The sequence below is a fragment of the Asanoa sp. NPDC049475 genome, assembly GCF_040676915.1.
In the GTDB taxonomy this organism is placed as follows: Bacteria; Actinomycetota; Actinomycetes; order Mycobacteriales; family Micromonosporaceae; genus Asanoa.
Genome location: NZ_JBFAPY010000004.1, coordinates 114,003 through 169,932, shown reverse-complemented (window position 1 = coordinate 169,932; position 55,930 = coordinate 114,003). Strand labels below are relative to the sequence as shown.

Genomic DNA, 55,930 nt, shown 5'->3' with positions numbered 1-55,930 from the left:
GCGGCGCCGAGTTGCCCGGGTAGACGTACTTCTTCATGAAGGTCGAGATGCCGTGCTTGCGGCGCATCGCCAGCGCGTCGAGGTAGACCCGGCCGCCCGGCTTGAGCAGCTCCGCGTACTTGGCCAGCGTGGTCTTGTAGTCGGGCAGGTGCTCGGTGACGCCCATGTTGACGATCGCGTCGTACTTCTGGTCGCTCCGGTAGCCGAAGATGTGCTGGCGCACCACGTTCACCGGCAGCTGTTCCCGCGCGAACAGGTCCTTGAGGTAGCGCTCGGACTCCGCCGCCAGTGTGGTCGTCGTCACGTCGATGCCGCGCCGGGCGGCGTGCTCCGAGAACGCGCCCCAGCCGCCGCCGACCTCCAGCACCCGGTCGCCGGGCTTGACCTCGATCGCCTCCAGCGCGAGGTCCATCTTGCGCGTCATCGCGTCTTCCAGCGGCTCGTCGTCGCTGGCGAACACGCCTTCGGTGTAGCAGCGGTGCCGCTCGTCGAGGAAGGTCAGGAAGAACTCGCTGTCCTCGTCGTAGTGCTGCGAGATGGCCCGACGGTCGTCCTCCTTGCGCCCGTGGAACAGCGCGCCCGGGGTGAACCGGGACAGGAAGGCGATCGGGTGGAAGTCGTTGAAGAACTTGCGCATGCGCAGTGCGGCGGCCAGGTCACCGTCGACGTCGAGCCAGCCCTGGAGGTAGGCGACGGCGACGCCGAACTGGTCGAGGCCCGCGAGGGCCTTGGCACCCCGGCGGTCCTTCACGGTGATGGTGAACACCGGGTCGCCGGTGCCGAACACGTGCGGCTGCGCCCCCGCGGGGGCGACCGCGAACGGCACGGCGGGCTCGGTCGCGAAAAACGTCTGGTAGCGGCGCTGCAGCGCGGCGATCATGTCCGACGGGCTCACGAGCTGAATGTAACTCCCAGGTCCGGCTGGGCGCAGCGTTGCCAGGCGTGATGACTAGCATTTACCCAAACGTCCTACCGACCGAGGAGACCGCTGTGTCCGCATCTCGTACCCCCGCAATGGCCGACCCCGTCGTCGTGGCCGCGGGGACGACGGCGGCCGACGCGGTGGCCGCGGCCGGCCTGCCGATGAACGGCCCCAAGGCGATCGTGGTCGTGCGCGACGCGCAAGGGCGGCTGCGCGACCTCGACTGGGCGCCGGAGGCCGACGCCACGGTGACTCCGGTCGCGATGGACGAGCCCGACGGGCTCAACGTGCTGCGGCACTCGACCGCCCACGTCCTCGCGCAGGCCGTGCAGGACGTGTTTCCCGAGGCCAAGCTGGGCATCGGCCCGCCGATCGACAACGGCTTCTACTACGACTTCGACGTGGCCAAGCCGTTCCAGCCGGACGACCTGGCCAAGCTCGAGAAGCGCATGCAGGAGATCATCAAGAGCGGGCAGCGGTTCCGGCGCCGGCGGTTCGCCTCGGTCGACGAGGCCCGGGCGGAGCTCGCCGACGAGCCCTACAAGCTCCAGCTGGTCGACATCAAGGGCGACGGCGAGCTCGACTCCGAGGAGACCGTCGAGGTCGGCGGCGGCGAGCTCACGATCTACGACAACGTCGACGCCGAGAGCGGCAAGACCTGCTGGTCCGACCTGTGCCGCGGCCCGCACCTGCCGACCACCCGGCTGATCGGCGCGTTCAAGCTGATGCGCTCGGCCGCCGCCTACTGGCGCGGTTCCGAGAAGAACCCCCAACTGCAGCGGGTGTACGGGACGGCGTGGCCGACCCGGGACGCGCTGAAGGCGTACCTGAAGCTGCTCGAAGAGGCCGCCCGGCGCGACCACCGCAAGCTCGGCGCGGACCTGGACCTCTTCTCGTTCCCCGACGAGATCGGCTCGGGGCTCGCGCTGTTCCACCCCAAGGGTGGGATCATCCGGCGCGAGCTGGAGAACTACTCGCGGCAGCAGCACGAGATCGCCGGCTACGAGTTCGTCAACTCGCCGCACATCACCAAGGGCCACCTGTTCGAGACCTCGGGCCACCTGCCCTACTACAAGGACACGATGTTCCCGCCCATGCAGCTCGAGGGCGCGGAATACTTCCTCAAGCCGATGAACTGCCCGATGCACAACCTGGTGTTCAAGGCCCGCGGGCGGTCCTACCGGGAGCTGCCGCTGCGGCTGTTCGAGTTCGGCACGGTCTACCGCTACGAGAAGTCCGGCGTCGTGCACGGGCTGACCCGGGTACGCGGCCTGACGATGGACGACTCGCACATCTACTGCACCAAGGAGCAGATGCCGGGCGAGCTGCGCTCGCTGCTGGCGTTCGTGCTCGGGCTGCTGCGCGACTACGGCATCGAGGACTTCTACCTGGAGCTCTCGACCAAGGACGACTCGCCCAAGTTCATCGGTGACGACGCCGACTGGGCCGAGGCGACCGCGGAGCTGGAGTCCGCGGCCCGCGAGTCCGGCCTGGAGCTGGTGGCCGACCCGGGCGGCGCGGCCTTCTACGGCCCGAAGATCTCGGTGCAGGCGCGCGACGCGATCGGCCGCACCTGGCAGATGTCGACGATCCAGGTCGACTTCAACCAGCCCAAGCGCTTCGGCCTGGAATACCAGGCGGCCGACGGCACCCGGCAGCAGCCGGTGATGATCCACCGGGCGCTGTTCGGCTCGATCGAGCGGTTCTTCGGCATCCTGACCGAGCACTACGCGGGCGCGTTCCCGGCGTGGCTGGCTCCGGTGCAGGTGGTCGGCATCCCGATCCGCGACGACCACGCTCCTTATCTGCAGTCGTTCGTCGACGCGCTGAGGGCCGAGGGGATCCGGGCCGAGGTCGACACCTCCGACGACCGGATGCAGAAGAAGATCCGCACGGCGCAGCAGCAGAAGATCCCGTTCATGGCGATCGCCGGTGACGACGACGTGTCCGGTTCGACCGTCTCGTTCCGCTACCGCGACGGGTCGCAGCGCAACGGCGTGCCGTTGGCGGAGGCGGTCGCGCACGTGGTCGAGGTGGTCCGGTCGCGCACCAACGTGTCGCCGTCCGCTGCCTGATGTTGGGCAATCCTGGCGAGCCCAACGGGCTCGAACGGCTGTGGACCCCGCACCGGATGGCCTACATCAAGGGCGGCGGGGACAAGTCAGCGGTGAAGGGGTGCCCGTTCGACCGGGCACCCCACCTGCCTCCGGACGAGAGCCTGGTCGTGGCCCGCGGCACGGTGGTCTACGCGGTGCTCAACCTCTACCCGTACAACCCGGGGCACCTGCTGGTCTGCCCTTATCGCCACGTCGCCGACTACACCGACCTCACCGACGAGGAGGTCGCCGAGGTCGCGTCGTTCACGCAGGAGGCCATGCGCACGATCCGCCGGGTCAGCGGCGCGCACGGCTTCAACATCGGCCTCAACCAGGGGTCGGTCGCGGGGGCCGGCATCGCCGCGCACCTGCACCAGCACGTGGTGCCGCGGTTCGGCGGCGACGCCAACTTCATGCCGATCGTCGGGCAGACCAAGGTGCTGCCGGAGCTCCTCACCGACACCCGCGACCTGCTGTCGGAGGCCTGGTCAGCCGGCTGAGGCGGCCTGGCCGTTCGGGGGCGGGAAAGTGAGCGAAGTTCTCGTACCCTCTCGTCATGAGGCGGACTCGTGCGGCGTTGGTGCTGGTCGCGGCCGGTGCGTTGGCCGCCGGCTGTGCGGGTGAGGCTGACGCGCGCTGGCGCGGTGGGTCGTCGGCGGCGCCTGTCGCGGCGCCCACCTCTGCCGCGCCGGTCGAGCTGACCCTCGCGTTCGCCGGGGACGTGCACTTCACCGGGCGGACGCTGGGGTTGCTCGACCGCCCGTCGACCGCGTTCGGGAAGATCAGCTCGACGTTGGCCGACGCCGACCTGACGATCGTCAACCTGGAGACGGCGGTGACCGGGCGGGGGACGCCCGAGCCGAAGCGGTTCCACTTCCGGACGCCGGAGAGCGCGTTCGCGGCGCTGCGGGCGGCCGGGATCGACGCGGCGTCGGTGGCCAACAACCACGCGCTCGACTACGGCCGGGTCGGGCTGCTCGACACGCTCTCCTCGGCGGCCGCGGCGGAATACCCGATCTTCGGGGCCGGTCGGAACGCCGACGAGGCGTACGCGCCGTGGGTCACCGAGGTCAAGGGTGTGCGGATCGCGGTGCTCGGCATGTCGCAGGTGGCGGAGCTGTCCGGGTCGTGGAAGCCGACCGCTGCGCGGCCCGGTGTGGCGATGGCGTTCGACGCGGCGCGGGCGTCGGCGGCGGTGAAGGCGGCCCGTGCACAGGCTGACCTGGTCGTCGTGTTCATGCACTGGGGCGTCGAGGGAAGCTCGTGCCCGAGCGGCCAGATGAAGACGTTCGCGAAGCGCATGGCCCGCGACGGCGCCGACATCGTGCTCGGCACGCACGCGCACACGCTGCTAACCGACGGCTGGCTGGGCTCCACCTACGTCCATTATGGACTCGGAAACTTCCTCTGGTACGGCAACTCGCACAGCACGGACTCGGGCGTGCTCAAGCTGACGGTGCGCGACGGCGCCGTGGTCTCCAAGAGGTTCCTCCCGGCGACCGTGTCGGGCACCGGCCAGCCCGTGCTCGTCTCCGGCGCCGCGAAGAAGCGGATCGAGGACAAGCTGCGCGTCGCGTCGCGCTGCACGGGGCTGGCCGCCGCGCCGTCCTGACGGCTGTTGCGTAACCCTGGGGCCGGGTGGTCGTTGCGCGGAACAGGCGACCGGATGGTGGGGACCGGGCTCGGTCGCCACGTGATCCGAGGAGGCCGCCATGTACCTGCAGACCGAAGCACCCGAGTCGTCGTCGCGGAGGACCCGACGAGCCGCCCTGATCATCGGCGGTGCCGCGATCGTCGCCCTGGCTTTGATCGGCCTGGTCGCGGTCGTCGTCTCGTCCGGCGAGGAGCCCAGGAACGTCAACACCCTGGAGTCGGCGCAGACGGTGTGCGACGCGGGCCGCAACGGCACGAAGCTGGAGTCCGACGGCTCGACCCTGCTGGTCGACATGCGCGGCAGCAAGGACAAGGCGGGGGTCGACCTGGTCACGCTGGAGTGCATCCTGGAGCAGCTCAACGTTCCGGAGGCGGTCAAGCAGGACATGTTCTCGACGCGGCCGAGCGACGGGCGCCAGGAGGGCACGTGGTTCGGCACGAGCGCGTCCTGGACGTACGACCCGGCCAAGGGCCTGGACCTGACCGTCACGCGGGCGCCGTGAAATCGCCGGCGTGGTCGGCCGCCCACTGCCCGAAGGACCGGGCGGGCCGGCCGAGGACCTCCTCGACGGTGCGGGTGACGGGCTCGGGGTGGTCGACCAGCGAGGCCCAGTAGGCGAGGGCCTGGTCGGCCCATTCCGGCTCGGCCCATTCCGCGATGGCCGCGCGGGCCTCGCCGGGGTCCTGGTCGACGTAGTTGACGGGCCTCCCGGTGGCAGCCGCGATCGCGGCGACCTGCTCGGCCTGGCTGATCACACCCGGCCCGGTGAGCACGTGGGACCTGGCGGTGTGGCCCGAGTCGGTCAACGCGACGGCCGCGACGGCGGCGATGTCCGCCTCGTGGATCAGAGACCTTTTCGCCATCGGGTACGGGATCCGGACCGGCTCGCCCGCCCTGATCGCCGGCGCCCAGCCGAGCGTGTTGGTCGCGAGCCCGGAGACGCGCAGGAACGTGTGCCCGAGGCCGGCGTCGACGACGGCCTGCTCGACGGAGCCCCAGACCCCGATGGTGCGGCGGTTGTCGTCGGTGACCTGCATGGCCGACACGTAGACGACGTGCCGCACTTCTGCTTGTCGCAGGGCCGCGACGACGCCCTGGATGCCGTGCGGGCTCAGCGACGGCCAGAGCAGGAAGACGCGGTCGACGCCGTCGCTCAGCGCGGCCGCGAGGCTCGGGGGGTCGGTGAGGTCGCCCTGGTGGAACGCCGTGCCCGGTGGCAGGACGTCGGACGGTCGGCGGGCCATCACCCGGAAGGGCGTTCCGCCGCGGTGCAGGTGGTCGACGAGGTGGCGGCCGATGTTGCCGGTGCCGCCGGTCACGAGGATGGTCATGTCCTCACCCTCGAACCTCAACATTTGTTCAGGTCAAGCTAGGCTCGCCCGATGGCGCCGGCGAAAGAGCTGACGATCGGGGAGCTGTCCTCCCGCAGCGGCGTGCCCCAGTCGGCGCTGCGCTTCTACGAGCGCCAGGGCCTGATCGCGAGCCGGCGCACGACGGGCAACCAACGCCGCTACGGGCGCGCCACGCTGCGCCGCATCGCCTTCATCCGGGCGTCGCAACGGGTGGGCATCCCGCTGGCCCAGGTCGGCGAGGTCCTCGCCCTGCTGCCGGAGGGCGAGCCCCCGACCCGCGACTTCTGGGTGCGAGCCTCGGAATGCTGGCGCTCGGCCCTGGACGACCGCATCGCCCGCCTGGAACGGATGCGCGACCGCTTCACGAGCTGCATCGGCTGCGGCTGTCTGTCCTTCGACGAGTGCGCCCTGGTCAACCCGAACGACACGCTCGGCGAACAGGGGCCGGGCGCCCACCTTCTCGAAGCCCGCGGCACGTGAGCTTCTCCGCGTTCGCGCACCATGTCCGCGATCCGGCCCGTGCGTACGGGCGGCGGGTGTCAGCCCTTCGCTCGTGCGTGCAGTTGTATCGCCCGATCGGCTTCGAGGCGGGCCTGAGCTACCTGCGCGACGTGGCGGGACCGCACGAGCGCGACGAGACGGCCCTGCTGGACGCCCTGGCCGCCCTGACCGCGAGCCGTGCGGGCTGGCACGCGCACCAGCGGGCCTTCGACGCCGAGCGGCGTGCGGCGAAGTCCGTCGGCCATCGGTCGCCCCGGCGTAGCGTGCCGAATCCGTACCCCGTCCCCTTGGTCTGGTACGGCGCGGTCCGTCCGGCGGCTCTGCACGCGCTCGGCTTCTGGCAGGAACGCCGCCTGCCCGCGATCACGGCGAGCCGTGACCCGCTGGCGACCCGGGTCGAGGTTCTTTCCACGACGTGCCAGCGCGACGAGGGCGAACTGGCCCCTCGGGCCCGGGAAAGCCTGGACAGGATCGCGGCAACGTTGCACGACCGCCTCAGGACCGCCCCGGAAGCGGCGACGCTTGCCCGGACCCGGCAGCTCCTGTTCCTGGTGCGGCTGATGCGCACGGCCGCCGACCCGTCGACCGCCGCCCTGGTGGACCCTCCGGCGGTCTGACGGTCGCGGCGTCCGCATCGGCGGCGCTTCGCCGAGGCTTCGCCTTGCGGCCTGCCCGGGCGCGAACCCAGCGGGATGCACCGCGGACCCCCACGAGGACAACCGCGCGGCTTGCGGCCTGGCCGGGCGCGAACAGCTTGCGGTCCGCACTGCGGACGCTGGCGAGGACGACCGCGCCGTCTGGTGGCCTGCCTGGGCGCGAACGGCTTGCGGTCCGCACTGCGGACGCTGGCGAGGACGACCGCGCCGTCTGGTGGCCTGCCTGGGCGCGAACGGCTTGCGGTCCGCATTGCGGACGCTGGCGAGGACGACCGCGCCGTCTGGTGGCCTGCCTGGGCGCGAACGGCTTGCGGTCCGCACTGCGGACGCCGGCGAGGACGACCGCGCCGTCTGGTGGCCTGCCCGTGCGCTAACCCTGCGGAATTCACGAGGACAACCGACGAGGACAACCGCCGCGTGGGTGTCGCGGTCGCCGACCGGATGGTGGCGGCACCGCCGCCTGCTTCGGCCGGCGGGCCGGGCGGTGCTCAGACGTAGGTCACGGTCACCGGCGCCCCCGCGAAGGCTTCGTAGCGGGCGATCTCTTCCGTCAGCGCCTTGCGGTGGCGGGCCGTCGGGTCGATCAGGAGGTCGATCTCCAGGGCGATGCCTTTCGGTTTGGCCTTGCGGCGCCAGAAGGCGCCCAGTTGGCCGTCGAAGGCGATCGGGTGGAACATCATGTTGTCGGTGTATTGGCCCCATGCCGGTGCCGTGCCCGCCAGGTTGTAGGCGAACTTCGTGTCGCTGTAGGCCACCACGTATTCGTCGTAGCCCTGTAGCAGGGCCGCCGCCGGTGGGGGAGCGGGTGGTGGCGCGTCGGTGGCGAAATAGAGAGTGCGGCCGTCGACCACCTCGCTCGACAGGGCGTCGCCGCAGGTCGCTATGCCGCGTTTGATCTCGGCCACCGTCAGGCTCGACCACCACGCGAAGTCCTTGACCGTCGCCGGGCCGTGGCTCGTGAAGTAGCGCCGGGTCAGCTCGGCCAGCCCGTCGTCGAACGAGACCACGTCGGGCGCCGGGACGCGTTCCGACACCAGGGCGTAGGTGTGCTGCTTGCCGCGCATCGCCCCGTTGGCGATCAGGCCGCTCAGCTCCGCCAGCATCACCACGTAGGCCAGCTTGTTGCCCGTCGCCTCGAAGCCCGCCCGGGACAGGGCCGCGCCCAGCTCGTTGCGGGTCAGGTGGTTGCCGCCCATCAGGGCGTCCCTGATGACGGCCGCCGTGGCCGCGGCGGTGGTCTCGTCGAAGCCGTGCTGGCGGTAGTAGTAGCGGTTGAACACATGGACCCGGTGCGCGGTCGCCGCCTGGATCCACGCCAGCTCCGCGCCCAGCACGAAGTGCCATGTCGGGCGCAGGATGTGGGTCCGCAGGATCGTGCCGTCGTCCAACAGCCGCTGGACATCGCCATCAACCAGACCGGGCTCGCAGCGCTGGGCCAGCGACCACTTGGCCACCGCGTATTCCTGGGCCTGCACGCAGCCCAGCCGCTGGACCACCGCCACCGGGTCGGCGCACGGTGGCCCGGCCAGGTGCTGTTGATGCAACCGCCGGGGGCCGATCTCCGCTGCTTCCACGCCCAGAGTCTAGAAAGGACCACCGACAAAAACGGCGCGGCGACCACGAGGCCGCCGCGCCGAGAAAACTCAGGACGCGTGCTCCTTGCGCACCGCCTCCGCGAGATGACTGGGCATCGGCTCGTAGCGGGCGAACGTGCGCCCGAACGTCCCGGCCCCCGAGGTCATCGACCGAAGCTCGACCGCGTAACGCACCAACTCCGTCGCCGGCACCTCGGCCCGGACCAACGTGCGCTCGCCGCCGGAAGCATCCGGCTCCGTGCCGAGCACCCGCCCGCGCCGGGACGACATGTCGGACATGACCGCACCCACGTACGCGTCGGGGATCCTGATGATGATCTCGTCCACCGGCTCCAGGAGGGAGACGAGCCCCTTCTCCGCCGCGTCCTTCAACGCCATCTGCCCAGCCGTCTGGAACGCGGCATCGGACGAGTCGACGCTGTGCGCCTTGCCGTCGAAGAGCGTCACCCGCACGTCGACCAGCGGGTAGCCGGCCATTATGCCCCGCTCCATCTGCGCCCGGACGCCCTTCTCCACCGACGGGATGTAGTTGTGCGGGACCGCACCACCCACCACCTTGTCGGCGAACTCGAAGCCCGCGCCCCGCTCCAGCGGCTCCACCTCGATGTCGCACACGGCATACTGCCCGTGGCCGCCGGACTGCTTGACGTGCCGGCCGTGGCCCTTGGCGCCGGTGACGAACGTCTCGCGCAGCGCGACGCGTACCGGCTCGGTGTCGATCTCGGCTCCTCCGCCCCGCAACCGGTCGAGGACGACGTCGGCGTGCGCCTCGCCCATGCACCACAGGACCATCTGGTGCGTCTCCGCGTTGCGCTCAAGGCGCATGGTCGGGTCTCCGGCGACCAGCCGGCCGAGGTTCTTGGCCAGAGTGTCCTCATCGGACCGGGTCTTGGCGACGACGGCGACCGGCAGCAGCGGCTCCGGCATCTCCCACGGCGCGACCAGCAGCGGGTTGTCCTTGGACGAGATCGTGTCGCCGGTCTCCGCACTGCCCGACTTGGTGATCGCGCAGATGTCGCCGGCGATGCAGGCCGGCACCTCCCGCAGCGACGAGCCCAGCGGCGAGTAGATGTGCGCGATGCGCTCGTCGGAGTCGTGGTCCGGGTGGCCGCGCTCCTCCATCCCGTGGCCCGAGATGTGCACGGCCGAATCCGGACGCAGCGTGCCCGAGAAGACCCGGACCAGCGAGACCCGGCCGACGTGCCGGTCGATCGTGGTCTTGACCACCTCGGCCACCAGGGGTCCGGAGGGGTCGCAGGTCAACGGCGGGCGCGGCGAACCGTCTATTCCGGTGACCACCGGCAGGTCGTGCTCGAGCGGCGACGGGAAGGCCGAGGTCAGCATCTCGAGCAGCGAGTCGACGCCGACGCCGCTCTCGGCGCACGTCGGGATGACCGGGTAGAAGTGCCCACGGGCGACCGCGGTCTCCAGGTCGTTGATCAGCACCTCGGTGTCGATCTCCTCGCCGGAGAGGTAACGCTCCATGAGCGTCTCGTCCTCGCTCTCGGCGATGATCCCCTCGATGAGTTCGTTGCGCGCCTCGGCGATCGCGGGCAGGTGCTCGGGATCGGGGTCGCGCACCTCGGGCGGGTGACCGTTGCTGTAGTCGAAGACCCGCTGCGTGATCAGACCCATCAGGCCGACGGTCGAGACGCCGTCGTCGCCGAGCATGGGCAGATACAACGGGAGTACGTTGTCGCCGAACACCCGCTGGCAGAGCGCCACCGTCTCGTCGAAGTCGGCGCGCTGGTGGTCGAGCCGGGTGACCGCGACCGCGCGCGGCATGCCGACGCTCGCGCATTCCTCCCACAGCGTCGCGGTCGCCGCGTCCATCCCGTCGGCGGCCGGCACCACGAACAGCGCCGCGTCGGCGGCGCGCAGCCCGGCGCGGAGCTCACCGACGAAGTCGGCGTACCCGGGGCTGTCGAGCAGATTGACTTTGACGCCGTTGTGCATGAACGGCGCCGCGGCGAGGCTGACCGACCGCTGCTGTTTGACCGCGGCCGGGTCGTGATCACAGGTCGTGGTGCCCTCGGTCACCGAGCCGGCACGGCTGATCGTGCCGGTCGCGGCCAGCAGTGCTTCGACCAGAGTCGTCTTTCCCGACCCTGAATGGCCGACGAGCACCACGTTGCGAACCCTGCCGGGCTCATCCACCACCGGCGCGGGGCCGGTGACTCCCTTCTCCGGACCCTTTTGAGCCATGGGGACCTCCCTGGTGAGCTAGCTCACGTCATCTCTCGATCCCACACCCGCAACCGGCTGTACACAAGCCCGACGCCGAAGGTGAGCGAGTGACTGGTGACCCGCCCGGGAACAGCGGGTCACCGTATCGTCCGAGGCGTCACACCGTTATCGTGGGACCGCCATGGCGAAGATCTTCCAGGTGTCAGCGCGGGCCACCATGGCCCACGTCATCGAACCCATCGCCCGACGACTGATCGCTTGGGGTGTCACACCCAACCAGGTGACGGTCGCCGGGACCCTCGGCGTGGTCGGCGCCGCCATCGGTCTGGGCGCTACGGGGCATTTCATCGCCGGTGCGTTGGTCGTCACCGTCTTCGCATTGGTCGACCTCGTCGACGGCACCATGGCGCGGCTGTCCGGTGGCTCGACCCGGTTCGGCGCGCTGCTCGACTCGACCATGGACCGCATCGCCGACGGCGCGATCGTCGGCACGGTGATCTACATCCTGGCCGAGCGCGGTGACCGCTGGGGCGTGGTCGGCGGCATCGTGTGCCTGGTGCTCGGCGCGGCCGTCTCCTACGTGAAGGCCCGGGCCGAGGGCCTCGGCATGACCGCCAACGTCGGCATCGCCGAGCGCGCCGAACGTCTGATCATCATCGGCGTCGGCGGCCTGCTCGCCGGCTTCGGTCTCGAGTGGGGCTTCGCCGCGGCCGTCTGGTTCCTGGCGGCGCTCTCGACGATCACGGTCGGACAGCGCCTGGCGTACGTCTACAAGCAGGCCAAGGTCCTCGACGCCAACGACCGCGCCGAGCGGGCGTCGTGAACCTTGCCGACCTCGGCTACGCGGCCGGGTGGAAGCTCGTCCGCGGCATGCCCGAGCCCGCCGCGCGCCGGCTGTTCACCGCCGCCGCCGACTACGCGCATCGCAAGGACGGCAGGGGTACGCAGCGGCTGCGCTCCAACCTGCGCCGCGTGGTCGGCCCCGACATGCCGGACGACGAGCTCGACGCGTTGGTACGGGACGGCCTGCGCTCGTACGCCCGCTACTGGCGTGAGGCGTTCCGGCTTCCGTCGCGTACGCACCAGCAGCACCTGGATGATTTCCGGGTCGCCAACTGGCACCTGCTGAAGAAGCTGCTCGACGACGGCGGCGTGATCATGGCGCTGAACCACTCGGGCAACTGGGACATCGCCGGCGCCTGGGTCACCGCCATGGGCTGGAAGCTGACCACGGTCATGGAGCGACTCAAGCCGGAGTCGGTCTACGAGCAGTTTGTCGAATACCGCCGCGGCATGGGCTTCGAGATCCTGCCGCTGACGGGAGGCGAGCAGCCCCCGTTCGACATCCTGACGGAGCGGCTGCGCGAGGGCGCCACTGTGCCGCTGCTGGCCGACCGCGACCTGTCCAAGCGGGGCGTCGAGGTCGAGTTCTTCGGCGGGCGTACGCGGATGCCGTCGGGTCCGGCGTTGCTGGCGATCCGCACGGGCGCGCCGCTGCTGGTGATCGACGTGTGGTACGACGAGGAGTCGACCCGGGGGTACGTGAACCCGCCGGTCGAGATACCCGGCCCTGAAACGGGAACGTTGCGGGAACGGGTGGCCGTCGTGACCCAACGGATGGCGACGATGTTCGAGGCGGCGATCGCCCGGCACCCCCAGGACTGGCACATGCTCCAGCGGGTCTGGTTGGACGAGCCGCCGACCCCGGGGGTCTGAGGAGGTGGGCAGGATGCGGATCGGCATCGTGAGCCCCTACTCCCTCGACGTGCCGGGCGGCGTGCAGAACCACATCCTCGACCTCGCGCAGGCGTTGATCGGGCTGGGGCACGAGGTCAGCGTGCTGGCGCCGGCGGACGAGGACGCGTCGCTGCCACCCTTCGTGGTGCCTGCCGGTCGCGCGGTTCCCTTTCCGTACAACGGATCCGTGGCGCGCATCGCCTTCGGCCCGGTCTCCGGTGCGCGGGTCCGGCGCTGGCTGGCCCGCGGCGACTTCGACGTCCTGCACGTGCACGAGCCGCTGGCGCTGAGCCTGTCGATGCTCGCGGTGCTGAACAGCAGTGGCCCGGTGGTCGCCACGTTCCACACGGCGATGACCCGCTCGCGCGCGCTGTCCGCGGCGCAGGGCGCGCTGCGGCTCGTGCTGGAGCGGATCACCGCCCGGATCGCGGTCAGCGAGCTCGCCCGCAAGGTGCAGGTCGAGCACCTCGACGGCGGCGCGGTCGAGATCCCGAACGGGGTGGACGTCGCGCGGTTCGCCGCCGCGTCGCCGTTGCCGGGTTGGCCGGGTGGTGGGGGCTCGCTGGGTTTCCTGGGGCGGTTCACCGAGCCACGCAAGGGTTTCCCGGTGTTGCGGGACGCGTTCGTCGCTCTCGCGTCGTCGCGGCCGGGTCTGCGGCTGCTGGTCGCCGGGCCGGGGGATCGCGACGAGCTGCTGTCCGGGGTACCCGACTCGCTGCACGACCGGATCACCTATCTGGGGCTGGTGTCGGAGCCCGACAAGGCCCGGATGCTGCGCAGCGTCGACGTCTACGTCGCTCCGAACACGGGTGGTGAGTCGTTCGGGATGATCTTGACGGAAGCCATGGCCGCGGGTACGCCGGTCGTGGCGAGCGACCTTGACGCGTTCCGCCGGGTGCTGGACGGCGGCCGGGCGGGGCGGCTGTTCGCCACCGGTGACGCCGTGGCGTTGCGGGACGCGTTGGATCCGCTGCTGGACGCGCCCTCGTCGCGGGCGGAGCTGGTCGAGTCGGCGCGGTCCGTGGTGGCCGGCTACGACTGGCCGGTGGTCGCGCTGCGGGTGCTGGAGGTGTACGCGGCCGCGATCGAAGCCACCGACGGCCGGGTGATCGACGTGGAGTGGTCGGAGCCGCGCTGAGCCGGTCACGCTGCGTGAGCGGCAGTCCTGACGGTGAGATGATCGGCCTCGGGGTATGCGCACTACGATGCCGAGCATGTGGTGGGTCGTAGTCGTGGTCGCCGTGGTCGCGGTGCTGGCCACGTACCTGACGTGGACGGCGCAGCGGGTGGACCGCCTGCACGCCCGTTCCGCCGCGGCCGCCCGCTCGCTGGACGCCCACCTGATGCGCCGCGCGGCGGCCGCCGCCGTGCTCGCCGAGGAGCGCCAGGCACCCGAGCTGTACGCCGCGGCCCGGATCGCGCTGGACGCGGGCCCGGAGGAGCGCGAGGCGGCGGAGAACGACCTGACCCGCCAGTTGCGCACGGTGCCGCTGGTGTCGGAGGACCCGAAGGAAGACGCGGTGATCTCCGCCAGCCGGCGGCTGGGTCTCGCGCGGCAGGTCCACAACGACCTGGCCCGGGAGGCACACGCGGCCCGGCGCCGACGCCTGGTGCGGGTGCTGCTGCTGACCCGCCGCCATGATCGCCCGCGCTTCTTCGACATCGACGACCCGACGGTCACGCCGTCGCGGCCGGCCGCACCTGTCTCACCGGCCCCGGCGGTCGCACCGCCCCCGGTGGCCGGCGTCGCGGGCTGAGCCAGGTCGCTCCCTGACGGAGCGGCCGCCTGCGTCGGCGGCCACGCCGCTGGCGTCCGCGGGCCGCTGCCCGCGGTGGCGCGGGCCGTGTTGACTCGCCCCTTACGGCTCGGCGGCAGCCTCGGCGACTGCCCGCACCGTCGGGCTGACAGCCAACTCGCGGGCCGCTCTCGCCGCGACCGGGGGCGAATCTCGTAGATCTAGGTAAACGGTTGTTGTTCTAGCTGCGGTGGATCACCTAGATCTCGGGAGTCGGTCGCGTGACGCGGCGTGTCGGGGTTGGGGTGTGGCTGGTCCGGGCGCGGGCCTGGCAGGGACGGGCCCCCTGGGGCCCGGCCCGGTGTCCGGCGGGAGCGACGGTCGTGCCTACGACGAGCCCGGGACAGGAACTTGATCTGTCCGGCTCTGGCTGATTGTCGACGGGTGTTAGGCAGGCCACCGGGGGGCGGATTGGATATCGGTCAGGGGCCAATTCCCTACTACGCTGGCTGGGCGAAGGTTTCGGCGAGAAGGAGAGTGGCCAACGTGACCGAGTCCACCGAGCAGGGCGGCGTCACTGGTACGTCGCGGGTCAAGCGTGGGATGGCCGAGATGCTCAAGGGCGGTGTGATCATGGATGTGGTCACCCCGGAGCAGGCCAAGATCGCTGAGGACGCGGGGGCTGTCGCTGTTATGGCGCTCGAGCGCGTGCCGGCTGACATTCGGGCTCAGGGTGGCGTGTCGCGGATGAGTGACCCCGACATGATCGACGGGATCATCAACGCCGTTTCGATTCCGGTGATGGCCAAGGCCCGGATCGGGCACTTCGTCGAGGCGCAGATCTTGCAGGCGTTGGGTGTCGACTACGTCGACGAGTCCGAGGTGTTGACGCCGGCCGACTACAGCAACCACATCGACAAGTGGGCGTTCAGCGTGCCGTTCGTGTGTGGGGCCACCAACCTTGGTGAGGCGCTGCGGCGGATCACCGAGGGCGCGGCGATGATCCGGTCCAAGGGTGAGGCCGGGACGGGTGACGTCTCGAACGCGACCACCCACATGCGCAAGATCGGTGGGGAGATCCGGCGGCTGACGTCGCTGTCCTCGGACGAGCTCTACGTGGCGGCCAAGGAGCTCCAGGCGCCTTATGACCTCGTCGTCGAGGTGGCGCGCACCGGGAAGCTGCCCGTCGTGCTGTTCACCGCCGGCGGCATCGCGACCCCGGCCGACGCGGCGATGATGATGCAGCTCGGCGCCGAGGGTGTGTTCGTCGGCTCCGGCATCTTCAAGTCGGGCAACCCGGCCGAGCGCGCGGCGGCGATCGTCAAGGCCACCACCTTCCACGACGACCCGGACGTGCTCGCCAAGGTGTCCCGCGGTCTGGGCGAGGCGATGGTCGGCATCAACGTCGACGACATCCCGCAGCCGCACCGACTCGCCGAGCGTGGCTGGTGACCGGTCGGCCCGTTGTCGGCGTGTTCGCCCTGCAGGGCGACGTGCGTGAGCATGTACGCGCGCTGACCGCCGTCGGGGCCACCGCCCTGCCGGTGCGCCGGCCCGCCGAGCTCGACGACGTCGACGGCCTGGTCATCCCGGGTGGCGAGTCCACCACGATGAGCAAGCTGTCTGTCGACTTCGGACTGTACGACCCCATCGCCAAACGCATCGCCGACGGGATGCCGGTCTACGGCTCGTGCGCGGGCATGATCATGCTGGCCTCGTCCGTGTTGGACGGGCGTCCGGACCAGCGGAGCTTCGGCGCGATCTCGATGACCGTGCGGCGCAACGCCTTCGGGCGGCAGGTGGACTCGTTCGAGGCCCCGGTCGCGGTGGCGGGTCTCGCCGATCCGTTCCACGCCGTGTTCATCCGGGCTCCGTGGGTGGAGTCGGTGGGCGACGAGGTCTCGGTGTTGGGCTCGATCGAGCGGGCGGGCGCCGACGGCACGGTCGCCCCGCACGTGGTGGCGGTGCGACAGGGCGCGGCGTTGGCTACGTCGTTCCATCCCGAGCTGACCGGCGATCTCCGGCTGCACGAGCTGTTCGTGGAGATGGTGCGAGAAGCGTCCTGAGTACGGCCGGCCGCATCCGAACGCTGCCGCTTACCGCGAACCTGTGGTGAGTCCGCGCCGGCGTTGGCGGCCATTCGGCCACTTGGCGGAGGTCGATGGCTGCGAGCGGGAACCTAGTGCGCCTCGAGTTCGTTGCTCACCACTGGCGTGCGGCGCCTTCGTCGTTCGGGGCGGCTTGCCCATTGACCTTCGCGGGACGGCCGGTCCCGAGGAGTGCGGCGACCGCTAACCCCGCTGGGAGATGCCGACGGTGGTCTGGGGTTTGGCTTCCCACGGCGGACCTGGCAGGGTCGGGCCCCCATGGCCCGGCCCGGTCTCCGGCGGGAGCAACGGTCGTGCCCACGACGGACCCGGGACAAGATCTAGATTTGGATCTTTCGGCCCTGAGCCGGCTGGGTCCTCCACCCGTCTCGTCGGTAGACTTGGTGGCTTGGGCAGCCCAGCCCGCCCGTTTCCGCTGCCCAACTGGGGTTATTTCGGAGGTCATCCATGTCCGGCCACTCAAAGTGGGCGACGACCAAGCACAAGAAAGCCGTCATCGACGCCAAGCGCGGCAAGATGTTCGCCAAGCTGATCAAGAACGTCGAGGTGGCGGCGCGCACCGGTGGTGGCGATCCGGCCGGTAACCCCACGCTGTACGACGCCATTCAGAAGGCCAAGAAGAGCTCTGTTCCCAATGACAACATCGACCGCGCGGTCAAGCGTGGGTCGGGGCTCGAGGCCGGTGGCGCCGACTACCAGACGATCATGTATGAGGGGTACGGCCCGAACGGTGTCGCCCTGTTGATCGAGTGCCTGACCGACAACCGGAACCGGGCGGCGACCGAGGTGCGGACCGCGCTGACCCGCAACGGTGGCTCGTTCGCTGACGCCGGTTCCGTGTCGTACATGTTCACGCGCAAGGGTGTCGTGATCGTCCCGAAGAGTGGCCTTTCCGAGGACGACGTGCTGCTCGCGGTCCTCGACGCGGGCGCGGAAGAGGTCAACGACCTTGGCGAGGCCTACGAGGTCGTCTCCGAGCCGACCGACCTGGTGCCGGTGCGCACGGCGCTGCAGGACGCGGGCATCGACTACGAGTCGGCGGAGTCGTCCCTGGTGCCGAGCGTCAACGTGCCTCTCGACGAAGAGGGCGCCCGCAAGATCTTCAAGCTGATCGACGTGCTGGAAGACTGCGACGACGTGCAGAACGTGTACGCGAACTTCGACGTGTCCGACGACGTCATGGCGCTGATCGACGCCTGACGCACGGTCGCCCCAAGACCCCCGGCATCCGGGGGTCTTGTCGTGTCGTTCGGTCGAGACATATCTCCGTCGGGTCCGTGGATATCCGTTGCCCCGTTGGATATCCTGCGCTTGGAGGTGCCTCATGGCAAAGACCCTGATCGACGTCGACGAGGATCTTCTCGCGGAAGCAACGACTGCTCTGGGCACGGCGACCAAGAAAGACACCGTGAACGAGGCCCTGCGACAAGCGGTCGAGTCTTCGCGGGAACGGCGCCGCGAAGCGCTCGAAAACCTGCAACGCATCGCGGATGAGGGCGGCTTCGACTTCGACCGGCTCGACGAGCTCGACAAGTGAAGTACCTCGTCGACACCAGTGCGCTGGTCCGAATCATTCGGCGTCAGGTCGATCCGGCTTGGTATGAAACGGTCGATCGAGGGCTCGTCGCGATCTGCGACCCCGTGCTCGTCGAGACGCTCACGATCGCCGACGCCAAGAGCTACGGCCGGATTGAGGAGGAGCTCCGGGCCGCGTACCCCTGGGTCCCCGTCCCAGACGACGCATGGGCCATGGTCACGTCGGTACGGCGTGAGCTGGCGTCACAGAGCCAGCATCAGGGACTGTCCGTGGCTGACCATCTCGTGGCCGCGACCGCGATTCGGCTCAAGCTCGTCCTGCTGCACGAGGACACTGACTTCGAGACAGCGGCGCGGCTGATTCCGCAACTGGCGCAGCAACGGGTATCTACGGCGCTGTGATCCTGGTTCGTCGGAGGTGTCAGACGACGTCATGGCGCTGATCGACGCCTGACGCCTGGAGCGTCCCGTCCCAAGACCCCCGGAGGCTTTCGGGGGTCTTGTCGTCTCCGCACGAGGTTATCCACAGTCCACAGTGGTCGAACGCGAAACTTCTCCCGCTCGCCGGTAACGTGACCCGCGTGAACGAGCCCCGCACCGCACCTGCCTGGTTGGCCGACGCCATCCTCTACCAGATCTATCCGCAGAGCTTCGCCGACTCCAACGGCGACGGGATCGGTGATCTCGCCGGTGTTCTGGAGCGGCTCGACTACCTGCAGTGGCTGGGTGTCGACACTGTGTGGTTCAGCCCGTTGTTCCGCTCGCCGTTCGCGGACGCGGGCTACGACGTGAGCGACTACCTGTCGGTGGCACCGCGCTACGGCAGCAACGACGACCTGGTCGCCGTCACCGAGGCCGCGCGGTCGCGGGGCATCCGGGTCATGCTCGACCTGGTCGCCGGGCACACGTCCGACCAGCACCCGTGGTTCCGCGCGTGGGCCGACGATCCCGACGACGACCGCTACATCTGGTCGCCCAGGGTGGGCTCGCCGGCCGGTGCGTGGGCGCCGACGCCGGGAAGCCGCGGCGGCTACTTCATGCTCAACTTCTATCCGTGCCAGCCGGCGCTCAACTTCGGCTACGCCCGTGACGACGCCCGCGAGCCCTGGCGTCAGCCGGTCGACGCGCCCGGTCCGCGGGCCAACCGCGAGGCGTTGCGCGAGATCATGGGCTTCTGGTTCGACCGGGGCATCAGCGGCTTCCGGGTCGACATGGCGTCGTCGCTGGTCAAGGACGATCCCGGGTACGTCGAGACCGGCCGGCTCTGGGGCGAGATGCGCACGTGGATCGACCGCGCCTATCCCGACAACGTGCTGATCCCCGAGTGGGGCGACCCGGCGGTCGCGGTGCCGGCCGGCTTCCACGCCGACTTCTTCCTGCACTTCCGGGGCAACGCGCTGCTGTCGCTGTGGCACCTCGGGGTCGGCACCGCCGATCCGTCGTGGCCGGCCGAGCCCGCCTTCTTCGACGCCGAGGGGTTGGGCGCGATCACGGAGTTCGTCACCCAGTGGCAGAACGCGGCCGAGATCATCGGCGGCACCGGGCACATCGCGCTGCCGACGGCCAACCACGACTACGCGCGCCTGGTCACGGGCACCCGGTCCCGCGAGCACGTCGGCGCGGCCTACGCCTTTCTGATGACCTGGCCAACCCTGCCGACGATCTACTACGGCGACGAGATCGGCATGCGCTACGTCCCCGACATGCCCGACAAAGAGGGCAGCATGCTGGCGCCGCTGAACAACCGGACCGGCTCGCGTACGCCGATGCAGTGGGACACGTCGCCCAACGCCGGCTTCTCGACGGCGCCGGCCGACCAGCTCTACCTACCCATCGATCCCGACCCGGCCCGGCCGACGGTCGCCGGGCAGCGGGAGGACGAGGGGTCGCTGCTCAACCTGGTGCGGCGGCTGATCGCACTGCGCCGGGCTACGCCGGCGTTGGGGAGCTCGGCGCCCGTCGAGGTGCTGCATTCCGGCTATCCGTTCGTCTATCTCCGGGGCGGCAGCCACCTGGTGGCGATCAATCCGCGTCGGGAACCGGCTACGGCGTCGCTTCCCGCTGGGGTGGTTGGTGACGGGGTGCGGGCGCTCGAGGTGCACGGAGCCCGGCTCGGCGAGACGGAGGTGAAGATCGACGGTTTCGGCTACGGCATCTACGCGCTCTGACGGTCACGCGGCACGGTTTGGCGACGCGGCGACGCGGCGACGCGGATTCGGCTTCGCCCATGCTGCGCCGGAACGAGCGGTGGCCTCTTACGTGGCGCAGCAGGCCTAGCGGTGCGGCGATGTGGGTCGGTCATGCGGTGCGGCGACGCGGCGTCGCGCTGTTGGGCGTTTCCCTGTTGGATGCGGGGCCCGCGGTCCTGGGGACCAGGGATCGCGAATTGGACCGTGTGGCTCGGTCGGGGGCGGGGATAGCGTCTAGGCATGGATCTTGCTGCTGCGCAGAAGCTCTGGGAGCCGATCCCCGGCTGGCTCAACACGGCCAGCTATGGCCTGCCGCCGAAGCCCGCCTGGGATGCCCTTCAGGCGGCGCTCGATGACTGGCGGGTCGGTCGCACGTCCTGGGAGCCGTGGGACGAGGCCACCCAGCGTTGCCGGGCGGCGTACGCGCGGATGATCAACGTGCCGCTTTCCGACATCGCGGTCGGCAGCGCGGTCTCGCAGCTCGTCGCGCCCGTCGCCGCGGCGATCCCGGCGGGCGGCAAGGTCGTGGTGGCCGACGGGGACTTCACCTCGATCGTGTTCCCGTGGGCCGTACACGGCCTCGACGTCGTGGCGGTCCCGGTCGAAAAACTGGCCGATGCGCTCGACCCCAGCGTCGACGTGGTCGCGTTCAGCGTCGTGCAGTCGGCCGACGGTGCCATCGCGGCCTACGACGAGATCGTCGCCGCCGCCCGGGCCGCGGGAGCTTTGGTGGTCGTCGACGGCACGCAGGCGTGCGGATGGCTGCCCTTCGACGGCTCACTCGCCGACGCCGTGCTGACCGGCGGCTACAAATGGCTGATGGGGCCGCGCGGCACCGCCTACGGCTACTACTCGCCGGCGCTGCGGGAGCGGATGACACCGTCGGCGGCCGGCTGGTACGCGGGCGCTGACGTCCACGGCTCCTACTACGGCCTGCCGCTGCGGCTCGCCGACGACGCGCGGCGGTTCGACATCTCGCCCGCGTGGCACAGCTTCGTCGGGTCGGCGCCGGCGCTCGAGCTGATCGAGGAGATCGGCGTCGCCGCGATCCACGACCACAACGTGCGGCTCGCCGACCGCTTCCTGGCCGGGCTGGGCAAGCCGCCCGCGGGCAGCGCGATCGTCACCGTCGACGTGCCGGACGCCAAGACCAAGCTGGAGCGGGCCGGCATCCGCGCCGCCGTGCGGGCCGGGCGGGTGCGCGCGAGCTTCCACGTCTATTCCACCGACCACGACGTCGACCTGACCTTGGAGGCTTTGCGGTAGGTCCCCGGTTGCGGGCGAAGATCTAGAACAGGGCGATCTTTGCCCGGGTTCGCTGTGGTCCGGACCGTTCCTCCCGCGAGGGACCGCTCCGCTTCGCTCCGCTGCCAGGTCCGCGATGGGCGCCGTCAAAACGCACGCCGCAGTTACCGTCGGCGGCCGCCGACCCGGTGCCTTCAGCTGTCATCGACTATGCCGCCTGGCGGGTGTCCAGTCTGGATGCCTGCATATGTGCCGCGGTGGCCCGCTACCCAGGTCAGCGACGTGTGTCGCCTGCCGACGTCCACTCCGGACGTCCGCGAGACCGCTACTTCTGCGGCGCCATCGCCGCCAGTAGCACGTCCACGACCTGCTCCGGCATCTTGTCGGCGTCGAGGTCGGGGTGCCAGCGGAGGACCCGCTGCACCAGGATCGGGCCGATCAGCATCGCCAGGATGAGCTCGACGTCGAGGTCTGACCTCAGCTCCCCGCTGTCCACACCCCGGCGCAGGACCTGGCGGATGCGATCACGCCGTGGCTCGATGATGTCCTGGTAGGCCTTGTAATGCTCTTCGCTGCGCGCCAGGTGCGGCATGATGCACGGCATGATCTTCGCGAAGCGCGGGTCGTGGTTGGACGGGCCGACCTGGGACAGCATGGCGATCAGGTCGTCGCGGACCGACTCGCCGACCGCTTCCGGGCCTGGCGACTTCAGCGTGGCCAGGGCGTCGTGGAGGAGAGCCTCCTTGCCCGGCCAGCGGCGGTAGATCGTCGCCTTGCCCACGCCCGCGCGGGTGGCGATGGCCTCGATCGACAGGACCTCGACCGAGGTGCCCTCGGCGAGCAGGTCGAGCGTGGCCGAGATGATGGCCTCGTCGACGCGGAGGCTCCGCGGGCGACCAGGCGCCCGCGGAGCTTCCTCGGCAGCTTGCATGTGGCCCATTGTTCCTGACCTCAGCCGGCCGTTGCCAGTTCTCCGGCTTCTACCTCGACCGGCTGGACGTGGTCGGCGCCCGCCTGGCGGCCCGGCATCCAGACCAGCGCTGCGAAGATCCCGACGGCGAGGATGATGGCGCCTCCGCCGGCCGCCCAGTGCATCGCGGTCATGAACGCGTCGTTGGCCGCCGCGATCAGGTTGTTGCCGGCCGCGCCGGCCTGGGACGCGACGCCGTACGCGCCGGAAATGGACTCGTTGGCCACGTCGCGCGCCTGAGCGGGCAGTGCGGTCGTGGTCGGCTCGATCTGGCCGCGGTAGACGGCCGCGAGGATCGAACCGAGGATCGCGATGCCCAGGGCGCTGGCCACCTGGCGGATCGTGTTGCTGACCGCCGAGCCGACGCCCGCCTTCTCGCGGGGGAGTGCCGACATGATCGACTCAGTGGCCGGCGCCATGATGTTGGCCATGCCGACGCCCTGGATGAAGAAGTCGAGCAGCAGGAACCAGACCGCCGTCTGCGCGTCCACGAAGACGAAGCCGATCAGCGACAGCGTCACCAGCGAGAGGCCGGTCGCCGTGACCGCCTTCGCACCGAACCGCTGCACCATGGCGTGGCTGCGCGGGGCGAAGATCAGCTGAGCGATGGCGAAGGGCAGGAACAGCAGGCCCGTCTGCAGCGGCGAGTAGTCCCGCACCAGCTGCAGATAGAACGAGCTGAAGAAGAACACGCCCATCGACGCGAAGAACGTCAGGCCGATCGCGGCGATCGGAGCCGAGAAACGCGGGTTCTTGAACAGGCGTACGTCGAGCGACGGGAACGCGACCCGCGACTCGTGCCAGACGAACGCCGCGAGGACCGCGATGCCGCCGAGGCCGGTGACCAGCACCTCCGCGTTGCCGAAGCCGTCCTCGCCGCCCTTGATGATGCCGTACGTGAGGCCGACCAGGCCGACCACCGACAACAGCACGCCGGCGATGTCGATGCGCCCGGGACGCGGGTTGCGCGACTCGGGCACCAGGAGCGCGACCGCGATCAGGCCGATGATGACGACCGGCACGTTGATCAGGAAGACCGAGCCCCACCAGAAGTGCTCGAGCAGCGTGCCGCCGAGGATCGGGCCGATCGCGATGGCCAGGCCGACCGCGCCGGACCACACGCCGATCGCCTTGCCCCGCTCGCGCGGGTCGAACACGTTGGAGATGATCGACAGCGTCACCGGCATGATCGCCGCGCCGCCGATGCCCATCAGCGCGCGGGCGCCGATGAGTTGGGCCGGGTTCTGCGCGTACGCCGACAGCAGCGACGCCAGCCCGAAGAGCGCGAGGCCGACCAGCAGGAACCGCTTGCGCCCGAAGCGGTCACCGAGCACGCCGAACGAGAAGAGCAAACCCGCGAACACCAGCGTGTACGAGTTGATCGCCCATTCGAGCTCGCTCTGCGTCGTGCCGAGCCCGTGCACCGGGTCGGCGAGCGTACGCAGGGCGACGTTGAGGACCGTGTTGTCCAGCACGACGACGAGCAGGCTCACCACCAGCACACCGAGGATCGCCCAGCGCCTCGGATGACCGGTGTTGGCGGATTGCTCCACGTCCGTCTCCCCCCGATAGATCTACGTCTTGATTACGAAACGGACCAGGTTCGTATCGCATGGGAAAGCTACGCCTAGGAGATGCGATACGGAACGGTCTCGTATTAAATTGTGAGCCCCGTCACGACAGGGACTTGCGGGGCAGCCCAGGCCGGCGATGATGGTGATGGATGCGCGCGAAGGAGGGCGCCGTGGTCGACCTGCTGCCGAAGATGCCCCCGGAGGCACCGGACGGCTACGTGTCGTTCGTAGGCCGCCATCTCACCGCGCTACGCCTGGAGTCAGCCCAACTGGCCGGCGACGCCTGGCACGCGGAGGAGATCTATCCGGAAGCCCTGACCGACGTAGCGGCCCGGTGGCAGTGGCTGGAACTCCTGTCCAGATGGGGCCGGCCGCGCGCGGCGGACGACTACCTGCGCGAGGTGCTGACGAACCGGGCCAAGCGCTGGCGCGCGGAGCAGATCTACGAAGTGGAGATGGTGGTCCTGCGCGCGGACCCCGCGGAAGCCGCGGACGGAGCCGGCGGCGCGCGGGGGTGGAACGGGGTCGCGAGTGACCCAGACGACGGCCGGCCGGGTCCGGGCGGCGTGGGGGATCCGGCGGGGACCGCGGACCGCGTGTGGGGCCGAAGCGGGGGCGCGGACGGCCGGTCGGGTTCGGACGGCGTGGATCCGGCCCGGGTGGTGGACCGCCTGTGGGGCCGAGGCGCGGCGATGGACGGCCGGTCGGGTTCGGACGGCGTGGATCCGGCCCGGGTGGTGGACCGCGGCTGGGACCCAGGGGCCACGGACGGCCGGTCGGGTCTGGACACCGTAGGGGATCCAGCTCGGGTCGCGGACGGCGTGCGGTGTGGGCCGTCGGGCGGAAGCCGGCTCGGTAGAGATTGGGCCGGGGAGCAACCGTGGCAGCAACGGCCGCCGATGGCGCCGTTCACGGCCGGCTCGGTGACCACGTCGAGCGCCGGCCTGGCGAGATACCGCCGGACCGGACCGGGACGCAGCAGCATCGGCGCGCGCCAGGCGAGGTTCCTCAGCCCGAAACGGCGCCCGCCGGCACCGATCGCGGAGGCGGCGATCGCCTGGTGGCACGCCTACGTGGCCCAACGCCGCCGCAAGCGCGTGGCCGCAGTTATCGGGGTGATCCTGCTGCTAGCGGCCTTGACGAACCTCCGAGCAACCGGTCGCATGTAAGAGCAGGCGCCCGTCCTAGGATGCTCTAGGGGTGTGACCGGTACCAAAGGACACGCATCGTCCTCGAGGCTGGCGTCCCGTCAGAGCCGCGCGGATCAGGCGGCTGAGCGTAGTGAGCGGAAGAACTCGCGGATGTCCGAGACCAGAGCCGAAGGCTGTTCCAGGGCCGCGAAGTGTCCGCCCCGCTCGTACTCCGTCCATCGCACGATGTTGTTGGTCCGCTCAGCGATGTGCCGCATCGGGATGAAGTTGTCCCGGGGGAAGACCGCCAGGGCGGTAGGAGCGCCGGACGGCTCCGGCGGCCCGCCCCAATAGGCCGCGTGCGCGCGCTCGTAGTAGATGCGGGCCGACGACCCCGCAGTGCCGGTCAGCCAGTAGAGCATCACGTTCGTCAGCAGGTGGTCACGGTCGATCGGGCCGGAGCGCGGATCCGCCCACTCCGTGAACTTCTCCGCGATCCAGGCCAGCTGCCCCACGGGGGAGTCGGTCAGCCCGTACGCGAGCGTCTGCGGCCGGGTCGACTGGATGTCGGCATACCCCTGACGATCTCGAAGCCACTCCCGCGTACGAGCCCACGACGCCAGCAGCCGTCCCCGTTCGCCCGGGTCCAGCGCCACCAGTTCGGCGGCCGTTGGTTCCGTGGTGGCGTGCGCGCCCGGCAGCAGGTTCAGGTGCACGCCGATCACCTCGTCGGGCCGCGTGCGTCCCAGCTCACGGGAGATGACACTGCCCCAGTCGCCACCCTGGGTGCCGTAGCGCCGGTAACCGAGGCTCTCCATCAGCGAGCCGAAGGCGGCGGCGACCCGGCGGTGCTCCCAGCCCGTCTCGTGCGTCGGCCCGGACAGCCCGAACCCGGGAATGTGCGGCAGCACCAGGTGAAAGGCGTCAGCGGGGTCGCCACCGTGCGCCCGCGGATCGGTCAACGGCCCCACGACCTGGCTGAACTCCACGATCGACCCGGGCCAGCCATGGGTCATGATCAGCGGGGTGGCACTCCCAAGCGCCGCGCCCACGGCTGTCACCGCACCCGCCGTGATCTGACCGGCAGCATCGTCGATCACCATCGCTGTCGTCGCCCCGACCAACAGGACCAGCAGGGCAGAGATCGCTGCCGCCGAGCATGCCACATAGGACGCCCGCGCCTGGTCGATCGCTACCGCCGCGAACCGGTCCATCAGCCGGAAATTGAAGGAGATCAGTTTGCCGAGTGCCGGATCGTTGATCTCGTTGGCGATGGCCGCGAGTTCCCGGCACTCACGCTGGCGTTGTTCCCAGCGCCGCTTCCGAGCACGGTGGAACTTAGACGTCATTAGAGGTGTGGCACCGGCAGCCAGGAGCAGGAACAAAGAAACGATCAGTAGCGGAAGGCCGAGCACTCCCTGGGTCGCCCGGTCAAAAACGATCACCAGAACAGTCAGGCCAGCCGCGGCTGCGGTGAGGAGGATCGCCAGCCAGACACCCGTCTGCGTGGCCCTCCGCCGGTCGTTCGCGATGACCTGCTCCAGCGTCCTACGGCCCATCACCCAGGAATCTTCGACCGGGCCGGACCTTTCGACAGTTTGTGTCACGGCGGACATCGTTCACCCCTGATGCGGCCGGGACAGTCAGATCAAAGACGCTGAATGACCACTACGCCGACGGGCCGGTGCGGAGTCGGTGCAGGCGGAGGGCTAGCTGCACCTCCAGTGCCCGCTCGGGCTGTTGCCAGTCCGTGCCGATCAACTGGCCCACCCGTTCCAGGCGCTGCGTGACCGTGTTGACGTGCACGTGCAGCAGCTCCGCCGCTTTCGCCAGGCCGCCGCCCACTCCGAAGTACGCCTCCAGCGTGCGCACCAGCGCCGTGCCCCGCCGCACGTCGTAGTCCACCACCGGTCCGATCGCCGACGCGATGAAGCGGGCCACCTCCCCGTCGCCCGCGGCGCCGGTCGTGCCCAGCAGCAGGCCGACGAAGCCCAGCTCAGACGCACCCGCGCCCTCGCCGACCCGGCCCAGGGCCGTCAGCGCCGACAGACACCGATCCGCCTCCGCGAACGCCGCACCCAGGGAAGAAGGCCCGGTGGACGGCCCGCCGGCGCCGGCGGTCATCGGGCGTCCGGACACCCGTGCGGCGTCCTTCGCCACCAGCCGCGCCGCCGCCCCTGGGTCGCTCCCGGGCAGCATCAGCAGGATGCGGCCGTCGCGGGCGGCGGCCAGGCCACCCCGCGACAGCGCGTACGAGGTCGCCCACGACAGCACCCGCGCGCGGCCGGCCGTGTCGTCCCCGACCGCCACCAGCACCTGCGGCGCGTCCAGGTCGACCCCGAGCCGCCGGGCGCGCGAACGCAGCGACTCCGCGTCGCGGACCGGCCGGGAGACCAACTCGTCGAGCAGCTCACCCCGGACCCGCCCCTCGGCCTCGGCCACGGTGCGGCGGAACAGCAGCAACAACGCCGTGACCAGGGCCGCCCGTTCGAGGATCCGCTGGTCCGCGTCGACCAGCTCCGCGGTCGGCCGCAGCACCAGCGCGCCGAGATCCTCGGTGCCCGCGACCACCGCCGCGTACCAGCTGTCGCCCCGGCGGACGGATCGGCGCTCCGCGCGGGATGCCGCGACCGCCTCGGCCAGAGCGACCCGGTCAGGCTCGGAGATCGTGCCGACGCGGGCCAGTTCGCGGCCGTCGGCGTCCAGCGCCAGCAGCGCGCCGCCCAACACCTCCGTGACCGCGGCGGTCACGTCCTCGACCCCGCCTCCGCGCAGCACCAGCGCCGTCATCCGGTCGTGCGCCGACGCCGCCCGTTCCACCGAGCTGCTGTGCGCCTGGATCGTCGCGTTGGCGGCCGACAGCTCCGCCAGCGCCACCCGCGTCTCCGTGAGCAGCCGCGCGGTGTCCAGCGCCACCGCCGCGTGCGCGGCCAGCGAGCCGAGCAGCGCCACCTCCTCGCGGGCGAACGGGCGCGCGGAGCGGTTGGCCGCGTACAGCACACCCAACGACGAGGAACCCAGCCGCAGGGGTACGCCGAGGATGGCGACCAAACCCTCCTCGCCGACGCCGGCGTCGATCTCGCCGGTGTGCCGGAAGCGCTCGTCGGCGTGGTAGTCGGCGGTGACGTACGGCGTGCCCGTCTGCGCGACCAACCCACCGAGGCCGGCACCTAGGGGGAGCCGCAGCCGCTGGAACCGGGCCGACACCGAGCCGTCGGTGACCCGCATGTAGATGTCGCCGCGGTCGTCGTCGTTGAGCGTCAGGTAGGCCACGTCGGCGCCGAGCAGGGTCCGCGCCCGGTGGACGATGGCCCGCAGCACGTCGTCGACGTCGCGCAGCCCGGCGAGGTCGGCGGCGGTGTCGACCAGCCCGGAGAGCTCGACCTCGCGCTGCCGGCGCCGTTCCAGCAGGGAGCGCACCCGCAGCGCGGCCAGTTTGGCGCGCTCGAGGTCGGCGACCTGGTCGGGTGGCAGCCCGGCCGCGCGGGCGGCCAGCAGCGGACCCTCGAACTCGACCGCCGCGGCCTCCCGCGCCAGCAGTTCGAGAAACTCTCCAGTCATGGCGCTCAGCTTGCCGTCCATCCCCCGTCCATGGCGATCGAGGCCCCGGTGATGAAGGATGCCGCCGGGGTGCACAGGTACGCCAGCAGCTCCGCGACCTCGGCCGGCTCGACCAGGCGCTTGAGCGCCGACCGGGCCAGCAGGATCGACGAGAGCACCTCGGACTCGGGGATCCCGTGGGTGCGGGCCTGGTCGACGATCTGGCCCTCGACCAGCGGCGTACGCACGTACCCGGGATTGACGCAGTTCGCGGTGACCCCGTGCGGGGCGCCCTCCAGCGCGATGACCTTGGAGAGGCCCTCGACGCCGTGCTTGGCGGTGACATAGGCCGACTTGTACGCGGACGCGCGCAGCCCGTGCACCGACGAGATCGTGACGACGCGGCCCCAGCCGCGCTCGTACATGTGCGGCAGCGCACGCCGGACCAGCCGGAACGGCGCCTCGACCATGACCCGCTGCAAAGCCGCGAAGGTGTCCGGCGGGAACTCCGGCAGGGGAGCGACGTGCTGGAAGCCGGCGTTGTTGACCAGCACGTCGACGTCGGCGTCGATGCGCTCGATGGCGTCGCCGTCGGTGAGGTCGAGCTCGACCGCCACGCCGCCGATCTCGGCCGCCACCTCCTGAGCGGCCGCCGCGTTGCGGTCGACGACCACGACCTTCGCGCCGGCGGCCGCGAGCCGGGTCGCGCAGGCGCGCCCGATCCCGCTGCCGCCCCCCGTCACCAGGGCGGTGCGACCGGTGAGGTCCAGCCGTACGACGTGGTGGTCAGCCACCCGATCTGCTGCCATGGCGCATGAATGTACGAGCGTTTGCGGGTCGCTCCCATGGCGTGCCGCCACACACCTCCCCCCGGTGCTATGTGGCAGGGATGTCGATGCGCGGGAAGATCGCGGCGGGCTTCTCGACCGCCGTGCCGGCCATCCCCGCCAGCCAGGTGCCCGGATCGAGCCGGTAGGCCGTCGGCTGGCCGAGCGCGACCAGGATCTCCCCGGCCGCGTCGGGGAGGAACGGGCGCAGCAGCACGGCCAGGGCGCGGACCACCCCCGCGGTGTGCAGCAGGCAGGTGTCGAGCCGCTCGGCGTCCTCGGGCCGCTTGGCCAGGTGCCACGGCGCGTGCTCGTCGACGTACGCGTTGGCCTGCCCGACCAGGGTGTTGAGGTGTTGGACGGCCGAACGGTGGTCGTAGCCGGTCAGGGCGGCGTCGACGGCGCTGGCGGCCGCCGCGACCGCGTCGCCGAGCCCGCCGGGAACGGCGCCCGCCGGCACCACGCCGCCCCGGTAGCGGCCGATCATGCTGGTCACCCGGCTGACCAGGTTGCCGAGGCCGTTGGCGAGGTCGGTGTTGTAGGCGGCGACGATCCGTTCCTCGGTGACGTCACCGTCACCGAACGGGGCGAAGGTGGCGAGCAGTGCATATCGGACGGCCCGCGCTCCGTGCCGGCTGATGAGCTCGTCCGGGTCGACCGCGTTGCCGAGGCTCTTGCCGAGCTTGCGGCCGCCCGCCGTGATGTAGCCGTGCACGACCAGGTCGGTCGGCAGCGGCAGGCCGGCGGAGAGCAGCATCGCCGGCCAGTAGACGGCGTGGAACCGGATCACACCTTTGCCCATGACGTGTACGCGCTGCGTCGCGTCGGCCCAGAACCGCTGGTAGCGCGGGTCGTCGGCGGTCCACCCGAGGGCGTTGGTGTAGTTGGTCAGCGCGTCGATCCAGACGTACATCACCTGGCTGTCGTCGCCGGGCACCGGGATGCCCCAGCCGTGCGCGCGCTCCGCGGACCGCGACACGCTGATGTCCGCAAGGCCCGCCCGGACGAACGAGATGACCTCGTTGCGCCGCGTCTCGGGGTGGATGACCAGTGCGCCGGACTCAAGGCATTTGAGTAGGTCGTCCTGATAGCGGGAGAGCCGGAAGAACCAGTTCTGCTCGCGTACGCGCTCAGGCTCGGTCAGATGCTCCGCGCAGCGACCCTCGACGAGCTCGGCCGGCTCGTAGAACTGCTCGCAGCCCACGCAGTAGAGCCCCTCGTAGGCGCGCGGGTAGAGGTCGCCGGCCGCCTCCATCCGGCGCCACATCTCCGTCGCGCCGGACAGGTGCAGCGGGTCGACGCTGGTGCGCACGAAATGGTCGGGCACGCAACCGAGTGCCGAGGCCAGGTGCTGGAAGGTGCGCGCGTTTCGTGCGACGAGATCGGCGGTCGACATTCCCGCGGCTTCCGCGGCGAGCACATTCTTGAGCGCGTTCTCGTCGGATCCGGTGAGGAAGAAGACGTCGTCGAGCTTCGTGCGCATGAATCGCGCGTACGCGTCGGTCTCCACGAACTCCAGCGCGTGACCGAGATGGGGGCGCGCATTGACGTACGGAATCGTCGTCGAAATGAATCCGGTCTTCTCCACACCGTCAACGCTAGTGAGCCCTGCCACCGGATTTCGGGCACCGGTGTGTCCGTCCCGCGGCCGCTCGGGCGACCCGTAAGGTGTCGAACACACGTACAAGGGGGAGGGATCGCGTGCGGGTGCTCGGCGTCGACCCGGGGCTGACGCGCTGCGGCGTCGGCGTGGTCGAGGGTGTGCCCGGCCGACCGTGCACATTGGTCGCCTACTACGTGGTCTACACCGACCCGGCCGACGACCTCGCGCTGCGGCTGCTGCACCTCGACCGCACCCTCGGTGAGCTGGTCGCCGAGCACAAGCCGGTCAGCGTCGCGGTCGAGCGGGTGTTCAGCCAGCACAACGTGCGCACGGTGATGGGCACCGCCCAGGCCAGCGCGGTCGCGGTGCTGGCGGGAGCGCGGGCCGGACTGCCGGTGTCGACGTACACGCCGAGCGAGGTCAAGGCCGCCGTCACCGGTTCCGGCCAGGCCGACAAGGCTCAGGTGACCGCGATGGTGACCCGGTTGCTGCGGCTCGACGCGCCGCCGAAGCCGGCCGACGCGGCCGACGCGCTGGCGCTGGCCATCTGCCACATCTGGCGGGGTGGCACCAAGGCGAAGATCGAGGCGGCGGCCGTCGCCGTCAGAAGGGCAGGTCGAAGGTGATCGCCAGTGTGAGCGGGGTCGTCGCCGCGGTGTCGCCGGACGGCGCGGTCATCGAGGTCGGCGGCGTCGGCCTGGCCGTCCACTGCGCTCCCGGCACGCTCGCCGGCCTGCGCCTGGGCCAACCGGCGCGGCTGGCGACCAGCCTGGTCGTGCGGGAGGACTCGCTGACCCTCTACGGCTTCGCGGACGACGACGAGAAGCACCTCTTCGAGCTGCTCCAGACCGCCAGCGGCGTGGGGCCGCGGCTGGCCCAGGCGGTGCTGGCCGTGCACCACCCCGACGTGGTGCGCAAGGCGATCGCCAACGCCGACACCGCGACGCTGACCCGGGTGCCGGGCATCGGCAAGAAGGGCGCGGAGCGGCTGGTGCTGGAGCTGCGCGACCGGATCGGCCCGATCGCGGTCGGCGCCGACGGTGCGTCCGGTGTGGTCGGCGCGGTCTGGCCCGAGCAGGTCCGCCAGGGTCTCGTCGGGCTCGGCTGGTCGGCGGCGCAGGCCGACCAGGCCGTGGCCGCGGTGGCCGAGAAGGCGACCGGCTCCGAGCCCGTGCCGACCCTGTTGAAGATGGCGATCCAGCTGCTCGGCCGGACCCGATGAGCGAGATCTCCGCGTACGTCGCCGAGGGCGAGCAGGACGCCGAGGCGACCGTCCGTCCGAAGCGGCTGGCCGAGTTCATCGCCCAGCACCGGGTCCGCGACCAGCTCGACCTGCTGCTGCGCGGCGCGATGGGCCGCGGCACCCCACCGGACCACATCCTGCTGTCAGGGCCTCCCGGCCTCGGGAAGACCACGTTGGCCAACATCGTCGCGGCCGAGCTCGGCAGTGGGATCAGGGTGACCAGTGGGCCGGCGATCGAGCGCTCCGGTGACCTCGCGGCCATCCTGACCAGCCTGGCGACCGGCGACGTGCTGTTCATCGACGAGATCCACCGGATCGCCAAGCCCGCCGAGGAGCTGCTCTACTCGGCGATGGAGGACTTCCGGGTCGACGTGGTGGTCGGCAAGGGGCCGGGCGCGACCGCGATCCCGCTCGACGTCGAGCCGTTCACCCTGGTCGGCGCCACCACCCGGTCCGGCCTGCTGACCGGGCCGATGCGCGACCGGTTCGGGTTCGTCGCCCACCTCGACTTCTACGCCGCGGCGGACCTGGAGGCACTGCTGCACCGGTCCGCGCGGATCCTAGGCGTGCCGATCACCGACGAGGGCGCGGTCGAGATCGCTGGGCGGTCCCGGGGCACCCCGCGCATCGCCAACCGGCTGCTGCGCCGGGTCCGCGACTACGCCGAAGTCCGCGGCGACGGCACGGTCACGCTGGCCACGGCCAGGGAGGCGTTGACGGTGTACGACGTCGACGCACTGGGCCTCGACCGGTTGGACCGGGCCGTGCTGCGTGCCCTGGTCGACTCGTTCAAGGGTGGCCCGGTGGGCCTGTCGACGCTGGCCGTGGCGGTGGGGGAGCAGCCCGACACCGTCGAGGAGGTGTGCGAGCCGTTCCTGGTCCGGGCGGGGCTGCTGGCCCGTACCCCCAGAGGTCGGGTGGCCACCGACGCGGCCTGGACGCACCTCGGGCGGACCCCGCCCGCGGGGTCGAATGCCCCCGCCGATCTCTTCGGCTCCGACCAGCGTTTTCCGTGATCCGAAAGTGACCCGCGCGGCATTCGGCGTTCTCAGCCAGACCGACTAGACTCGCCGCGGTCCGTAGGGGACGACTTTTCGCCTGCGCCCGGCGACCCCCAGCCCGGCAAAGGCCAATGGGAAGGTTTTCAATCGTGCTCGCAGCACCTGCCTCCGGAGGCGGCGGCTTCCTGCCTCTCCTCATGATCGTTCTGCTCTTCGGCGTCATGTATTTCATGATGATCCGCCCCCAGCAGAAGCGTCGCCGGGAAGCCCAGCAGATGCAGTCCACCCTCGGCCCCGGCTCCGAGGTCGTCACGATCGGTGGCCTCCACGGCACCGTCGTCGAGACCGACGCGGAGACCGTCACCCTCGAGGCCGCGCCCGGCACGCACCTTCGCTACGCGCGCCAGGCCGTCGCCCGGGTGATCAGCAGCAAGAACGAGGTGCCCGAGCCCGCGTCGCCGCCGGCCGCGGAGACGATCACCTCGCCGGTCGAGCCCGTCAAGGACTGACGCGCTCGGCTGATGCCGGGGCCGGCAGCCAACTCCCAGCCACCCCGGCATAGCCTTGCGCTGCAGGCCGGGCTTTCCCCCGGACCGATCGACTGTGATGGATAATCACGCCGGCTCCGTCCCCGCAGAGCCGGCGTACCGCGCCTGCCCGGCGTGACCGCTGAATCGACCCGCGCCGCCGCGCCCGCGACGGCCTCAGCACAGGGAGACCCGCTGCCGTGGCACCACCTCAGCGACAGATGCACCCCGGACGGCAGATAGCCATCCTCGCGGGCATCTTCGTCATCCTCTACTCCCTGGTGTTCTTCGCGGGCGCCAGCGGCAGCGTGCAGGATCGGCTGCATCCGAAGCTGGGTCTCGACCTGGTCGGCGGCACCCGGATGACGCTCCAGGCGACGACCGCGGGCAACCAGCCCCCGTCGGCCGAGTCGCTCGACGAGGCCCGCGACATCATCGAGCAGCGGGTCAACGCGCGCGGTGTGTCCGAGGCCGAGGTCGTCAAAGAAGGCAACCGCAACATCGTCGTCTCCCTGCCGGGCAAGAACGCCGACCTGAGCGGCATCGCCCAGACCGCCGAGCTGCGGTTCCGCAAGGTCCTGAACATCACGAACGGCACCGGCCCGGCTCCGGCGCCCTCGGCTAGCGCCACCCCGGCGCCGGGCGGCTCGGCCACCCCGAACCCGAGCGGCACGCCGTCGGCACCCCCCGCCGCTACCGGCGCCCCGACGTCCACCGCGACGCCTGGCACCGGCGGCACGGGCGGCGGCGCCGAGGCGCCCGCGACACCGACGCCGACTCCCACCGCGACCGCCACGCCGAACCCGGCGCCCACCGGCTCGGCCGCACCGGCCCCGGTGCCCGCCGACGTCGAGGCGGCCCGCAAGGCGGTCGAGACCAAGGTCGGACCGGCGGCATGGGCGGCGGCCAGCTCCCTGCAGGCGCCCGACGCGGGCACCGACCCGGCGATCGCCGAGGCGCTCAAGCCGTTCGGCTCCCTGACCGGGCCCGAGGTCGCGGTGCTCACGCCGCAGATGCAGTTCAACGTGCCCAACATCACCTGTGAGCAGCTCGACAAGCGGCCCCCGGGCTCGATCAGCAAAGAGGACCAGCAGGCCATCTCCTGCCAGGGCGGCGGGAAGTACCTGCTCGACGTCGCCAAGGTCTCCGGCACCGACGTCGGCAACGCCACCGCCCAGCTCGACCAGCAGGGCCAGTGGGTGGTCAGCCTCGACTTCAAGGGCGACGGCCAGGAGAAGTGGACCGCGCTGACCCGCGAGGCCTACCAGAACAGCGGCCAGACCTGTGACCAGGCCACCCTGGAGAACGGCAACTGCCTGGTCGCCGTCGTCCTCGACAACGGCATCATCTCGGCGCCCGAGATCCAGGGCGTCCTGACCGGCGACTCGCAGATCTCCGGCAGCTTCGACGCGAACAGCGCCGAGGACCTGGCCGGCGACCTCCGCTACGGCGCGCTGCCGCTGACCTTCACCCAGGCCAACCAGGAGAACCTGTCGCCGACGCTCGGCGCCGAGTACCTCCGCGCCGGCCTGATCGCCGCGGGCCTCGGCCTGCTGCTGGTCGCGATCTACGCGTTCTTCTACTACCGCCTGCTGGGCACCGTGATCGTGCTGAGCCTCGTGCTCTCCGCGGGCCTGGTCTTCGGCGCGCTGGTGTTCCTCGGCCGGCAGATCGGCTTCACGCTGACCCTCGCCGGCATCGCGGGCTTCATCGTCTCGCTAGGTGTGGCGGCGGACTCGTTCGTCATCTACTTCGAACGTCTGAAAGACGAGATCCGCGAGGGCCGGTCGCCGCGCAGCGCGGTGCCCCGGGCCTGGGCCCGTGCCCGCCGCACGATCATCTCCGCCAACGCCATCTCGATCATGGCGGCGGTGGTCCTCTACATCGTCTCCGTCGGCACGGTGAAGGGCTTCGCGTTCGCGCTCGGCCTCGCCACCATCCTCGACCTGGTCGTGGTGTTCCTCTTCCGGCACCCGATCATGACGATGTTCGCCAACACCAAGGCGTTCCTCTCACCGCGGGTCAGTGGCCTCGGCCGGATCCTCGAACAGCACAACGATGACGACGGCGACAACCCGCGTACGCGCTCGCCGCGGCGTGCCAAGGAGGCCTGAGATGTCAAAGTCGGGTTTGGCCAACCGGCTCTACCGCGGTGAGGCCGGTCTCAACCTGATCGGCAAGCGGAAGCTGTGGTTCGGCGTCGCAGGTGCGCTGATCCTGGTCGCGCTGCTGAGCTTCGGCATCAACCGGTTCTCGCTCGGCATCGAGTTCGCCGGCGGCAACCAGTTCATCATCCCGGCCAGCCAGAACGTCGACCTCAACAAGGCGCAGGACGCGGTCAACAGCGCCCTGGCCGACAACGACGCCGACGCCACGGCCCTGCCGGCCACCCAGGTCGGCCGCGGCGGTGACACGTTCTACGAGATCCGCACCTCGGTGCTGGACCCCGAGGCGATCACCGACGTCAAGGCGCAGATCGCGCAGGAGCTCGGCATCCAGCCGAACGACATCAACGACAGTGCGGTCAGTGCGGCCTGGGGCAAGCAGGTCACCGAGCGCGCGCTGCTCGGCCTGGTGATCTTCGTGGCGCTGGTGATGGTCTACCTGATCCTGCGCTTCGAGTGGCGGATGGCGGTCGCGGCCGTCTCCTCGCTGTTGCTCAACCTGGTGCTGACGGCCGGCCTCTACTCTTTAGCCGGGTTCGAGGTCACGCCGGCGACGATCATCGGTTTCCTCACCATCCTCGGCTTCGCGCTCTATGACGTGGTCGTGGTGTTCGACAAGGTGCAGGAGAACACCAGAGGCATCACGGCGAGCAGCACGACGACGTACGGCGAGGCCGCCAACCTCGCGATCAACCAGACCCTGATGCGGTCGATCAACACCGGTCTGGTCGCGTTGCTGCCGGTCGGTGGTCTGCTGATCGCCGGTCTGTCCGGCGCGAGCACCCTGGCCGACCTCGGCCTCGTGCTGTTCGTCGGTATGGCGGTCGCGGTCTACTCGTCGATCTTCTTCGCCACGCCGGTCCTGGTCACGCTCAAGGAATTCGAGCCGAAGATCCAGGCGCACACCAAGCGCGTGCTGGCCCGCCGGGCGGCGATCGCCCGCGGCGACGTCGCGCCGAAGAAGGGCGAGGCGGTGCCGGCCGGTGCGGCCGCGCGCCAGCCGCGGCAGGCCGCGCCCGAGAGCGCCGAGAGCACCGAGGTCGGCGCGCTCGCCGGCGGGGCACCGAAGGTGGGCGCCCGGCCGAACGCGGCGAAGCGCTCCGGCGGCGGCAGCCGCGGCGGGCGTCCGGGGGGCAACCGCCCCGGTGGCGCGAAGCGCCGCTGACCCGGATGGACGAGAAAGCAGTAGCGGAACTGGTGGCCGGGCACGTCGTCGACGTGCCCGACTTCCCGCACGCCGGCATCCTCTTCAAGGACGTCACGCCGTTGTTCGCCGACGGGCCGGCGTTCCGTCAGGTGGTCGACGCGATCATCGAGCACCACGGGCGGTCGACGTTCGACGTGGTCGCCGGGGTCGAGGCCCGCGGCTTCCTGCTCGCCGGTGCCATCGCGTACGCGACGGGCACCGGAGCGTTGGCGGTGCGCAAGGCCGGCAAGCTTCCCCGCGAGGTGCTGGCCGCGTCGTACGCGCTGGAATACGGCGAGGCCACCCTCGAGGTGCACCGGGACGCCCTCCAGCCCGGCGCGCGGGTGCTGGTCGTCGACGACCTGCTGGCCACCGGCGGCACCGCGGAGGCGGCACTGTCCCTGGTCGAGCAGGCCGGGGGAATGGTCGCCGGCTTCAGCGTGTTGATCGAGTTGGCGTTCTTGAACGGACGGGACCGTCTCGCTCCCCGCGACGTACATGCCCTTTTGACCGTTTAGGTCCGGCTCTGCCCCTCCGAGCGGGATCGGCCGTACGGGTAGAGTTGGGGGTGCCCGGTCCCGACCGGCACGGATCGCCGCCACCTGGCTAGCGCAGGTGTTGCCGGCCCGATACGGTCGGTGGATCGCGAGGTGTTGAGGAGGCCGGTGTCCCACGACGTCGCCCCATCGGTGGCGGGCTCGACGCGCCCGACCGGCGAGGCAGAGCACACGACCGGGCAGGCGACGCAGTCGTCCCCGGCCGGCACTGACGCACGCCCAGAGACGACGAGCGAGGCCAACGGCGCGTCCGCCGCGCCGATCGTGACCGCCGCCCGTCCTGGCGGCAACGTTGGCTCGGCCGCGACGGTCAGCCCTGACTCGGAGGCTCCGGCGGAGGCCGGCACCCGGAAGGCGGCACCCCCGGAGGCGAGCGCGAACGGCGCGGCGCCCGCGAAGTCGGAGAGCAGCGCGCGCGGCGCGGCCCCCGCGAAGGCGACGCCCGCGGAGGCGGAGGCCGGTGCGCACGGCGTGGCGTCCCCGAAGACGGAGACTCGGGACGCGACGGACGCCGTCGCCCCGGACCGGCTGGTCCCGGGGAGCGGGTCCATCGCGCACCGCGGGTCGGACGCGGCCACCACGGCCTCGAGTGCGGCCGAGGACTCGGGTCGCGCGGCCAAGCGCGTATCCCCACAGGCTGTTGATCGTGAAGTTGATCCGGTCGCCGAGGACACTGTCGAGTGGCCGGCCAACGGCCGTTCCCCCTACGAGGTCGACGACGAGAGTGACGGTGTCGTCGTCCAGCTCCGCGAGCGCGCCGGCACCACCCGCGACCCGGCCGGCGAGACCGGCACCGGCTTCGGCCTGGCCGGCACGCCGACCGGTCGGCGGGTGCGCGCCCGGCTCGCCCGGTTCAACGCTCCCTGGCAGGCGCCGCAGGTCAGCGAGGTGCTCGAGCCGCTGATCGCCACCCACCGGGCGAGCCACCCCAAGGCCGACGCGCGGCTGCTCCAGCGCGCCTTCGACATGGCCGCGCGGTGGCACTCCGGTCAGTACCGCAAGTCCGGCGACCCCTACATCACCCACCCGCTGGCGGTCGCGACCATCCTGGCCAACCTCGGGATGGACACGACCACGCTGGTCGCCGCGCTGCTGCATGACACGATCGAGGACACCGACTACACGCTCGAGTCCATGCGCAGCGACTTCGGCGGCGAGGTCGCGCTGCTGGTCGACGGCGTCACCAAGCTCGACAAGGTCAAGCTCGGCGACGCGGCCAAGGCCGAGACGATCCGCAAGATGGTCGTCGCGATGGCCAAGGACCCGCGCGTCCTGGTGATCAAGCTGGCCGACCGGCTGCACAACATGCGCACCCTGACCTTCCTCCCGCGGCCCAAGCAGGAGCAGAAGGCCAAGGAGACCCTGGAGATCCTGGCGCCGCTGGCCCACCGCCTCGGCATGAACACGATCAAGTGGGAGCTCGAGGACCTCGCGTTCGGCACGCTGTTCCCGAAGCGGTTCGAAGAGATCAACCGCCTGATCGGCGAGCACCAGCCGCAGCGGGAGGCGCTGCTGCGCCAGGTGACGCAGAAGGTGCACACCGACCTGCGCTCCGCGAAGATCAAGGCGGAGACCACCGGGCGGCCGAAGCACCTCTACTCGATCTACCAGAAGATGATCGTGCGGGGTCGCGACTTCAACGACATCTACGACCTCGTCGGCGTCCGCATCCTGGTCGAGACCGTCCGCGACTGCTACGCGGCACTCGGTGTGATCCACGCGAACTGGCAGCCCGTGCCGGGCCGGTTCAAGGACTACATCGCGATGCCGAAGTTCAACATGTACCAGTCGCTGCACACGACGGTGATCGGCCCGACCGGCAAGCCGGTCGAGATGCAGATCCGCACGTACGCGATGCACCGCACGGCGGAGTTCGGCATCGCGGCGCACTGGAAGTACAAGGAGCAGAAGGGCGCGACGATCGTCGGCCCGCCGGCCCACATCGACGAGATGACCTGGTTGCGGCAGCTGCTCGACTGGCAGCGGGAGGCCAGCGACCCGAGCGAGTTCCTCGACGCGCTCCGGTTCGACCTCTCCAGCCAGGAGGTCTACGTCTTCACGCCCAAGGGCGACGTGATACCGCTGCCGACGGGCTCGACCCCGGTCGACTTCGCGTACGCGGTGCACACCGAGGTCGGCCACAAGTGCATCGGCGCCCGGGTCAACGGGAAGCTGGTGCCGCTGGAGTCGACGCTCTCCAACGGCGACGTGATCGAGATCTTCACGTCGAAGTCCGACACGGCCGGCCCCACGCAGGACTGGCTGGGCTTCGTCAAGTCGCCGCGGGCGCGCACGAAGATCCGCCAGTACTTCAACAAGGAACGCCGCGAAGAGGCGATCGAGGCCGGCAAGGACGCGATCGTCAAGGCGATGCGCAAGCAGGGCGTGCCGCTGCAGCGTATGCTGACGACCGACAACCTGATGACGATCGCGCGCGACCTGCACCTGGCCGATGTCGCCTCGCTCTACGCGGCGGTCGGCGACAACCAGGTCTCCGCGCAGTCGGTGGTCCAGCGGTTGATGGCGGGCTACGGCGGCGAGGAGGGCGCGGCCGAGGACCTGGCCGAGACCGCCGTCGCGACGCGGCCGCCGCGCAGCCGCACCGCCGGCCACGACCCCGGCGTCGTGGTCAAGGGCGTCAGCGACGTCTGGATCAAGCTGGCCCGCTGCTGCACTCCGGTGCCGCCGGACTCGGTCTTCGGCTTCGTCACCCGCTCCGGCGGGGTGTCGGTGCACCGCGACGACTGTGCCAACGCCGAAGACCTGAAGGCGCAGCCCGAGCGCGTGCTCGAGGTGAGCTGGAAGCTGACGTCGGCGTCGACGTTCCTGGTCGCCATCCAGGTGGAGGCCCTCGACCGGCACAAGCTGCTGGCCGACGTGACGCGGGTGCTGTCCGACGAGCGGGTCAACATCCTGTCGGCGACGGTCACCACCACCCGCGACCGGGTGGCGGTGAGCCGGTTCAGCTTCGAGATGGCCGACCCGAAGCACCTCGGCCACCTGCTGGCCGCGGTCCGCAAGGTCGACGGCGTCTTCGACGCCTACCGCGTGACCTCCGGCGCCTGAGCCGCCGCACAAAAAGCGCCGCCCCGTGGGGGCGGCGCTTTCGTGTGAGCGGGATCAGGCGGCCGGAGCGGCCACCGTCAGCGTCTTGATCTCGATGTCGCTCTTGGGGTGGCCGCCGCCCGGCGACGGGTCGAACGCGCCGTCGTGGCCGGCCTCGGTGGCCTTCTTGATGTTCTCCAGGCCCTTGGTGACCTTGCCCAGCACCGTGTAGTCCGGCGAGAGCTCGACGTCCTGGTAGATGAAGAAGAACTGCGAGCCGTTGGTGTCCGGGCCGCTGTTGGCCAGGGCCACCACGCCCTCCGGGTACGCCGGGCGCTGGTCGACCGGCAGGTTCTCGTTGGCGTAGCGGTAGCTCGGGCCACCCGTACCGTCGGAGTCGCGGTAGCCCTTGCCCTTGGCCGACGGGTCACCGCACTGGAGCATGCCCGGGAACATCCGGTGGCACTTGGTGCCGTCCCAGAAGTTCTTGCTGGCCAGGTAGCTGAAGCTCTCGGCGCTGCACGGCGACTTCGCCAGGTCCATCGTGACCTCGACCGGCCCGAAGCTCGTGTCGACGGTCATCACCTGGGTGCCGGTGGACGGCGGGGTGGTGGTCGGCGGGACTCCGACGTCCTTGGTGGTCGGCTGCCGCTGGTCGGCCGGGACCTCGCTCCAGACGCAGGCGACCGGCGCCGCGGACGGGTCAGCGCCGGCAGTCGACTTGTCGTCGCCGCCCATGCTGCTGACCAGCCAGATCACGCCGCCCGCGACGATCAGCAGCGCCACGCCGGCGCCGATGATGGCCTGCCGCTGGCGACGCTTGTGTGCGACGGCCTGACGGTCGGCCATCTCTTGTGCGAGTCGGGCCCGCGCCGCCGCGCGCTGCCGCTCTCTCGTGGACGTCACGGGGACTCTCCTCCTGCTTCCGCGCTCAGGCGTTTCCGGGGTGACCTTAGCTCGCGTTCGACGGCGTGCCCGTCGCCGCGCCGCTCGGGGGCGCGGTCGTGGACGGGGTCGCCGAGGGGTTCGCCGGTGACGGCGTCGGGGTGTTGTCGCTCGGATCGCTCTGCACCGCACCCACGGTCAGCGTCTGGATCGTGATGTCCGTGGACGGCTTGACCTTGTTGCCCTTGCCGTCGTCGACGGTGCTGATCTTCCCGATCTTGTCGAGCACGTCAGTGCCGCCGGTGACCTTGCCGACGATGGCGTACGCCGGCTCGGTGGTGGGGGTGAAGTCCTTGAAGAAGATCAGGAACTGGCTGCCGTTGGCGCCCGGCGGGTTCGGGTAGAGCGCGACGGTGCCGGCCGGGTACGTGGCCGGGGTGCCCGGGGCGGGCGAGGCCGACGGCGACGGGGTCGGCGCGTTCGTCGGCACGTTCTCGTTGGCGAACGTGTAGGTCGGCCCACCGAGGTTGGTGCCCTTCGGGTCGCCGCAGTGCAGCGCGCCCTCGGTCGTGATCTCGTGGCACTTGGTGTTGTCGTAGAAGTTCTTGCCGGCCAGATAGGTCAGGCTGGCACTGCCGCAGGGCGCGGTGGCCAGGTCGAGCTGGACCGTGATGTTGCCCTGGTTGGTGGTCAGCGCCATGTCGCGGGTGCCGAACGTCGGCACGTCGGTGGTCGAGGGCAGGCCCACGTCCTGCGCGTCGACGTTGACGCCGGGCTCCTGCGGGGTCCACACGCAGACGTCGGTCGCGGTGTTGACGGGCTCCTTGTCGAACCCGCCGAGCGCCCAGAAGGCGCCGACGCCGATCAGCACCAGGGCGAGCGCGCCTCCGAGGCCGGCCTGGATGCGACGCTTACGGCGCAGCACGGCGGCCCGGCGGGCCAACTGCCGGTCGAGTTTGGCACGCGCGAGCTTGCGCTGCCGATCTCTGCTGGATGCCACCGGTGCTCCTCTTTCGGGTGTGCCTCGCGCCACAAACGTCCGGGAGAGCATACGGGCAAACGCTGGGAGCATGGTGAGAGGTCCTGCGGTTTGAGCGATCGGAGATCGTGATTGCCGCGGTGCCTGCCTGCGCGTAATCGGCGTGCGCCGACCGCTACGCTGGTCACAGCGACCGGAAGGGGACGACTGTGCTGATCACGGGTTTCCCGTCCGACGTCTTCGGCACCAACTGTTACGTGGTGGCGACGGCGCCGGGCGAGCAGTGCGTGATCGTCGACCCCGGCATCGGCGTCGAGAAGCGCCTCGACGAGGTCCTCGCCGACCACCGGTTGACGCCGGCCGCGGTGCTGTTGACCCACGGCCACCTCGACCACACCTTCTCCGTCGCGCCCGTCTGCGGTGCCAAGGGCATCCCGGCATACGTGCACCCCGCCGACCGCGAGCTGCTCGCCGACCCGGCCAAGGCGCTTTCCATGGACCCGGCGCGGCTGTTCGGTGGCCGGTTCACCTACTCCGAGCCCGACGACGTCGCGCCGCTCACCGACGGCGAGGCGCTGACGATCGCCGGGCTCGAGATCACCGTCGACCACGCCCCCGGCCATACCGGCGGGTCGGTGCTCTTCCGGCTGCCGGCCGGCGCCGCACGGGGCTGGGACGCGGACGAAGTCTGCCTCTCCGGTGACGTGCTCTTCGCCGGCTCGATCGGGCGCACCGACCTGGCGGGAGGGAGCATGACGGCGATGACGGCCAGCCTTCGTGATCGGATCCTCCCGCTAGCCGACGACACCATCGTCCTGCCGGGTCACGGCGAGGCGACCACGATCGGCCGGGAACGCGCGACCAACCCGTTTCTCCTGGAAGTCATGCGACCGGCCCCGACCAGAGGGCTATGACCAAGATGAGCAAGCCACGGCCGATCTCCGGCTTCCCGGAGTGGTCGCCGCCGCAACGCATGATCGAGCAGCGCTTCCTTGACAAGATCAAGAGCGTTTTCGAGTTGTACGGGTACGCGCCGCTGGAGACCCGGGCCGTCGAGCCCCTGGACCAGCTGCTGCGCAAGGGTGAGACCTCGAAGGAGGTTTACGTCCTGCGCCGTCTCCAGGAGGATGCCGGCTCGTCCTCGGAGGACTCCCTGGGGCTGCACTTCGACTTGACGGTGCCGTTCGCGCGCTACGTGCTGGAGAACTCGGGCAAGTTGAACTTCCCGTTCCGGCGCTACCAGATCCAGAAGGTGTGGCGGGGCGAGCGGCCGCAGGAGGGCCGCTACCGCGAGTTCGTCCAGTGCGACATCGACGTGGTCGACCGGGACACGCTGCCGGCGCACTACGAGGCCGAGATGCCGCTGGTGATCGGCGACGCGCTCGGCTCGCTGCCGATCCCGCCGGTGACCATCCAGGTCAACAACCGCAAGGTGTGCGAGGGCTACTACCGCGGCCTGGGCATCGGTGACCCGGAGGCGGCGCTGCGGGCGGTCGACAAGCTGGACAAGATCGGGCCGGAGCGGGTCGCCGCGTTGTTGACGGAGACCGCGGGAGCCACGGAGGCCCAGGCCAAGGCCGTGCTGGCACTGGCGGGGATCTCGTCGACGGACGCGTCGTTCGCCGACTCGGTGCGCGCGCTCGGGGTCAGCGACCCGCTGCTCGACGAAGGCCTGGCCGAGCTGGTCCAGGTGGTCGAGACCGCCGCGGCGTACGCGCCGGGTCTGTGTGTCGCGGATCTGAAGATCGCCCGTGGCCTGGACTACTACACGGGGACGGTCTACGAGACGCAGCTTGCGGGTTTCGAACGGTTCGGTTCGATCTGCTCGGGCGGCCGCTACGACAACCTGGCGACGTCGGGCAACGAGCGCTTCCCGGGCGTGGGCATCTCGATCGGCCTGACCCGGGTCCTCGGGCTGCTGTTCGGCGCCGATAAGCTGGCGATCTCCCGTTCGGTGCCTACCTGTGTCTTGGTCGCGCTGTCCGACGAGGAGCACCGGCGCTCGGCGGACGGGATCGCGGCGGCCCTGCGCCGGCGGGGAATCCCCACCGAGGTCTCGCCGACGGCCGCGAAGTACGGCAAGCAGATCCGCTACGCCGAGCGGCGGGGCATCCCGTTCGTCTGGTTCCCGGGCGAGCCGGACTCGATCAAGGACATCCGCTCGGGCGACCAGGTGGAAGCCGACCCAGCAACGTGGTCACCGCCAGCGGCGGACCTCTACCCGACGATCAACTAGCTCCGGGCTTTGGCCTCCGGGCTCCGGCCTCCGGCCGCCGGCAGGGGGCCGGGGGTCTTCGTCCGACGGTCGGCTGGTAGCTCGGTCGGCGATCAGCTAGGAGGGATCTCGAAGAGCAGGCAGGTCGACGTCGCGTGGGCGACGAGTCGTCCCGCGGCGTCGGTCAGCCTGGCCTCGCCCAGCGCGGTGCGCCGGCCGCGCTGGATCACGGTGCCGACGCAGGTCAGCATCTCGGAGCCGACGGTGACGGGGCGCAGGTATTTCACCGACAGGTCGACCGAGGTGTAACCGACACCGGCCGGCAGCGTCGTGTGCACGGCGCAGCCGGCCGCGGTGTCCAGCAGGGTGGCGATCACGCCACCGTGGACGCTGCCGAGCGGGTTGTAGTGGTATTCGCGCGGTGGCATCTCGACCGTGACCCGGCCTTCTTCGGCGGTCAGCCGGGTCATCCCGAGCAGCTCCATGACCGGGGGCGGCGGAAGCTCGCCGGCGATCATCGACCGCAGCAGGCTCAGGCCGCTGGTCTTGCCGATGAGCGCGGCGTTGGCGGCGGGGTCGGACCAGGAGAAGGTACGGCTGCGCTCGACCTGCGTCTGAGTCATGGACCCAGGGTGGCAGTCTATTGCTGGGTCTGTCAACGAGACTTAGGGTGGTCGGCATGAGCGCGCGACCGGAAGCCCTGGAGTGGTCCGTCGACAACTGCACGGTAGGCCGGGCGATGGAGATCCTCGGGGAGCGCTGGACGTTCGTGGTGCTGCGCGAGATCGCCAACGGCATCCGGCGCTTCGACGACATGCGGGTGCGCACGAACATCCCGCGCCAGGTGCTGACGAACCGCCTGGCCGTGCTGGTCGACAGTGGTGTGTTGCGCAAAGAGCCCTACCGGGATCCTGGGACTCGGGTGCGCCACGAGTACCGGCTCACCGAGATGGGCTTCGACCTCTGGCCCGTGATCGTGGCCGTCTTGCAGTGGGGGGACCGCTATCTCGCGGATCCCGTGGGTTCGCCGCTGACCACCGTGCACCGCGACTGCGGTGAGCGGGTTGGCTCGGTCCTGCGGTGCGCGGCAGGCCACGACGTCGACAACCCCCGCGACGTCATCGCCCGCCCGGGGCCGGGCGCCCGCCGCCGCAGTTGATCCTGCGGCTCCGCGAGCTGGTGGATCCGACCGGTCTCGCCGTTGACGCCGCGGGCCGCAGCCGCAGCTGATGCTGCGGCTCCGCGAGCTGGTGGATCCGGCCGGTCTCGCCGTTGACGCCGCAGCCGCAGCCGCGGGGAGCGGGTGAGCTCGGTCTCGCGCTACGTCGGCGGCTGACAATGTCGACAAACGAGGCGACATGATCGGTCGCATCGGTCTTGAGGCCGCAGTCAGCGATCTCGCGGGCGCTGATCAGCGGGCCGGCGCTCGGTCGCCACCGAGCCAGGCCGTGAGTCGCCGCGATCTTGGGCGCCGGGTTCCGAGGTCAAGCGGCGACGCGTGGGGTCTTCTCTGTTCTGGCCTTGGCCACCGCGGACCTGGCAGCGGAGCGAAGCGGAGCGGTCTCCGGCGGGAGCGACGGTCCGGACCACCGCGGACCCGGGACAGGCCTGCCCGTCCCATGATCGTCGGGTTAGGACGTTTCACTCCGGGTAGCGTGACCATCGTGCCGTCGCGAAGCGGGTCTGCGTGGACTCCGTTGTCGGTCGCGACGTTTCGGTGGTTGTGGCTGGCGCTGCTCGCGTCCAACATCGGCACCTGGATGCAGACCGTCGGGGCGCAGTGGCTGCTGGTCGACGCACCCGATTCCGATGCGTTGGTCTCGTTGGTGCAGACCGCCAGCATGCTGCCGATCGTGTTGCTGGCACTGCCGTCCGGTGCGTTGGCCGACACCTTCGACCGGCGGCGGATGCTGCTCACCGTGCAGGCCGCGCAATGTGCCGTGGCGGTGCTGCTGGCCGCGTTGACCGCCGCCGACCGGATGCCGCCCGCGTTGCTGCTGACGTTGACCTTCGCGCTCGGTGCCGGGCAGGCGTTGACCGTGCCGGCGTGGCAGGCGGTCATCCCCGAGCTCATGCCACGGGCGCAGCTGCCGGCCGCCTCCGCGCTCGGGGCGATCAGCCAGAACCTCGCCCGCGCGATCGGTCCCGCCATCGCCGGTCTGGTCATCGCCACGCTCGGCGTCGCGGCGGTGTTCGCGCTCAACGCGCTGTCGTTCGTCGTGTTCGCGGCCGTGCTGCTGTGGTGGCGTAGCCCCGACGGGGATGCCGGGCCGCCGGAGCGGTTCGCGGCGGCGGTCCGGGCCGGTGGGCGGTACGTGCGGCATTCCGTGGTCGTCCGCCGGATCCTGCTGCGCGCGGCGCTGTTCCTGCTGCCCGGCAGCGCCGTCTGGGCCCTGCTGCCGCTGGTCGCGAGCCGCCGGCTGGGGCTGGGGCCGGGCGGCTACGGCCTGCTGCTCGCCGCCCTCGGTGTCGGCGCGGTGGCCGGCGCCGCCGTGCTGCCCCGGCTGCGCCAGCGGCTCTCGCCGAACCGGATGATGTTCGTCGCCGCCGTGCTGTTCGGGGCGGCGACGATCGTGGTCGGCCTGGTCCGGATCGAGCTCGTGGTGGCGCTCGTCCTCGTGCCGGCCGGCGTCGCCTGGGTCACCGTGCTCTCCAGCGTCAACGCGAGCCTTCAGCTCTTCTTGCCCAACTGGGTACGCGCCCGCGGCCTCGGCATCTACCAGATCGTCTTCGCGGGCGGGCAGGGCGTCGGCGCGCTGCTGTGGGGTCTGCTGGCCGAGGCGACGAACCTGCCGATCGCCCACCTGGCCGCCGGCGCCCTGATGCTGGCCGGCGCGGCGACGGTGGTCCGCTGGCCGCTGCGCGACGTGGCGGGGCTCGACCGGGAACCGACCTCGTACTGGGCGGAGCCGCACCTCGACGTCGAACCCGTGCGGTACGGCGGTCCGGTGCTGGTGATCCTCCGCTACCAGGTGGCGGCGGGGGACGAGGTGGCTTTCCGAGCGGCGATGGACCGGGTACGGCTGTCGCGTCGGCGCAGCGGGGCCGTCCGGTGGGGGTTGTTCCGTGAGGGGGAGCACGGGGATCGGTTCGTCGAGGTGTACCAGGTGGCTTCCTGGGACGAGCATCGACGGCAGCACGACAACCGGCTGACGGGCGCGGACCGCGAGATCGAGGCGGCGGCGCGGGCGTTGGCCGGCGGGCCGCCGGAGGTCACGCACCTGCTGCCGGCGGATTGACCGCGTCGGCGCTCCTGCCACGGATGTGGACATGCGGGCCGCGCGCCCCCCAGCGCACGGCCCGCTTGCCCCGCCGTATCCCGGTGTGCCCGCCGGGAACGGGAAACCCTGGTTAGCGGTTGCGGTTGTTGTTGCGGTTGTTGCCGCGGTTCTGGCTGTTGTTGCGGTTCTGGCCGTTCCGGCTCTGGCCGGTCCGCTCCTGGGTCATCTGGTCGCCACCCTTGCGCGCGGCGTCCTGAGCCCGGTCGACCTTGTCCGCGAACTTGCCGTTGGTCTTGGCGTCGATCGCGTCCCCGGCCTGGTCGATGCGCTGGTCGCGCTCGTCCTTGTCGGCGATCTTCTCTTTGGCCTTGTCGACGGCGTCACCGAACTTGTCGCTGATAGCCATTGCCAGCTCCCTCCGAGGCACGGCCGCCCCACGCGACCGCCCACACCACAGAAGGTAGACCGGAGCCTCAGCCTTTGCGCCAATTGCCGGGTTTAGCATCTGGATCATGAGCCCGGGTGTTAGCAGCGCCCTCGTCCAACGCCGCGCGTACCGTCCGGGCGTCCGGTCCGGTCGCGCTCACCAGGGCGGCCGGCGCGTTCGCCAGCGGCATTCTGTTGATTGCCCTGGTTGCTAGCGCTTCCGGGCCGACGAGCAGCACGGTGCCGGCAGCGCGGTCGAGCATGGCCTGCCAGCCCTTCGCGCGTGGACCGATGCCGAGGTCGTGGCGCAGAATCGTGCGGCCGGCGTAGCGGACCGTCGTCTCGAGTCGCATGTCGCCCGACGGCTCGGCATGGCGGCCGGCGACGAGCTCCTCTCGCCAGCGCAGGGAGGCGCCGTCCTCGAGGTCCACGATGGACCGGTTGAGGTGGTCGCAGCCCGCTGTCGCCACGGTGGGCTCGGGCAGCCAGTCGAGCGTGGCGGCGGCGCCGACTTTCGCGGTGATCGTGAGGGCACTCGGCGCCGGTGGGTGGCTGGGCTGGGCCAGAGAAGCGGCGACGGTACGGACGATCAGGTGAGCGCCCGGCCCGACGCGGATGTCGACGCGCAGGTCGTCGCCGCCGAGCGGGCCGGCCGCACCGCCGACGAGGTGGACCTCGGCCGCGGTCGGATGGTGCTGTCGCCCGGTGCGGCGGGGGAGCAGGGGAGGCTCGCCGTACACGGTGGACAGCCGGGTCCCGCCGCGGCCGTCGGCCTCGGCGACGAGGCGTGCTCGAGCTCTCACCGGCGGGCGTGGCGTTACGGCCCGTGCGTGTGCGCCGGGGCCGGCTCGTGGTGTCGCGGTGCGGTGACCGGCTCGGCCACCCGGGCGCGGACCCAGGCCGCCACCGGAGCGGCGCCGGGCTCGCCGACCAGCGAGAGGAAGACGGTCGGCAGGTCGCCGCGCCGAGCGTGCGCGTCGCGGGCCATCACGCCGAGGTCGGCCCCGACCAGCGGCGCCAGGTCGGTCTTGTTGATCACGAGTAGGTCCGCCGTCGTCACCCCCGGCCCACCCTTGCGCGGCACCTTGTCGCCACCGGCGACGTCCACCACGAAGATCTGGTGGTCGACCAGCCCCTTGCTGAAGGTAGCGGTGAGGTTGTCGCCACCGCTCTCGACGAGCACCAGGTCGAGCGCACCGAGGCGCTCCTCCAACTCCTCGACGGCGTCCAGGTTGGCGCTGATGTCGTCGCGGATCGCGGTGTGCGGGCAACACCCGGTCTCCACGGCCCGGATCCGGTCGTCGGGCAGCACCCCGGCCCGGCGCAGGAAGTCGGCGTCCTCGGTCGTGTAGATGTCGTTGGTCACCACGGCCAGCCGCAACTCGGCGGCGAGGGCTCGGCACAGCGCCGCGACCAGCGCGGTCTTGCCGGAGCCGACCGGACCGCCGATCCCGATCCGCACAGCACGGTTGTCAGGACGCAAAGAGACGCACCTCCCAGGTGGCATGCTGCTCGGCGTCGAGGTCGAGCAGGATGGCTGAGCCGGCGGGCAGATCGTCCACCGGATCGTCGGCCCGCGCGGCAGCCTCGGCCGCCACGCGGTCGCATTCGGGGGCAAGACGGGCGACAAGCGCGTGCACCGCGTACGGGTCGAGCCCCAACAACCGCACCGCCGCCGAGGCGGAGCCGGTGATCCCGCCGTAGACGGCCACCAACGCCGCATTCTGCGGTCCGAGCCCAGCGGCCGCGGCAGCGATGCCGGTAGCGATCGGATGGTGCGGATGGGAACCGGCCGGGTTGGTGGCGGTGGGCCAGATGCGGGCGACGGCCCGCAGCAGGGCCCGCCCCTGCGCCCGCGACGCGGCCCGCAACGCCGGCGAAGCGGTCCGCGCGTCGATGCCGTCGTCGAGTGCGGAGATCCGCTCCACGAGGTTGTCCGACGGGTCGAGCGCGGCACCGTCGGTGCGCCGCGTACTACGGTCCATGAACGCCAGCCCCTCGAGGTCGGCCCTGACGCGCGAGGACGCGCAGGACGTCAACGCTCGGCAGGCCGCGGCCGCGAACGCCGCCGCGACCGTTCCGGTCGTCGCCGTCCGTCCGACCAGGAACGACTCCAGTGTCGGCAGGTCGTGGATCCGGCCCGCGGCCACCGCCGCCTCGACACCCCCGGAATGCGCGTGCGCACCCGACGGCAGCCGGCCGTCGGCCAGCACGAGCAGGGTCGACAGGGACATCAGAACAGGAAGTAGCGCTGGGCCATCGGCAGCTCCACCGCCGGCTGGGGCGGCACGACCTCGCCGTCGATGCGTACCGTGAACGTGTCCGGATCCACCTCGATGCGCGGCAGCGCGTCGTTGAGCGGCAGGTCCGCCTTGGTCAGCGCGCGGGTGTCGGCGACCGGCAGCATCCGCCGGCTCACCGCCAGCCGGTCGCCGAGCAGCGCGTCGATCGCCGCCGGTGCGACGAAGGCGACGCTCGTCTGGGCGGGCACCACCCCGTACGCGCCGAACATGGGTCTGGGAAAGACCGGCTGCGGCGTGGGGATCGACGCGTTGGCGTCGCCCATCTGCGCCCACGCGATCATGCCGCCCTTCACGACCAGATGCGGGCGTACGCCGAAGAAGGCCGGATCCCACAGCACCAGGTCGGCGAGCTTGCCGGGCTCGACGGAGCCGACCTCGCCCGCGATGCCGTGCGCCACCGCGGGGCAGATCGTGTACTTCGCGACGTAGCGCCGGGCGCGCAGGTTGCCGGGCAGTTCGCCGCGGCGCTGCTGCATCACGTGCGCCGTCTGCCAGGTGCGTAGCACCACCTCGCCGGCCCGGCCCATCGCCTGCGAGTCGGAGCCGATGATCGAGATCGCGCCGAGGTCGTGCAGCACGTCCTCCGCCGCCATCGTGCTCGGGCGGATCCGGCTCTCCGCGAACGCCAGGTCCTCGGGCACCGAGGGGTTGAGATGGTGGCAGACCATCAGCATGTCGAGGTGCTCGTCGAGCGTGTTCCGGGTGTACGGCCGCGTCGGGTTGGTCGAGCTCGGCAGGACGTTGGGCTGGCCGGCCACGGTGATGATGTCGGGCGCGTGTCCGCCGCCGGCGCCCTCGGTGTGGTACGCGTGGATCGACCGGCCGCCGATCGCCCGCAGCGTGTCCTCGACGAACCCGGCCTCATTGAGCGTGTCGGTGTGGATCGCGACCTGCACCCCGCTGGCATCGGCGACCCGCAGGCAGGCGTCGATCGCGGCGGGCGTCGTACCCCAGTCCTCGTGCAGCTTGAACCCGCCCGCACCGCCGCGCAGCTGCTCCCACATCGCCTCCTGGCTCGTGGTGTTGCCCTTGCCGAGCAGCAGCACGTTGACCGGCCAGGGGTCGACGGCTTCCAGCATCCGCGCGAGGTGCCACGCGTTCGGCGTCACCGTGGTCGCCCGGGTGCCCTCGGCAGGGCCGGTGCCGCCGCCGATCACCGTGGTCACGCCGCTGGCCAGCGCGGTCGAGAGGATCTGCGGGCAGATGAGGTGTACGTGACTGTCGACCGCGCCGGCCGTCAGGATCTTCCCGTTGCCCGCGATCACCTCCGTGCACGGGCCGATCACCAGGTCGGGGTGCACACCGTCCATCGTGTCCGGGTTGCCGGCCTTGCCCAGGGCGACGATCCGCCCGTCCCGGATGCCGACGTCGGCCTTGACCACACCCCAGTGGTCGAGCACGACGGCGCCCGTGATCACCGTGTCGACGGTGCCCTTGCCGCGGCTGACCGCCGACTGGCCCATCGACTCGCGGATCACCTTGCCGCCGCCGAAGACCGCCTCGTCCCCGCGCGAGCAACGGTCCTCCTCGACCTCGACGAACAGGTCGGTGTCGGCGAGCCGGATCCGGTCGCCGGTGGTCGGGCCGTACAGGGCGGCGTACTTCTCCCTGCTGATCGCGGTCACGCCGGGCGCTCCTGGTCCAGCGGGCCGCCGCACTCGCCGCGCAGGCCCGGCACGATCCGCCGGCCGGCGAGCGGGACGAGGTCGACGTCGCGGTCGATGCCCGGTTCGAACCGCACCGCGGTGCCGGCGGGCACGGCAAGGCGGTGGCCCCAGGCGGCGCCGCGGTCGAAGTCGAGCGCCGGGTTGGCCTCCGCGAAGTGGTAGTGCGAGCCGACCTGGACCGGACGGTCGCCGGTGTTGACCACGGTCAGGGTGAGCACGGGGCGGCCGGGGTTGAGCTCGATCTGGCCGTCGCCGAAGACGATCTCGCCGGGGATCATCGCGCCGTCCTCAGGGGATCGGGTCGTGGACGGTGACGAGCTTGGTGCCGTCCGGGAACGTCGCCTCGACCTGGACCTCGGCCAGCATCTCCGGCACGCCCGTCATGACGTCGTCGCGGCCGAGCACCGTGCGCCCCTCGGACATGAGCTCGGCCACCGTCCGGCCGTCGCGCGCACCCTCCAACAGGAACGCGGTGATGACGGCCGTCGCCTCTGGATAGTTGAGCCGCAGCCCGCGCTCCCGCCGTCTGCGCGCCACGTCGGCGGCGACGTGGACGAGTAGGCGCTCCTGCTCGTGCTGGCTCAGAAACATGGGCTCACCTCCACGGGTACGCGAGCATGACACCAGAACGTTACGCACCGGTTACGCCATGCGGCGGTGCGGCGCGCCCGATGCCGCGTGATCCACCAGCCCGGGGACGGGTGCGATCGACCGAGGTCGTACGCTTCGAGAAATGGACCGTCACCACCCGATCTGCCGCACCTGTGGGGTTCAGCGCGCGACCGACGCGGACCGCACCGTCTGTCCGATCTGCGCCGACGAGCGGCAGTACGTCGGGTGGGGTGGCCAACGGTGGGTGTCGATCACCGAGCTGCACGCGGAGGGCTTCCGCGGAGTGGTCCGGCAGGAGACGCCAGGCCTCTGGGGCGTCGGCGTCGAACCGAGCGTCTGCATCGGACAGCGGGCGCTGGTCGTCCCCGGCCCGGGCGGCAACGTGCTGTTCGACTGCGTGCCCTATGTGGACGACGAGACGGTCGCGGCGGTGGAGGCCGTCGGCGGGTTGGCCGCGATCGCCGTGTCCCATCCCCATTTCTACGGGTCCATGGTGGAGTGGAGCAAGGCGTTCGGAGACATCCCGGTGTACGTGCACGCGTCGGACGCGAGCTGGGTACCGCGCGCGGGCAACATCGTGCTGTGGGAGGGCGAGCGGCTGGAGATCCTGCCCGAGCGGACGCTGGTGAACTGCGGCATCCACTTCCCGGGCGGGACGGTCCTGCACTGGCCTGGACTCGACGGCAAGGGTGCGCTGTGCACGGGCGACATCTTCACGGTGGTGATGGACCGGCGCTGGGTGAGCTTCATGTACAGCTACCCCAACCTGATCCCGGAGCACCCGGACACCATCGTACGGGCCGTGTCCCTTGTGGACGAGTTCCCGTACGACACCGTGTACGGCGGGTGGTGGGGGCGCGTCGTCGCGGGCGGCGCGAAGGAACGGGTGCGGGCCTCGGCGGACCGGTACCTGGCGCGGGTCGGCCGCTGACCTGGCTTGGGTCGACCGGCGCGTGGCGGTCGCGGTCAGCGGGTGCGGCGGCGGCGCCTTGGGTTGCGGCGCCACCAGGTGACGAAGAACGTGGTGCCGGCGGTCAGGCCGATCGCCGCGCCGATGACGAGGGCCAGGATCCCGTCGGCGCCGAACCCGATGAGCGGCACGAAGACGACGAGCAACCCGGCCATCGTGATGCCGAGGGCGGCGACGACGGCGGCGGGGGTGGGCATGCGGGTGCGGACGCGGCGGGCGTCCACGCGCTTGGGCCTGGGGCTATCGGTCGGGGTCAAGGCGGCGATCCAGCTCCTCGTCGGACATGGACTCACCGGACGCCTCGACGCCTCGTTTCACCTCGTTGGCTCCGGTGTTGAGCAGCTTGTCGGCGGGGCCGAGCCAGGTGCGGTAGTCGGTCGCCGACTCGCGCAGCGCCCGGCCGGTGCCGATCCATCCGCGTACGAAGCGGCCGTTGGGACCACGCATCTGGAACGACGTCTGGACCCGCCGCATGATCCGGGGGTGCATCCGGTAGATCACCTGGCGGAGCCGGAGCAGGATCTGTGCCACCTTCTGGATGAAGGTCACCCCGCGGGTCGTGACGATCGCACCCTGCGCGGTCGTCGCCGCGGCGGCCGCGGCGGTCGACGCACCGGCGGTCGGCACGGCGGCGGCCATCGCCGGCACCCACGTGATCATCAGCCACTCGACGAACGTGGCGATCAGGCCGATCACGAACGCCTGCGCTACGTCCATCAGCAGCTTGGCGGTGTTCAGGATGAAGACCAGTTGCTGTACGTCGCCCTGGATGCCCGCGACGCCGCCGGCGAACTCCTCCATCCGGGCGCGGGCGGCGTCGGCGGCGGCACCGTGCCAGCCGACGAGGCCCTGCTGGGTGGCCTCCAGGATCTCCTTGGCGAGCGGCTCGAGCGCGTTGCCGACCCGCTCCCACTTGCCGATCTCGCCTTCCATCCGCTCCGGGTTGCCGGTGACGAGGCCGAGCAGATCCTCGAGCGGCTGGATGACGTCGATCAGGAAGCCGAGACCGGCGGAGATGAGGGCGTTGAGCGGGTCGACCGCATACATCGCGATGTTGATGCCGAGGTCGCCGACACTGCCGGCGATGTTGAAGAGCTCGCCCCAGTCGCTGTCACCCTGGGCCAGCTTCGCCGCGCCGGAGACGGCCTGCGGCAGACCGGCGACGCCGGCGAAGTCCTTGACCGGGTCGAGGCGCAGCACGTCGTACCCGCCGACGCTGACCGACCCGGCACCGCCGTAGCCGTCCCAGTCAGCGGTCGCATCGACGCCGCCGTCTTTGGTGCCGTAGTCGGTGACGTCGTTGGTGACGTCGCTGTCCTTGAGTCGTTCGTCGGCCATCGCGGTGAGCCTCAGCCCAACAGCTCGCGGATCGACTGGAGCGCGTCGGCGATCTCCTGGTCGGTCTGCCTGTAGCTCTCCGCCGTGCAGTCCAGCGCGTCGACCCGGTCCTGCAACGCCTCGCCCATCATCGACAGGTGCTCATAGGTGTCGTCGGCGTACTTCCAGTACCAGGCAGCGAACGGCGCCCCGACCAGACCCCAGACGTACCACTCCGGGTTGGCGTCCTCGGCGAGAGCGAGGATGTCGGCCGCGCGCTCACGGATCTCGGCGAGCCGGGACCGGCACGCCATGATCTCGTCGACGTCGGTGCGGAAGCCTTCCATCTGCTCTGCTCAGCTCCGGTGAGGGTTGTCGTCGGGGTTCTGGTAGCTCTCCACCAAGGACCTGATGTCCAGGCGTGGGCCGGCCAGCTGCTGCACACGTTCGGCC

General features: G+C 70.8%; 54 protein-coding genes and 1 pseudogene (2 of these 55 only partly in view). 31 read left to right on the top strand and 24 right to left on the bottom strand.

The window, feature by feature from the left end; genetic code table 11:
- Positions 1-895, bottom strand: partial view of a class I SAM-dependent methyltransferase gene (locus tag AB0J88_RS16275; protein ID WP_364344065.1) — the 5' portion only. 263 nt of this gene lie to the left of the window's left edge; the window shows 895 of its 1,158 coding nt (coding positions 1-895); the start codon lies at positions 893-895; its stop codon lies off the left edge, out of view.
- 119 nt (positions 896-1,014) lie between these two features.
- On the opposite strand from AB0J88_RS16275, the gene thrS reads away from it, so the two are divergent.
- The 4 genes from thrS to AB0J88_RS16255 all read left to right on the top strand — a co-directional run bounded on the left by thrS (position 1,015) and on the right by AB0J88_RS16255 (position 5,174).
- Positions 1,015-2,997, top strand: a complete 1,983-nt coding sequence (thrS, locus tag AB0J88_RS16270) for a threonine--tRNA ligase (protein ID WP_364344588.1) — start codon at positions 1,015-1,017, stop codon at positions 2,995-2,997.
- On the top strand, positions 2,997-3,518 hold the full coding sequence (locus AB0J88_RS16265) for an HIT domain-containing protein (protein WP_364344068.1): 522 nt from the start codon (positions 2,997-2,999) through the stop codon (positions 3,516-3,518). The genes thrS and AB0J88_RS16265 overlap by 1 nt, the downstream gene beginning before the upstream one ends.
- Positions 3,519-3,574: 56 nt before the next feature.
- Positions 3,575-4,630, top strand: a complete 1,056-nt coding sequence (locus AB0J88_RS16260) for a CapA family protein (protein ID WP_364344071.1) — start codon at positions 3,575-3,577, stop codon at positions 4,628-4,630.
- A 100-nt stretch (positions 4,631-4,730) separates the two neighbouring features.
- Complete coding sequence (locus AB0J88_RS16255) at positions 4,731-5,174, top strand: hypothetical protein (RefSeq protein WP_364344074.1); 444 nt, start codon at positions 4,731-4,733, stop codon at positions 5,172-5,174.
- Here the strand turns inward: AB0J88_RS16255 and AB0J88_RS16250 are convergent.
- Complete coding sequence (locus tag AB0J88_RS16250) at positions 5,158-6,003, bottom strand: NAD(P)H-binding protein (protein WP_364344077.1); 846 nt, start codon at positions 6,001-6,003, stop codon at positions 5,158-5,160. The genes AB0J88_RS16255 and AB0J88_RS16250 overlap by 17 nt on opposite strands.
- A 51-nt stretch (positions 6,004-6,054) precedes the next feature.
- On the opposite strand from AB0J88_RS16250, the gene soxR reads away from it, so the two are divergent.
- Complete coding sequence (gene soxR, locus AB0J88_RS16245; RefSeq protein WP_364344080.1) at positions 6,055-6,504, top strand: redox-sensitive transcriptional activator SoxR; 450 nt, start codon at positions 6,055-6,057, stop codon at positions 6,502-6,504.
- Between the two features lie 77 nt (positions 6,505-6,581).
- Entirely contained in the window at positions 6,582-7,142 is a 561-nt protein-coding gene (locus AB0J88_RS16240) for a hypothetical protein (RefSeq protein WP_364344083.1), read from the top strand.
- A gap of 527 nt (positions 7,143-7,669) precedes the next feature.
- On the opposite strand, the gene AB0J88_RS16235 is transcribed toward AB0J88_RS16240, so the two are convergent.
- Both AB0J88_RS16235 and AB0J88_RS16230 read right to left on the bottom strand, forming a co-directional pair.
- Positions 7,670-8,755 carry a winged helix DNA-binding domain-containing protein gene (locus AB0J88_RS16235; RefSeq protein ID WP_364344086.1) on the bottom strand — a complete coding sequence of 362 codons (1,086 nt, stop codon included), beginning with the start codon at positions 8,753-8,755 and terminating at the stop codon, positions 7,670-7,672.
- Between the two features lie 69 nt (positions 8,756-8,824).
- Entirely contained in the window at positions 8,825-10,981 is a 2,157-nt protein-coding gene (locus AB0J88_RS16230; protein WP_364344089.1) for an elongation factor G-like protein EF-G2, read from the bottom strand.
- A gap of 163 nt (positions 10,982-11,144) precedes the next feature.
- On the opposite strand from AB0J88_RS16230, the gene pgsA reads away from it, so the two are divergent.
- The 11 genes from pgsA (at position 11,145) to AB0J88_RS16175 (ending at position 21,535) form a co-directional block, all read left to right on the top strand.
- A complete protein-coding gene (gene pgsA / locus AB0J88_RS16225; protein WP_364344092.1) occupies positions 11,145-11,786 on the top strand; it encodes a phosphatidylinositol phosphate synthase in 642 nt (213 codons plus the stop codon).
- On the top strand, positions 11,783-12,679 hold the full coding sequence (locus AB0J88_RS16220; RefSeq protein WP_364344095.1) for a phosphatidylinositol mannoside acyltransferase: 897 nt from the start codon (positions 11,783-11,785) through the stop codon (positions 12,677-12,679). The genes pgsA and AB0J88_RS16220 overlap by 4 nt, the downstream gene beginning before the upstream one ends.
- A 13-nt stretch (positions 12,680-12,692) precedes the next feature.
- Positions 12,693-13,838 (top strand): glycosyltransferase family 4 protein, encoded by a 1,146-nt coding sequence (locus AB0J88_RS16215; RefSeq protein ID WP_364344098.1) that lies wholly within the window; start codon positions 12,693-12,695, stop codon positions 13,836-13,838.
- A gap of 67 nt (positions 13,839-13,905) precedes the next feature.
- Complete coding sequence (locus AB0J88_RS16210; RefSeq protein WP_364344591.1) at positions 13,906-14,457, top strand: hypothetical protein; 552 nt, start codon at positions 13,906-13,908, stop codon at positions 14,455-14,457.
- 525 nt (positions 14,458-14,982) lie between these two features.
- Complete coding sequence (pdxS, locus tag AB0J88_RS16205; RefSeq protein ID WP_364344101.1) at positions 14,983-15,888, top strand: pyridoxal 5'-phosphate synthase lyase subunit PdxS; 906 nt, start codon at positions 14,983-14,985, stop codon at positions 15,886-15,888.
- Complete coding sequence (pdxT, locus tag AB0J88_RS16200; RefSeq protein WP_364344104.1) at positions 15,885-16,502, top strand: pyridoxal 5'-phosphate synthase glutaminase subunit PdxT; 618 nt, start codon at positions 15,885-15,887, stop codon at positions 16,500-16,502. Before pdxS ends, pdxT begins: the two co-directional genes overlap by 4 nt.
- 489 nt (positions 16,503-16,991) lie before the next feature.
- Complete coding sequence (locus AB0J88_RS16195) at positions 16,992-17,744, top strand: YebC/PmpR family DNA-binding transcriptional regulator (RefSeq protein ID WP_364344107.1); 753 nt, start codon at positions 16,992-16,994, stop codon at positions 17,742-17,744.
- 124 nt (positions 17,745-17,868) lie between these two features.
- Entirely contained in the window at positions 17,869-18,081 is a 213-nt protein-coding gene (locus AB0J88_RS16190; RefSeq protein WP_364344110.1) for a type II toxin-antitoxin system VapB family antitoxin, read from the top strand.
- A complete protein-coding gene (locus tag AB0J88_RS16185; RefSeq protein WP_364344113.1) occupies positions 18,078-18,482 on the top strand; it encodes a PIN domain-containing protein in 405 nt (134 codons plus the stop codon). Before AB0J88_RS16190 ends, AB0J88_RS16185 begins: the two co-directional genes overlap by 4 nt.
- Positions 18,483-18,661: 179 nt before the next feature.
- The gene (locus AB0J88_RS16180; protein WP_364344116.1) at positions 18,662-20,248 is read left to right on the top strand and encodes an alpha-amylase family glycosyl hydrolase; all 1,587 of its coding nucleotides are present in this window, start codon (positions 18,662-18,664) and stop codon (positions 20,246-20,248) included.
- Positions 20,249-20,509: 261 nt separating this feature from the next.
- Positions 20,510-21,535, top strand: a complete 1,026-nt coding sequence (locus tag AB0J88_RS16175; RefSeq protein ID WP_364344119.1) for an aminotransferase class V-fold PLP-dependent enzyme — start codon at positions 20,510-20,512, stop codon at positions 21,533-21,535.
- 304 nt (positions 21,536-21,839) lie between these two features.
- Here AB0J88_RS16175 and AB0J88_RS16170 read toward each other — a convergent pair whose 3' ends face one another.
- Positions 21,840-22,445, bottom strand: coding sequence for a TetR/AcrR family transcriptional regulator (locus tag AB0J88_RS16170; protein WP_364344122.1), 606 nt, complete (start codon positions 22,443-22,445; stop codon positions 21,840-21,842).
- 20 nt (positions 22,446-22,465) lie between these two features.
- Positions 22,466-24,037 carry a DHA2 family efflux MFS transporter permease subunit gene (locus tag AB0J88_RS16165; RefSeq protein WP_364344125.1) on the bottom strand — a complete coding sequence of 524 codons (1,572 nt, stop codon included), beginning with the start codon at positions 24,035-24,037 and terminating at the stop codon, positions 22,466-22,468.
- A gap of 170 nt (positions 24,038-24,207) precedes the next feature.
- Here AB0J88_RS16165 and AB0J88_RS16160 point away from each other — a divergent pair, with 170 nt between their 5' ends.
- Positions 24,208-25,227, top strand: coding sequence for a hypothetical protein (locus AB0J88_RS16160; protein ID WP_364344128.1), 1,020 nt, complete (start codon positions 24,208-24,210; stop codon positions 25,225-25,227).
- Positions 25,228-25,322: 95 nt separating this feature from the next.
- On the opposite strand, the gene AB0J88_RS16155 is transcribed toward AB0J88_RS16160, so the two are convergent.
- From AB0J88_RS16155 to AB0J88_RS16140, 4 genes are all read right to left on the bottom strand, one after another.
- Positions 25,323-26,537 carry an alpha/beta hydrolase gene (locus tag AB0J88_RS16155; protein ID WP_364344131.1) on the bottom strand — a complete coding sequence of 405 codons (1,215 nt, stop codon included), beginning with the start codon at positions 26,535-26,537 and terminating at the stop codon, positions 25,323-25,325.
- 319 nt (positions 26,538-26,856) lie between these two features.
- On the bottom strand, positions 26,857-28,770 hold the full coding sequence (locus AB0J88_RS16150) for a GAF domain-containing protein (RefSeq protein WP_364344133.1): 1,914 nt from the start codon (positions 28,768-28,770) through the stop codon (positions 26,857-26,859).
- Positions 28,755-29,537 carry a 3-hydroxybutyrate dehydrogenase gene (locus tag AB0J88_RS16145; RefSeq protein WP_364344136.1) on the bottom strand — a complete coding sequence of 261 codons (783 nt, stop codon included), beginning with the start codon at positions 29,535-29,537 and terminating at the stop codon, positions 28,755-28,757. Before AB0J88_RS16145 ends, AB0J88_RS16150 begins: the two co-directional genes overlap by 16 nt.
- Before the next feature lie 67 nt (positions 29,538-29,604).
- Entirely contained in the window at positions 29,605-31,143 is a 1,539-nt protein-coding gene (locus AB0J88_RS16140) for a methionine--tRNA ligase (protein ID WP_364344139.1), read from the bottom strand.
- Positions 31,144-31,256: 113 nt separating this feature from the next.
- On the opposite strand from AB0J88_RS16140, the gene ruvC reads away from it, so the two are divergent.
- The 8 genes and pseudogenes from ruvC to AB0J88_RS16100 form a co-directional block, all read left to right on the top strand.
- Positions 31,257-31,784, top strand: a complete 528-nt coding sequence (gene ruvC, locus AB0J88_RS16135; protein ID WP_364344142.1) for a crossover junction endodeoxyribonuclease RuvC — start codon at positions 31,257-31,259, stop codon at positions 31,782-31,784.
- A complete protein-coding gene (ruvA, locus tag AB0J88_RS16130) occupies positions 31,781-32,380 on the top strand; it encodes a Holliday junction branch migration protein RuvA (protein ID WP_364344145.1) in 600 nt (199 codons plus the stop codon). Before ruvC ends, ruvA begins: the two co-directional genes overlap by 4 nt.
- On the top strand, positions 32,377-33,417 hold the full coding sequence (gene ruvB / locus AB0J88_RS16125; RefSeq protein WP_364344148.1) for a Holliday junction branch migration DNA helicase RuvB: 1,041 nt from the start codon (positions 32,377-32,379) through the stop codon (positions 33,415-33,417). The genes ruvA and ruvB overlap by 4 nt, the downstream gene beginning before the upstream one ends.
- Before the next feature lie 131 nt (positions 33,418-33,548).
- Positions 33,549-33,911: a preprotein translocase subunit YajC gene (gene yajC / locus AB0J88_RS16120; RefSeq protein WP_364344594.1), complete on the top strand. Its 363-nt coding sequence runs from the start codon at positions 33,549-33,551 to the stop codon at positions 33,909-33,911.
- 218 nt (positions 33,912-34,129) lie between these two features.
- Complete coding sequence (gene secD, locus AB0J88_RS16115; RefSeq protein ID WP_364344151.1) at positions 34,130-36,043, top strand: protein translocase subunit SecD; 1,914 nt, start codon at positions 34,130-34,132, stop codon at positions 36,041-36,043.
- A gap of 1 nt (position 36,044) precedes the next feature.
- Complete coding sequence (gene secF, locus AB0J88_RS16110; protein ID WP_364344154.1) at positions 36,045-37,259, top strand: protein translocase subunit SecF; 1,215 nt, start codon at positions 36,045-36,047, stop codon at positions 37,257-37,259.
- A 5-nt stretch (positions 37,260-37,264) separates the two neighbouring features.
- On the top strand, positions 37,265-37,798 hold the full coding sequence (locus AB0J88_RS16105; protein WP_364344157.1) for an adenine phosphoribosyltransferase: 534 nt from the start codon (positions 37,265-37,267) through the stop codon (positions 37,796-37,798).
- An 855-nt stretch (positions 37,799-38,653) separates the two neighbouring features.
- Positions 38,654-40,903 (top strand): annotated as a pseudogene (locus AB0J88_RS16100) (bifunctional (p)ppGpp synthetase/guanosine-3',5'-bis(diphosphate) 3'-pyrophosphohydrolase); the annotation flags it as partial.
- 54 nt (positions 40,904-40,957) lie between these two features.
- On the opposite strand, the gene AB0J88_RS16095 reads toward AB0J88_RS16100, so the two are convergent.
- Together AB0J88_RS16095 and AB0J88_RS16090 are read right to left on the bottom strand one after the other, a co-directional pair.
- Entirely contained in the window at positions 40,958-41,788 is an 831-nt protein-coding gene (locus AB0J88_RS16095; protein WP_364344160.1) for a peptidylprolyl isomerase, read from the bottom strand.
- A 46-nt stretch (positions 41,789-41,834) separates the two neighbouring features.
- Positions 41,835-42,767: a peptidylprolyl isomerase gene (locus AB0J88_RS16090; RefSeq protein WP_364344163.1), complete on the bottom strand. Its 933-nt coding sequence runs from the start codon at positions 42,765-42,767 to the stop codon at positions 41,835-41,837.
- A gap of 188 nt (positions 42,768-42,955) precedes the next feature.
- On the opposite strand from AB0J88_RS16090, the gene AB0J88_RS16085 reads away from it, so the two are divergent.
- Both AB0J88_RS16085 and hisS read left to right on the top strand, forming a co-directional pair.
- On the top strand, positions 42,956-43,660 hold the full coding sequence (locus AB0J88_RS16085; protein ID WP_364344166.1) for an MBL fold metallo-hydrolase: 705 nt from the start codon (positions 42,956-42,958) through the stop codon (positions 43,658-43,660).
- Between the two features lie 5 nt (positions 43,661-43,665).
- Positions 43,666-44,982: a histidine--tRNA ligase gene (hisS, locus tag AB0J88_RS16080; protein WP_364344169.1), complete on the top strand. Its 1,317-nt coding sequence runs from the start codon at positions 43,666-43,668 to the stop codon at positions 44,980-44,982.
- Between the two features lie 92 nt (positions 44,983-45,074).
- Here hisS and AB0J88_RS16075 read toward each other — a convergent pair whose 3' ends face one another.
- The gene (locus AB0J88_RS16075) at positions 45,075-45,584 is read right to left on the bottom strand and encodes a PaaI family thioesterase (protein ID WP_364344172.1); all 510 of its coding nucleotides are present in this window, start codon (positions 45,582-45,584) and stop codon (positions 45,075-45,077) included.
- 56 nt (positions 45,585-45,640) lie between these two features.
- Between AB0J88_RS16075 and AB0J88_RS16070 the strand changes: the two genes are divergently transcribed.
- Positions 45,641-46,120: a helix-turn-helix domain-containing protein gene (locus tag AB0J88_RS16070; protein ID WP_364344175.1), complete on the top strand. Its 480-nt coding sequence runs from the start codon at positions 45,641-45,643 to the stop codon at positions 46,118-46,120.
- Between the two features lie 505 nt (positions 46,121-46,625).
- Positions 46,626-48,200, top strand: coding sequence for an MFS transporter (locus tag AB0J88_RS16065; protein ID WP_364737909.1), 1,575 nt, complete (start codon positions 46,626-46,628; stop codon positions 48,198-48,200).
- Positions 48,201-48,312: 112 nt separating this feature from the next.
- Here AB0J88_RS16065 and AB0J88_RS16060 read toward each other — a convergent pair whose 3' ends face one another.
- The 7 genes from AB0J88_RS16060 to AB0J88_RS16030 all read right to left on the bottom strand — a co-directional run bounded on the left by AB0J88_RS16060 (position 48,313) and on the right by AB0J88_RS16030 (position 53,169).
- The gene (locus AB0J88_RS16060) at positions 48,313-48,588 is read right to left on the bottom strand and encodes an antitoxin (RefSeq protein WP_364344181.1); all 276 of its coding nucleotides are present in this window, start codon (positions 48,586-48,588) and stop codon (positions 48,313-48,315) included.
- A gap of 67 nt (positions 48,589-48,655) precedes the next feature.
- Positions 48,656-49,411, bottom strand: coding sequence for an urease accessory protein UreD (locus AB0J88_RS16055; RefSeq protein WP_364344184.1), 756 nt, complete (start codon positions 49,409-49,411; stop codon positions 48,656-48,658).
- Between the two features lie 14 nt (positions 49,412-49,425).
- Entirely contained in the window at positions 49,426-50,091 is a 666-nt protein-coding gene (gene ureG, locus AB0J88_RS16050; RefSeq protein ID WP_364344187.1) for an urease accessory protein UreG, read from the bottom strand.
- Complete coding sequence (locus AB0J88_RS16045; protein ID WP_364344190.1) at positions 50,081-50,842, bottom strand: urease accessory UreF family protein; 762 nt, start codon at positions 50,840-50,842, stop codon at positions 50,081-50,083. Before AB0J88_RS16045 ends, ureG begins: the two co-directional genes overlap by 11 nt.
- Positions 50,842-52,536, bottom strand: coding sequence for an urease subunit alpha (locus AB0J88_RS16040; RefSeq protein WP_364344193.1), 1,695 nt, complete (start codon positions 52,534-52,536; stop codon positions 50,842-50,844). Before AB0J88_RS16040 ends, AB0J88_RS16045 begins: the two co-directional genes overlap by 1 nt.
- Entirely contained in the window at positions 52,533-52,856 is a 324-nt protein-coding gene (locus tag AB0J88_RS16035) for an urease subunit beta (RefSeq protein WP_364344196.1), read from the bottom strand. The genes AB0J88_RS16040 and AB0J88_RS16035 overlap by 4 nt, the downstream gene beginning before the upstream one ends.
- A gap of 10 nt (positions 52,857-52,866) precedes the next feature.
- Complete coding sequence (locus tag AB0J88_RS16030; protein WP_364344199.1) at positions 52,867-53,169, bottom strand: urease subunit gamma; 303 nt, start codon at positions 53,167-53,169, stop codon at positions 52,867-52,869.
- Positions 53,170-53,311: 142 nt separating this feature from the next.
- On the opposite strand from AB0J88_RS16030, the gene AB0J88_RS16025 reads away from it, so the two are divergent.
- Positions 53,312-54,121 carry an MBL fold metallo-hydrolase gene (locus AB0J88_RS16025; RefSeq protein WP_364344202.1) on the top strand — a complete coding sequence of 270 codons (810 nt, stop codon included), beginning with the start codon at positions 53,312-53,314 and terminating at the stop codon, positions 54,119-54,121.
- A 35-nt stretch (positions 54,122-54,156) separates the two neighbouring features.
- On the opposite strand, the gene AB0J88_RS16020 is transcribed toward AB0J88_RS16025, so the two are convergent.
- The 4 genes in view from AB0J88_RS16020 to AB0J88_RS16005 are tightly spaced (at most 16 nt apart) and all read right to left on the bottom strand, a layout consistent with a single transcriptional unit that may run on beyond the window.
- Positions 54,157-54,384, bottom strand: a complete 228-nt coding sequence (locus AB0J88_RS16020; protein ID WP_364344205.1) for a hypothetical protein — start codon at positions 54,382-54,384, stop codon at positions 54,157-54,159.
- Positions 54,385-54,400: 16 nt separating this feature from the next.
- The gene (locus tag AB0J88_RS16015; RefSeq protein ID WP_364344208.1) at positions 54,401-55,498 is read right to left on the bottom strand and encodes a hypothetical protein; all 1,098 of its coding nucleotides are present in this window, start codon (positions 55,496-55,498) and stop codon (positions 54,401-54,403) included.
- An 11-nt stretch (positions 55,499-55,509) separates the two neighbouring features.
- Positions 55,510-55,824: a hypothetical protein gene (locus tag AB0J88_RS16010; RefSeq protein WP_364344211.1), complete on the bottom strand. Its 315-nt coding sequence runs from the start codon at positions 55,822-55,824 to the stop codon at positions 55,510-55,512.
- Positions 55,825-55,833: 9 nt separating this feature from the next.
- Positions 55,834-55,930, bottom strand: partial view of a YbaB/EbfC family nucleoid-associated protein gene (locus AB0J88_RS16005; protein WP_364344214.1) — the final stretch only. The gene runs 956 nt beyond the window's last position; the window shows 97 of its 1,053 coding nt (coding positions 957-1,053); the start codon falls outside the window, past its right edge; its stop codon occupies positions 55,834-55,836.

What these genes read in the sequence shown, in the direction of transcription:
- thrS (WP_364344588.1), top strand. Translation starts at nt 1,015, where the DNA reads ATGGCCGACCCCGTCGTCGTGGCCGCGGGGACGACGGCGGCCGACGCG.
- AB0J88_RS16265 (WP_364344068.1), top strand. Translation starts at nt 2,997, where the DNA reads ATGTTGGGCAATCCTGGCGAGCCCAACGGGCTCGAACGGCTGTGGACC.
- AB0J88_RS16260 (WP_364344071.1), top strand. Translation starts at nt 3,575, where the DNA reads ATGAGGCGGACTCGTGCGGCGTTGGTGCTGGTCGCGGCCGGTGCGTTG.
- AB0J88_RS16255 (WP_364344074.1), top strand. Translation starts at nt 4,731, where the DNA reads ATGTACCTGCAGACCGAAGCACCCGAGTCGTCGTCGCGGAGGACCCGA.
- AB0J88_RS16250 (WP_364344077.1), bottom strand. Translation starts at nt 6,003, where the DNA reads ATGACCATCCTCGTGACCGGCGGCACCGGCAACATCGGCCGCCACCTC.
- soxR (WP_364344080.1), top strand. Translation starts at nt 6,055, where the DNA reads ATGGCGCCGGCGAAAGAGCTGACGATCGGGGAGCTGTCCTCCCGCAGC.
- AB0J88_RS16230 (WP_364344089.1), bottom strand. Translation starts at nt 10,981, where the DNA reads ATGGCTCAAAAGGGTCCGGAGAAGGGAGTCACCGGCCCCGCGCCGGTG.
- pgsA (WP_364344092.1), top strand. Translation starts at nt 11,145, where the DNA reads ATGGCGAAGATCTTCCAGGTGTCAGCGCGGGCCACCATGGCCCACGTC.
- AB0J88_RS16215 (WP_364344098.1), top strand. Translation starts at nt 12,693, where the DNA reads ATGCGGATCGGCATCGTGAGCCCCTACTCCCTCGACGTGCCGGGCGGC.
- AB0J88_RS16210 (WP_364344591.1), top strand. Translation starts at nt 13,906, where the DNA reads ATGCCGAGCATGTGGTGGGTCGTAGTCGTGGTCGCCGTGGTCGCGGTG.
- AB0J88_RS16195 (WP_364344107.1), top strand. Translation starts at nt 16,992, where the DNA reads ATGTCCGGCCACTCAAAGTGGGCGACGACCAAGCACAAGAAAGCCGTC.
- AB0J88_RS16190 (WP_364344110.1), top strand. Translation starts at nt 17,869, where the DNA reads ATGGCAAAGACCCTGATCGACGTCGACGAGGATCTTCTCGCGGAAGCA.
- AB0J88_RS16175 (WP_364344119.1), top strand. Translation starts at nt 20,510, where the DNA reads ATGGATCTTGCTGCTGCGCAGAAGCTCTGGGAGCCGATCCCCGGCTGG.
- AB0J88_RS16170 (WP_364344122.1), bottom strand. Translation starts at nt 22,445, where the DNA reads ATGCAAGCTGCCGAGGAAGCTCCGCGGGCGCCTGGTCGCCCGCGGAGC.
- AB0J88_RS16160 (WP_364344128.1), top strand. Translation starts at nt 24,208, where the DNA reads ATGCGCGCGAAGGAGGGCGCCGTGGTCGACCTGCTGCCGAAGATGCCC.
- AB0J88_RS16155 (WP_364344131.1), bottom strand. Translation starts at nt 26,537, where the DNA reads ATGACGTCTAAGTTCCACCGTGCTCGGAAGCGGCGCTGGGAACAACGC.
- AB0J88_RS16150 (WP_364344133.1), bottom strand. Translation starts at nt 28,770, where the DNA reads ATGGACGGCAAGCTGAGCGCCATGACTGGAGAGTTTCTCGAACTGCTG.
- AB0J88_RS16145 (WP_364344136.1), bottom strand. Translation starts at nt 29,537, where the DNA reads ATGGCAGCAGATCGGGTGGCTGACCACCACGTCGTACGGCTGGACCTC.
- ruvB (WP_364344148.1), top strand. Translation starts at nt 32,377, where the DNA reads ATGAGCGAGATCTCCGCGTACGTCGCCGAGGGCGAGCAGGACGCCGAG.
- secF (WP_364344154.1), top strand. Translation starts at nt 36,045, where the DNA reads ATGTCAAAGTCGGGTTTGGCCAACCGGCTCTACCGCGGTGAGGCCGGT.
- AB0J88_RS16105 (WP_364344157.1), top strand. Translation starts at nt 37,265, where the DNA reads ATGGACGAGAAAGCAGTAGCGGAACTGGTGGCCGGGCACGTCGTCGAC.
- hisS (WP_364344169.1), top strand. Translation starts at nt 43,666, where the DNA reads ATGAGCAAGCCACGGCCGATCTCCGGCTTCCCGGAGTGGTCGCCGCCG.
- AB0J88_RS16075 (WP_364344172.1), bottom strand. Translation starts at nt 45,584, where the DNA reads ATGACTCAGACGCAGGTCGAGCGCAGCCGTACCTTCTCCTGGTCCGAC.
- AB0J88_RS16070 (WP_364344175.1), top strand. Translation starts at nt 45,641, where the DNA reads ATGAGCGCGCGACCGGAAGCCCTGGAGTGGTCCGTCGACAACTGCACG.
- AB0J88_RS16060 (WP_364344181.1), bottom strand. Translation starts at nt 48,588, where the DNA reads ATGGCTATCAGCGACAAGTTCGGTGACGCCGTCGACAAGGCCAAAGAG.
- AB0J88_RS16045 (WP_364344190.1), bottom strand. Translation starts at nt 50,842, where the DNA reads ATGTCCCTGTCGACCCTGCTCGTGCTGGCCGACGGCCGGCTGCCGTCG.
- AB0J88_RS16035 (WP_364344196.1), bottom strand. Translation starts at nt 52,856, where the DNA reads ATGATCCCCGGCGAGATCGTCTTCGGCGACGGCCAGATCGAGCTCAAC.
- AB0J88_RS16030 (WP_364344199.1), bottom strand. Translation starts at nt 53,169, where the DNA reads ATGTTTCTGAGCCAGCACGAGCAGGAGCGCCTACTCGTCCACGTCGCC.
- AB0J88_RS16025 (WP_364344202.1), top strand. Translation starts at nt 53,312, where the DNA reads ATGGACCGTCACCACCCGATCTGCCGCACCTGTGGGGTTCAGCGCGCG.
- AB0J88_RS16015 (WP_364344208.1), bottom strand. Translation starts at nt 55,498, where the DNA reads ATGGCCGACGAACGACTCAAGGACAGCGACGTCACCAACGACGTCACC.
- AB0J88_RS16010 (WP_364344211.1), bottom strand. Translation starts at nt 55,824, where the DNA reads ATGGAAGGCTTCCGCACCGACGTCGACGAGATCATGGCGTGCCGGTCC.